The following is a 45,266-nucleotide window of genomic DNA, read 5'->3' on the forward strand; positions in this document are numbered from 1 at the left end:
TAGGCAGCGATGAACACAACCACGCCCGCGTCGGCGCGCCGGCTGGAGGGGTCACCGTAGTGCCCGCCGATAATCGGGCGGATAGGAGTACCCGCAGCCGAAGGCGCTCTCGGTGATGGCCGTCCGGGCGCAGGACGGCACTCGCCGATGGATCACGACGACCCGAGATTTCCGAACTCCGTTGGATTCTCGGCGACCACTACCGGAGCCCGCACCTGGACAACTAGCAAAGAGTTGCTATACATTTCAGTGGTGACTGAAATCTATAGTAACAAGTGCCTTTCGGGGTGTTCATGACCGTGCAGCCAGAACCCGTGACATTCACCAGTCTGGGCACCCGCTGCGCAGGCGACCTCTACCTGCCGGACGAGGTGTCCGCGGGCTCGCCCGCGCCCGCGCTGGTACTCGGACACAGTGGCGTGATGGTGAAGGAGGCACTGGTCTACTTCGCCCCCTACTTCGTGCAAGCGGGCTTTGTCGTGCTGGCCATCGACTACCGCACCGTCGGGTCGAGCGAGGGCGAGCCGCGCGGGCTGGACTACCCGGAACGGCAGGTGGAGGACTTCCGCAGCGCGATCTCCTACCTCCAGGCGCGCCCGGAGGTCCAACCCGAGCGCATCGGCCTGTGGGGCGTCAGCATCGGCGGCTCCGTCGCCGTCCAGGCCGCCGTGCTCGACCGGCGCGCCAAGTGTGTCGTCGTGCAGAGTCCGAGTGTGTGGAACGGGTGGCGGTACCTGGAGCGGCTGCTCGGCCGGAACGGGCTGCACGCACTGCGCGAGCGGCTGGACGAGGACTGGCAACGCCGCTACGAGACCGGCGAGAGCGCCCGCGTGCCGCACCTGAACCTGGACCACGAGACCGCCAAGGGCGCCCAAAACCTGTCGAGCGAGCTGTATCCCACCTACCGCAACGAGAAGACCCTCGACTCCACCGAGCAGATGCTCACCTTCGCGCCGGAGAACCTCATCGACCGGCTCGCGCCGACGCCGCTGCTGATGATCGCCAACGGAGGCCACGATCCGTACCACATGCTCGAGGAAGCGCAGACCGCCTTCGCCAAGGCGGGCGAGCCCAAGCGACTGGAGGTTCTGCCCTACGACGTCCTCGGCCTCTACACCGGCCCCGGCCTGGAGGAGGCGATAGGTCTGGCCGTCGATTGGTTCGACCGGTACCTGCGCCGGACCCGACTGGCCACCACCACCCCGACGCCCACCCACGAGTCCGTCGCCGCTATGAAATGGTGACCACCGGACATAGGGAGTGAGGCGCAATGGGCGACGAACGGCAGGACCAGCTTATGCGATGGGTGGAACGGGTAGCCACCTTCTGCGTGGAGGAGTGGGGGCTGCCGCCGATCACCGGGCGCGTCCTCGGCTGGCTGATGATCTGCGACCCACCTGAGCAGTCCGCCGGCGCGATCGCCGACACGATCCAGGCCAGCCGCGCGTCCCTGACCTCCAACATGCGCCTGCTCACCACCATCGGGCTGGTGCGCAAGGTCCGCCGCCCCGGCGACCGCACCGCCTACTACCGCATCGAGGACGACGCCTGGCACAAGGTCGTCCAACGCAAACTCGACAGCCTCAGCGCGTTCGGCGATATCGCCGAGGAGGGCTTCGCCCTCACCGAAGGCGTACATGCCGAACGCATCAAGGCGGCCCAGGAATCCCTGACCTGGTTGCGGGACATCGCCGCCCGCACCCCCCCGAAGCACTAGGAAACCCATGCCATCGCAACAACTCGGCCTCAGCCCGGTCCAGGAGACGCTGTTTCTCACCCTCTGCGCACGAGCAATGGACAGTACGGGACCGAACCCGATCCTCGGCGATACCCTCGCCGCAGCGGTCGCGGACCGGATCGCCGAGGACACCGGTTACGACTTCGCCAAGCTCGAACTCGAGCCGAGCCTCGTCGCCAGCACCGCGCTCCGCGCCAGAAAGCTCGACGACGTCATCCACCAGTTCATTGCCACACACCCCGACGCGATCGTCGTCGACCTGGGCTGCGGCCTCGACACCCGGTTTGCCCGCTGCGCCCCACCCTCCGGCGTCGACTGGTACGACGTCGACTTCCCCGAGGTCGCAGACCTACGTCAGCGATACCTCCCGGACCGGTCACACCTGGTCGCCGCGGATGTCACCGAGCCCAACTGGTCACAGGTCCTGCCGGACGACCGACCCGCCATGATCGTGGCCGAAGGCCTGGTGCCCTTCCTGCCCGGCGATTCGTTCCAGACCATGATCCGCCAACTGGTCACCCGGCTCTCGGCCGGCGAACTCGCGCTCAACGGCTACACCCGCTTCGCCGCCTGGGCGATGAAATACCACCCCTCCATCAAGGCTCTCGGCATCGCCGCCGCCCAAGGCTTCGACGACCCGCACGAGCCGGAGCACTGGGACGCCGGCCTCACCCTGGTCGCAGAGCAACTGCTTACCCGCGCCCCGGAAGTGGCCGCGTTCCCGCAACCGGTGCGTGCACTCACCCGCCTCATGGCCCGCAGCACCGCGATGTCCCGCCAGGGCACACGCATACTCCACTACCGATTCTGAACAGCGCGCCTACCTGACTTCCAGGTGGGCTACGACACCTGGTGCCGGTGGTGATCGCCGAGAATCCAACCCGCAGCCGATTCTGTGCTGTTCATGGCCACGACGCGGGGCGCCCGTACGCCGAAGCTCGCCGCGAGTTCCGCGGCTCGGGTACTGATTCGATCAAGATCCACGCGGACATGATCACCTACCGCTCCCGAAAATACAGACCATATGGTTTGCGGGCTGATTCACGCGATATCGCCCGGGCGATATCGAGACGGGCACGAACACCTATCGGGGTTCGGCGCGGTCTCGAAAACTTGGTTACGAGACGGCTCTTGGGTGCGCGGGCGGCCCCGGCGGCACTGTCTACTGCTGCACGGACCTACCCCCTGACAGCCATCAGGGAAGTGGGCGTTACCGGCGGTCAGAACCGGAAATCGGCAGCTATCCGCGGTAGTTCCTTACCGAGACTTTCTCGCGGATGTTCCCGGACTCCCGGCCCGAGCGGTTTCGAGCGTGGTGTGCACCGGTGTCACGCCGGTGGTCAGGTCCAGGACCGGGCAATGCGCCTCGACCGCGGCCTGGAGTTCGGCGTAGCGCTCGGCGGTCTCCGGCCCGGTGACCCGCACCCGCAACCGCACGGCCTGGAAGCCGGCGCGCACCCGGTCGTCGAGACCGAAGAAGCCGCGTACGTCCAGGTCGCCTTCGGCTTCGACGGACAGTTCATCGACCACCAGGCCCAGCCGCTGGGCCCAGAACCGGTAGGTGACGATATGGCAGGAGATCAATGCGCCGAGATACACCTCGACCGGGTTCGCGGCGGTGTCGTCGCCACCGAGCGCCGGTGGCTCGTCGACCGGGAAGCGGTGCGCGCCCGCGGTGATCGTGCTGCCCACCGCGCCCCGCGGGGTGCCTGCGGCCCGGAAGATCACCGTCGCGGCAGCGGGGTCGTCCCGCACGGCCTTCGCGGTGGCCTCGGTGATGTCGTTGAGTGCTGTCGTGCCGGTGGTCATGGTTGCCGACCGTAGATCCGGCCGGAGGGCGCGGCCAGGATTGTGCTCCGCCCGATGCCAATTCACCGGCGCGAGGGCGGCCGGCCACCGGAGCGGATCGGGAAGCCCCCGCCGCATCGGTGTGCGGAACTGTTCAGGGCCTGCGTACCGAGTGCCGGGCGCAGCGGACCGGCCCGCTGTCGGATGGCAGTGGCCGCGGGGATTTCGAACACATCGGGGCCCCGCCATATGCGGCGGGGCCCCGATGCTCAGGTGGACGTCGTCGAGGACGACTGTCCGGTGATCAGGCGTCCAGCCGTGCCTCGATGGCCTCGATGATGCGCGGACGCAGTTCGGCCGCGCTGATGACGGCGTCCACCGAACCGACCTCGACCGCGCGGTGGATATCGTGCACGCGGTCGAACTCCGCGGCGACCTCACCGAGCTTCTCGGTGCGGACCGTGGACCGGAGTTCGTCGAGTTCGGCGGTGAGGGTGGCGCGGTCGGTTCCGGAGGCGTTCGCGGCGCGGGCCTCCAGATCGCGGACCCGCGGGTCCGACGCGGTGCGCTTGTCCACCTCGCCGGCGAAGACGACCGCGGCGGCGGGGGCGCCACCGAGCACCGAGGCGAACGACCCCTCGAGCGCGAGCACGGTCATATTCGGGTTCAGCGTCTTGGAGAACACCACGAACGCACCGCCGTGGTACCGCGAGATCACGGTGAACACGATGGGGCCCTGGAAATTGACGATCGCGCGGCCGATTTCGGCGCCGTACTCGAGCTGCAGCTTGCGCATGGATTCCGGGGAACCGTCGAAGCCGGACAGGTTCGCCAGCACCACCAGCGGCCGGTTGCCGCTGGCCGCGTTGATCGCCCGTGCGGCCTTCTTCGACGACCGCGGGAACAGGGTGCCGGCGGTGTAGGTGTCCGGGCCGTCGGTGGCCGGGAAACCGCGCCGCGGCACGCCGCGCGATTCGATGCCCAGCAGGCACACCGGGATACCACCCAGATGCGCGTCCTGGACGACCGCGGTCTCGGCGTCGGCCATACCCGCCCACCGTTCCAGCACCTCGTGGTCCTGGTCGGCCACCGCCCGCATGACCGTCCGGATATCGAACGGCTTCTTGCGGTCCGGGTTGGCCGTGGCGGAGAAGATCTCGCCGACAGTGGTGAAACTGCTGTCCGCCATGACATGCGGGAAACCGGAGATGTCCCGATCCACCGGGTCGGTGGTCGGCACCCGGCGCGGCCCCTTCTCCCCGGGGACGACGTAGGTGTGGTCGTAGTGCGACATCAGCACGGCCCGGGCGGCGTGCAGGTTCGGCGCCCAGTACTGGGCCTGCCCATTGGGGCCCATGACCCGGTCGTAGCCGCCGATACCGAAGTTGTCCTCGGCCGACACACCGCCGGAGAAGTCCAGGGCCTGTTTACCGGTGAGCACCATGGCCGAATCCGGGGTCATCACCAGGATGCCCTTGGTGTGCATGAGCATCGTGGCCTCGGCGTTCCAGTACGGCTGGGCGCCGACATTGATCCCCGCCACCACGATATTGATCTCGCCGCCGTCCTGGGTGAACTCGACGATGCGCTTGAGCGCGGCCGCCACCCAGTCCATGTTCTCGGTGCCCGAGGTCATCGAGATCCGGGCGCCCGAGGACAGGGCGTACCACTCCAGGGGGACCTGCAACTTCTCGGCCAGATCCAGCGCGGCGATCACCCGGCGGCATTCCGGCTCCGACAGCGCGCCCAGCGATTTCGTGGGATCGCCGAGCAGCACCACCCGGGTGACGCCTTCGGGGTGCCGTTCGGTCACGGTGGTCACCACACCCGCCACCATGGCCGCGGTGTTGCGGCCCTTGGGCCGGTCGACCGGAACCAGCGTGTGGTCGGCGTCGAGGTCGTATTCGGTGAAGTCACCGAGCTGGCCGGTGAGCTCGTAGGGGTACACCGTATTGCGGCTGCTGGCGCGCAGCACCTTCTGCCGGTAGGCGTCCAGTGGCTCGACCGGATCGTCGGACCGCTCGCCGACGGTCAGTTCGGTGCCGCCGGTGGCGTCGAAGGAGATCCGCAGGGCCAGCTTCACCAGATCGCCGGTCCGCGCGTCACGCTGGCGCGCGATGAGCAGGATCTCCTCCAGGCCCGCGCCCGTGGTCGTAGGCCGCACCCGCTCGACGATCGCCTCCAGTTCGCCGCGGGTGATATCGATCGGCGGCCAGACATACATCACGATGCGGTTGGTCTGCAGCCGTTTGGACGACGGCCGCCCCGACTGCGCCCGGCGGATGGAGTCCAGGCAGGTGGCGATGGTGCTCTCCGCGGTCGGCAGGGTGACCAGCCGGCCGTCGTGATCGCGCAGTGCGGTCAGGTCCCGGACCTGCGCAAACGCGACGAGACGCTCATCGGCCGGGTTCTCCTTGGCGACGCACCGGAACAGGTACACCTCCTCGTTGTCCGAGGACGGCAGCTGGGTGAGGTCGAACTTGTGCAGCCGCTTCATCTGCATCCGCTGCGCGATGTAGGGATGCAGGCCGCGGATGAGCCGTTCCTCGTCGAGGCCGGTCGCCGACGGGCGGAAGGTGAAGTGATGGTGCATGACCGCGTTGTCACTGCCCGCCACGGTGGCGGTGATCCGATGGACCTGGTTGGACACCGGCTGCGCGTTGAGCACCTCCTGCAGTGCCGCCGCCATGGCATCGAAATCCTCGGGCTGGTTCTCCCAGGACAGGTAGATATCGGCCTCGATGGAGGCGGAACCGGTGGACAGTTCGGCCAGTCCGGCCACCACCCGGGGGAGGGAGTCGAAGCTGACCGCGGCCGATACCAGGCTCACACCCTTGCGTTCGGCGACGACGAAGGTGTAATCACCGGCGTCGCGGGTGCGGACGTCGGTGAGGTCCTTGTTTCCGTAATAGCGGCGGGTCAGCACCTCCAGCATGACGGTGTTGTCCGCGGAGCCGCGGGAGAGTCGCTGGCCCAGCAGGCGCACCAGCGGCTCGGTGGCGCTCACCATCTCGGCGATCCGCCGGGGCCGGTCGGCCGCGTCCGGATGCGCGTCGAGGTAGCTGAGGTGCTTGCGCGCATCGGTGTAGACGCGTGCCCGGTTGCGGCGCAGCACGGGCTGTCCGTACCAGGCGAAGACCAGGCCACGGGTGAGGTCCGCGATCACGGGGAACCGCACCTGGGTCGCGGCGACGAGTCGTTCCAGCGCCAAGCCGACGGGCTCCCGCAGTACCCGGTCCGGCATCGGCTCGTTCAGCCATTCCCGCAGCAGCGCCGAGACGACCTCGACGGTATCGGCGGGGCGCTGCTGGGCCAGGAAGATCCGGAACACCGCGGCCTCGAGGTCAGGGGTGCGGTCCAGTTCGGTGACGCCGTAGTGGGCGAGCGCCTGGGCGAGCTTGGCGCGGTAGGACTCCGGCAGGCCGGCCCGCTCGACATCGAGGCTCTGCAGATAGGTGTGGAAGTATTCGCGGGCGCTGTGGACATGCCCCGGGGTGGGATCGTCCTCCCAGGACCGGTTGTGGCTCAGCTCGGCCAGATCGGCGAAGACCTGTACGAGTTCGAGTTCCTCGGCCAGCGGGCGGCGGTTGTCGGCCACGGCGGCGCGGCGTGCGGCGAGGTATTCGTCGAGTACCCGGCGGTCGTCGTGGGGGTCGACATCGAAGCCCAGCAGCAGACTGCGCAGATCCTGCTGACCGCGGCTCATCCGCTGGTGCGGCTGCGCCAGGCCCGCGTCGGTGGGCAGATCGAGTTCGACCGAGGCGGTCGCGGTGGCGGCCTCGGCCTCGTCGCCCTCCTCGGCGAGCGGTTCCAGCCGCAGCAGCGGCGCGCCGGTCTCCACCTGGGTGCCGACCGAGACATTGCATTCCTTGAGCCGGGCCCGGAACGGTGCCCGCAGCACCGTCTCCATCTTCATGCTCTCCAGCACCAGCACCGGAGCGCCGGCCTCGACCTCGGCGCCGACCTCCAGCGGGGTGGCCACGACCAGCGCGGGCGCGGGGGAGCGGACGACGCCGCCCTCGTCCCGGCTGACCCGGTGGGTCACCCCGTCGACGTCGACGAGGTGCACCGGCCCGTGGGTGCCGGTGATCAGGCGGTAGCGCACACCGTTGACCACGAGCTGCCCGGTGTGCTGATCGAAACGTTCGAGGTCGACGTCGGCGGTGCGGATATCGGTGCCCGCCTCGATCCCGACCCGGAAGCGGTGCGCGCCGATCCGGGCGACCCGCACCCGGTAGCTCGCGCCGCGCAGCTTGAGGTCGAGCGGGCGTCCGCTGTCGTGCTGCACCTGGGGCCGGCCGCCGGAGGCGGTGGACAGCAGCCGGTGCTGTTCGACCTGCTCCTCTTCTTCGTACGCGTCGATGGCGGCGGCGGCCAGGGCGATGGCGGAGTGCCGGTGGGAGACGAGCCGCCCCTCACCGCGCACCCGGTCGATCCAGCCGGTGTCCGCGCTGCCGTCGATGACCTCCGGCTGATCCAGCAGATCGAGCACGAAACTCTTGTTGGTCGCGCCGCCCTCGATGATCACCCGGGTCTCGATGACCGCCCGGCGCAACCGGCCCAGCGCCTCGTCGCGGTTGCGGCCGTAGGCGATGATCTTGGCGATCATGGAATCGAAGTCGGCGGGGATGGTGTCGCCCTCGCTGACGCCGGTATCGACGCGGATACCCGGTCCGGCCGGCAGGTCCAGATGCGCGATCCGGCCGGGGGACGGGGCGAAGTCGCGGTCGGGATCCTCCGCATTGAGCCGGGCCTCGATGGCATGCCCGCGTTCGGCCGGTGGTTCGCCCTCGAGCCGGCCGCCGGAGGCCACGTGCAGCTGGGCGCGGACCAGGTCGAAACCGGTGGTGATCTCGGTGATCGGATGCTCGACCTGCAGGCGGGTGTTGACCTCGAGGAAGGCGAACAGCTCGTCGCCGGGGTGGTAGAGGAATTCGACGGTCGCCGCGCCGCGGTAGCCGACCGCGACCGCCAGCCGCTCCGCCGACGCCTTCAGCTCGGCCGCCTGTTCGGGCCGCAGCACCGGCGAGGCCGACTCCTCGATGACCTTCTGGTTGCGGCGCTGCACCGAGCAGTCGCGCACCCCGAGGGCCCAGGCGGTGCCCTGGCCGTCGGCGATCACCTGGACCTCGACGTGCCGGGCGCCGGTGACCAGCCGCTCCAGGAACACGATGCCGCTGCCGAAGGCGCGCGCCGCCTCCTGGCTGGTGCGCTCATAGGCGTCGACGAGCTCCGCCTCGTTGTTGATGACCCGGATACCGCGGCCGCCGCCACCCGCGGTCGCCTTCAGCATCAGCGGGTAGCCGATCTCGGCCGCGGCCGCGGTGGCGGCCTCCACCGTCTCGACGGCGCCGCGGCTCCAGGGCGCCACCGGCACGCCGACCTCTTCGGCGATCAGTTTCGCGCCGATCTTGTCGCCGAGTTTGCGCATGGCGTCGGGGCTCGGGCCGATGAAGGTGACGCCGATCTGCTCGCACAGTTCCGCGAAGGCCGGGTCTTCGGCGACGAATCCCCAGCCCACCCAGGCGGCGTCGGCGCCGGTCGCCACCAGCGCGCGCTCGAGGGCCTTGAGGTCGAGGTAGGGGCGGGCCGAGGCGGGGCCGAGATCGTAGGTGATATCGGCTTCCCGGACGAAGGTCGCGTTCCGGTCGACATCGGTGTGCAGCGCGATGGTCTGGATCGGCTGCCCGGTTTCGGCCGCCAGATCCCGGACGGCGTGGACAAGGCGCATCGCCGCCTCTCCCCGGTTCACGATGGCGATACGACTGAACACTATCCCTGGCTCCTTCGTCTGTAGGGCACGGTCACGGAAGTACCGTTTGCGGCTCGGCTCTGCGTAGTGTGCACCCGCGGGACCACTATGTGCACAGCGTGCGGGTGCTACTCGCCCGTATTTTCGGTGGGCGGGTCGATCGGCCGGGTCGCGAACGACCGAGTGATCCGGAGAACACTTACCCGAAAGGGATGTCGCAATCCACCGACACGGCGCTACAGGCACCGATCGTTGGATTGAGCGAAGGGTGCCCGTGAGCGACCTGGGCGGGCACTTCGTGCAGGTGAGGTGGTGTGTGCGGAGTTCGCCGGCCGGTGCTCGGGCGGTGGGTTGCCCGGCCCGGCGGCGGACGCGGTACCGCGCGGGCGCGACGCGCGGGGCCGGGGTGCGGCCGGCATATTCCGGCCCTACCGAAACCACCCGGTCGTCGGAACCCCCGCAGACGCGCCGCCAGGGGTTCGCGGCGATCCGGGGACGGATTCAGTGCAGCAGGGTGCCCAATTGCCGGGCCGCGTCGCGGACCGCGGCCGCCAGTGCCGGCTCGTCGTCGACCTCGAAGACGGAGATGCCGATGGTGGCTTCCGGTTCGCCCCGGCGGCGGGGGACGAGCGCCGAGATGCCGAACACGGTCGCGACGACCTCGCCGCGGGTGAGGGCGTAGCCGCGGGCGCGCGCCGTCTCGACCTCGGGACGTTCACCGGGAACGGGCGGCAGCGCGGCGAGCATCGCCAACCCCGCCGAGCCGCGGTCTATGGGATGGACCTGACCCGGCCGGAAGGCCACATGGACCTGGGCGTTGCGCGGTTCGACCACCAGTAGCGCGCGGACCTCGGTCGTGTTCTCGCGCAGTACCAGGTGGACGGTGGCGCGAGTGCGTTCGGCGAGCTCCTCCATCACCGGCCGCGCGACCGTGCGCAGGTCCTGTTCGACCGGCTCGGCCAGGGTGACCAGGCCCGCGCCGAGCGTGACGCGGCGGGTGTCGTCACGGCGGCACAGGCGGTGGGCTTCCAGGGTGCGGACCAGCCGATGCGCGACGGTGCGGTGCACGCCGACGGTCTCGGCGAGGTCGGTGATCGACAGCCCGTGCGGATGGCGGGCCAGGGCCTCCAGGAGCTCGAGCCCGTGGTGGAGCGTTTTCGACATTCCGGAGTCGAGCTCGACGCCGGTGGTGGGCGCACTCCCGGTGGCGGTGCTGTGGTTCATCACGTCCTTCTTGACTTTTGTGAGTGCCGACACCTAGCCTTCACTCATATCGCACAGTGCGTGCGATTATCGCACACTGAGTCGGCGGGGGCAAGCGGAGGCTCTGCGATCACGTCGAGGAGAATTCGATGACCACGGTTTCGATCGGCGACCTACCCGATCCGGCGACGGTCGCCGCGGTCCACCAGCTGTACGGCTTCCAGAGCCATCACATCGACAACGGCCGGGCCGCCGACTGGGCGGCCACCTTCACACCGGCCGGTGAGTTCCACTCACCGAGCTACCCCGAGCCGGTGACGGGGACCGCGGCGCTCACCGAATTCGCGCGCGCGTTCCACGAAGCGGCCCGGGCGGCGGGCGAGGTACACCGGCACGTCGTCACGAACATCGCGGTCCGGCGCCTGGACTCCTCGACCCTCGAGGCCCACGCCTACCTGCAGATCGTGGCCACCCCGCGCGGTGGGTCCGCGCGCCTGGTGCGGATGACCACGATCGAGGACCGCCTCGAACTCGGTGACGGCCGCTGGTCGGTCGCCCACCGGCGCGTCTCCCGCGACGACGCGCCACAGCGGTAGGCCGCGGCGCGACCCCGCACGGATTTCCACACGATTTCGGAGGACAACAGATGAGCACCACCACCGAGCAGCCCAACCCCGGGCGCACCGACGCGGCACCGATGACCGCGCACTACCCGGAAATGGCCGGCAAGGTCGCCGTGGTCACCGGGGCGGCCCAGGGTATGGGTGCGGTGTTCGCGGCGGGCCTGGCCACCCGCGGGGTGTCGGTGGTCGCCGCCGATATCAACGAAGAGCAGGTCGTCGCCACCGCGCAGGGGATCGGCACCGAACTCGCCGCGCAGTCGCTCGCGGCGGATCCGGGCCGCGTGGTCGGGATGCGCGCGGATGTGACCGTCCCCGCCGACCACGAGAAACTCGCCGAACGCGCCGTCGCGGAATTCGGCCGGATCGATTTCTGGATAAACAACGCCGGTATCTTCCCCTTCGCGCTCGCCGAGGACATCTCACCCGAGCAGATCGGCGCGACCCTGAAGGTGAACGTCGAAGGCGTGCTCTACGGCGCGCAGGCAGCGGCCCGGCACATGGCGCCCGGCGGCGCCATCGTGAACATGTCCTCGGTCTCGGCGCTGCGGGTGCGCAAGGGCCGCGGCGCCTACTGCACATCCAAGGCCGCGGTGGCGCATATGACCGAATCGCTCGCCGTCGAACTCGGTGACAAAGGGATCCGCGTCAACTCCATCGCGCCGGGCTATATCGACACCGCAATGACCCGCTGGGTACAGGACGATCCCGCCGCGCTCGCGCACGCGCTCGAGGTCGTCCCGCTGCATCGGCTCGGCTCGCCCGAGGAAGTGTTCGGCCCGCTGCTGTTCCTGCTGTCCGACAGCGCCCGCTACGTCACCGGGCACAGCATCGCCGTCGACGGTGGGTCCCGCCATGTCTGATCGGCCGAACTATCCCGGCGTCGTCCTGGTCACCGGCGCCGCCGCGGGTATGGGCGCGGCCCACGCCCGGGCGCTGGGCGCGCTCGGCACCCATGTGTGCCTGGCCGACGTCGCCGACACCGAAGAGCTGGCGGCGGAGATCGTCGCCGCCGGCGGGTCCGCGAGCAGCCACCGCCTCGATGTCGCGGACCGGGAGGACTGGACCCGGGTGGTGGACGAGATCGGTTCCCGGCGCGGCGAGCTCGGCGGGCTGGTGAACAACGCGGGTATCTCGCGGCGGCTCGAGTTCATGGACACCCCGGACGAGATCTGGGACCGGACGCTGCGGATCAACCTGTTCGGCCCCTTCTACGGGATGCAGGCCGTGGCGCCGCTCATGCGTGACTCCGGCGGCGGATCCATTGTCAACATCTCCTCCATCTCCGGGCAGATCGGCTACTTCTCGCCGGCCTACTCGGCCAGCAAATGGGGGCTGACCGGGTTGTCGAAATCGGCGGCCGGTGGCCTGGCGAAATGGAATATCCGGGTGAATTCCGTGCACCCGGGCCTGGTGGGCACGGCGCTGGTGAGCGGCTCGGGCGGGTTCGTGGAGTCGTCGCTGCGGTCCATCCCGATGGGCCGGATGGGCGCGCCGCAGGAGATCACCGACGCCGTCCTGCACCTGCTGTCGGATCGGTCGAGCTATATGACCGGCAGTGAGGTCACCGTCGACGGTGGCCTGGTCTCCAACGGTCTGTACCACCGAATCGTCGCGGAGACCGAGGGGAGCCTGTAGTGGACGACGAATTCGATGTCATCGTGATCGGTGGTGGCGGGGCCGGTCTGGCCGCGGCGGTCTCGGCCGCCGAGGACGGCGCCTCGGTGCTGCTGTTCGAATCGGAACGGGAGCTCGGCGGTTCCACCCAGCTGTCCGCGGGCCTGTTCACCGCGGCCGGCACCAGTGTGCAGCGTGCGCTCGGTATCGAGGATTCGGCGGAGAAGTTCTTCCAGCACTACATGGATCTCAACCAGTGGGTGCTACGCCCGGGCCTGATCCACACCTTCTGTGAGCAGGCCGCGCCGACCCTCGAATGGCTCATCGGCCTCGGGGTGGAGATTCCCGCCGTCGAGTCCGGGAATGCCCATCAGCCCGGACTGGCCCGGGCGGGTGTCGAGGACGTCTGGCGCGCGCATGTACCCAAGGACCAGGGCTACGGCCTGGTCCAGGTACTGGACCGGGCACGCCGGGCGCACGGCGTCGAGGTGGTGCTCGACACCCGGGTGGAAGACCTCCTGGTCGCCGACGGCCGGGTCACCGGGGTGGTGGCCGACGGTATCGAGGTGCGCGCCGCCGCGGTGGTCGTGGCCACCGGCGGATTCGCCCAGGACCCCGGTTTCGTGGACCGCTACTTCCCGGCGGCGCGTGCCGCGGGCGACGCGCTCTTCGTCGTCGCCGCGCCGGGCAGCCGGGGGGACCATCTGCGCTTCGGCGCCCGGGTCGACGCCGCCCTGACCGGGCACGAGTGGGGTCTGCTCATGCCGACCGTGTACTTCCAGCGACACCACCACTGGCAGTCCGGTTTCCCGCCGCCGTCGCGGCTGTATGTCAACCGGGACGGCCGGCGGTTCATGGACGAGGACGCGCCGTACGCGGTGTCGACCGGGATCCTCGACCAGCAGGGCGGCTCCGCCTGGATGATCTTCGACGAGAAGGCACGGGTGGGACTCCCGGCCGGTTACACCGATTGGACTCCCGAGCGCGTCGCCGAGGAGGCCGCGGCCGGGCGTACTGCCCGGGCCGACACCTGGGACGAACTCGCGGCGGCCATCGAGGTGCCGGCCGTGACGCTGAAGGCCAGTGTGGACCGGTGGAACGCCCAGTTGCCGGCCGGTGCCGACGACGATTTCCGCCGCCACGTCTCGCTGGCCGCCAAACACAGCGATACCCACCTCGAACCGATCACCGAGGGACCGTTCTACGCGGCCGAGATCCTGCCCGCCGAACTCGTCTGCACCCATACGGGCCTCGAGATCACTACCGATACTGCCGTCCTCGACGCCACCGGACGTCCCGTGCCGGGACTCTTCGCGGCGGGCGAGGCCGGAGGCGGGGTCCTCGGACTCCGCTATGTGGGCGGCGGCAACGCCGTCGCCAACGCATTGACTATGGGGCGCATCGCCGGTCGCGCGGCCGCGGCCGAGTCGCACTCTCGCACGAAAGCACAAGGTAACTGACATGTTGGGAAACGAGCTGATGCCCAAAGAAGCGCACCGCTCCGCGCCGGCCGCCGGTGGCTCCGAGGGCCAGTCGTCGGTGAAGGTGGTCCGCGCGGCCATCGTCGGTACCGTCGTCGAGTACTACGACTTCGGTATCTACGGGTACATGGCGACCGTGGTCGCCACCCTGTTCTTCGTCTCGGAGAACGAGACGGCCGCGCTGCTGGGCACCTTCGCCGCGTTCGCGGTGGCGTTCTTCCTCCGGGTGCCCGGCGGGATCTTCTTCGGTCATATCGGTGACCGGTACGGCCGCAAGAGCGCGTTGTCGTGGACCATCCTGCTGATGGTGATCGCCACCGTGCTGATGGGGTTGATGCCGACCTACGTCACGCTGGGCGTCTGGGCCACGGCGGCTCTGGTGCTGGCCAGGTGCCTACAGGGCTTCGCCGCCGGCGGCGAACTCGGCGGTGCCAATGCCTTCGTCTCGGAATCGGCGCCGCGGCGCTGGCGTGCGACCCAGACCTCGATGGTCAACTCGGGTACCTATCTCGGGTCCCTCGTCGCTTCGCTGGTCGCGCTCGCCCTGACCTCGATCTTCTCCGAAGAGACGATCCTGTCGTGGGCGTGGCGCATTCCGTTCCTGCTCAGCGTGGTCATCGGTGTCGTCGGTATCTGGATCCGCAACCATATGGAGGACACCCCGCAGTTCGAGGAACTCGCCGAAAAGGGTGAGACGAAGAAACTGCCGGTGATGGAACTGCTGCGCACCTCGGGTGGTTCCGTGGTCAAGATCGTCTTCCTGGGCGCGCTCATCACCGGTGGTTACTACATCGCCTCGGTCTACGCGGCGACCTACCTGCAGACCGCGGGCGGTCATTCCTCGACGCTGGCGTTCCTGTCCACCTCGCTGGCGCTGGTGCTGGGCGTGATCACTCTGCCGATCGCCGGGTACCTCGCCGACACCTACGGCCGCAAGCCGGTGCTGCTGTGGGGCAGCGTCGCCGCGGCGGTGCTCGGCGTGCCGATGTTCGTGCTGATGTCGGGGGCGGGCGCCTGGCAGGCGGTGGTCGGCCAGTCGGTCCTGTTCATCTGCGTTTCGGTGGTCAACGGCGCCTCGTATGTGACCTACGTGGAGATGCTGAAGGCCTCGGTCCGCTACAGCGGCCTGGCGCTGGGCAACAACATCACCAACATGCTGCTCGGCGGCACCGCACCGTTCATCGCGACCTGGCTCATCGATGTGACCGGCAATTCGCTGGCGCCCGCGGGCTACTTCGTGTTCTGCGCGCTGCTCACGCTGGTCACGGTCTTCTTCGTCGAGGAGACCAAGGGCATCGAACTACGGGTGGACTGATCGCGTCGCCGCCGCGGGCCGACTGCGGTCGGCCCGCGGCGGCACGGTGAGCCCGCCTTTGTCTGATCCACATTCGTTCCCACGAGGAGGCAGGTCATGGCGTACTACCGCCAACTCGGCAATGTTCCGCCGAAACGCCACACCCAGCACCGCGACGACAGCGGCCGGCTCTACTACGAGGAGTTGATGGGGGAGGAGGGTTTCTCCTCGGATTCGTCGCTGCTGTACCACCGCGGCATCCCGTCGGCGATCTCCGGAGCCGATCTGTGGGAGGTCCCCGACCAGACCACCACACCGAACCATCCGCTCAAACCCCGGCACCTGAAATTGCACGCCCTGTTCCCGGCCGGTACCTGGGCGCAGACCGATGTGGTAACCGGACGGCGGTTGCTGCTCGGCAACTCCGATGTGCGGATCTCCTATGTGGTCGCGGCGAAGGAGTCGCCGCTGTACCGCAACGCCCTCGGCGACGAGATCGTCTATGTCGAATCCGGTGCGGCGCGGGTGGAAACGGTGTTCGGCGCCCTCGACGCCCGGCCGGGCGATTATGTCATGCTCCCGACCTCCACCACGCACCGCTGGATTCCGCGGGGAGAGGAACCGCTGCGGGCCTACGCGATCGAGTCGAGCAGCCATATCGTGCCGCCCAAGCGGTACCTCTCGCGGTTCGGGCAGCTGCTGGAGAACGCGCCCTACTGTGAGCGCGACCTGCACGGCCCCCGCGAGGTGCTGCTCGCCGAAGGCACCGATGTGGAAGTACTCGTCAAACATCGCACCTCCCGCGGCATCGTCGGCACCCGCATGGTGTACCCGCGGCACCCCTTCGATGTGGTCGGCTGGGACGGCTGCCTGTACCCGTACACGTTCAATATCGACGATTTCGAGCCGATCACCGGCCGGGTCCATCAGCCGCCGCCGGTGCACCAGGCGTTCGAGGGCGCCGGGTTCGTGGTGTGCAATTTCGTCCCGCGCAAGGTCGACTACCACCCGCTGGCCGTCCCGGTGCCGTACTACCACTCCAATGTCGATTCCGACGAGGTCATGTTCTACTGCGGCGGGAACTACGAGGCGCGCAAGGGTTCCGGTATCGGCCTCGGGTCGGTGTCGGTGCATCCCGGTGGGCACGCGCACGGGCCGCAGCCCGGCGGTATGGAACGTTCGCTGGGCCTGGAATCCGTCGAGGAGACCGCGGTCATGGTGGACACCTTCGCCCCATTGGAACTGGGTGAGGGCGCGCTCGCGTGCGAAGACCCGGAGTACGCCTGGTCGTGGCTGGGGGAGGCGAGCGCGTGATTCCCGCTCTCCTGCGCGGCCTGTGCGACGACGCGGCACTTTTCCCACCCGGCAACGCGCCGCTGCCCGACGCGCTGGCCGCGCATACGCGCTATCGGGACAGCGCTTTCGCCGCGCTCGTCGGCCCGCTGATCTTCCCTGTCCCGCGTCTGGTCGAACTGGCGCAGCGGGCACCCGGCCCGTTGACCGCGGTGTTCACCGCTCCGGAGGGACCGGGCAGCGTGGCTCCGGCGCTGGAGCGGGCCGCCGCGATCGACGGGCTGACCGTGACGGGACTGGAGATCGCCGCCCCTGCGCAGTCGTGCGCGCCGGAATTCTTCGCGGCGCTCGAATCGATCGCCGGCCCGACCGTGGGCCTCGAGGTGTTCGTCGAGGTGCCGCGGGACGAGCGGCGCCCGGCCTTCCTGGAGCGGCTCGCCGGCTCGCCCTACGCGGCGAAGTTCCGCACCGGCGGCATCGTGGCCGCGGCGTATCCGGACGAGCGGGAACTCGCGGCGGCGATACGGTCGGCCGTTGCCGCCGGGATCCCGTTCAAGGCGACCGCCGGACTGCACCACGCCGTCCGCAACACCGACCCCACCACCGGGTTCGAACAGCACGGCTTCCTCAATCTGCTGCTGGCGACCCACCTGGCTCTGGCCGGCGCCGACACCGGCGCGCTCGAGGCGGTGCTGGCGAACCGGAACGGCGCCGCGGTCGCCGCCGAACTGGCCGCGCTGTCGGAAGCCGAGGAGAAAGCCGTGCGGGCCGCGTTCCGCTCGTTCGGAACCTGCAGTATCGGCGACCCTCTCACCGAACTGGTGGATCTGAACCTGCTCCCGGCCGCCCTGCGGCCCGTCTCCGAAAGCTCAGCGTCATGACCGTCATCGATATCCCCGCCGATTCCCCGTTCGGGATCGACAATCTGCCCTACGGCGTCTTCTCCACCCCAGGCACCGCGCCGCGCGTCGGTGTCCGGGTCGCGGACCAGGTCGTCGATCTGGCCGTCGCGCTGGGCGACGAGGTGTTCGCGCGCCCGTCGCTCAACGATTTCATGGCGCGCGGCCCGCGGCAGTGGGCAGCCGTCCGTACCCGGATCACCGAACTTGTCCGGGGTGCTGTGCCCGCGGACGCCGTGTTCGACCTCGCCGATGCGACGATGCATCTGCCCATCGAGGTCGCCGACTACGTGGATTTCTACGCCTCCGAACAGCACGCGACCAATCTGGGCAAGCTTTTCCGGCCCGATTCGGCGCCCCTGATGCCGAACTGGAAACACCTTCCGGTCGGTTACCACGGCCGGTCCAGCACCGTGCTCGTCTCCGGCACCGATATCGTCCGCCCCTGCGGGCAGCGCAAATCACCCGCCGAGGAGGTCCCGAGCTACGGCCCGTCCCGGCGACTCGACATCGAGGCCGAACTGGGTTTCGTCGTCGGTGTGCCGTCCGAGCCGGGCAGCGTGATCACGCCCGACGAATTCGCCGAGCACGTCTTCGGCGCCGTGGTGGTCAACGATTGGTCCGCCCGCGATATCCAGGCCTGGGAGTACGTGCCGCTCGGCCCGTTCCTCGGGAAGAGTTTCGCGACCTCCATCTCGCCGTGGGTGGTGCCGCTGGCCGCCCTGGAAGCGGCCCGGATCGACACGCCGGTCCAGGATCCCGAACCGCTGCCGTACCTGCGCGGTGAGCAGAAATGGGGCCTGGACGTCGATCTCACCGTCGAATGGAACGGGCAACTGGTCTCCCGGCCGCCCTATGCCCGGATGTACTGGTCGCCTGCGCAGATGCTCGCCCACACCACGATCAACGGGGCCGCGGCCCGCACGGGCGACCTGTTCGCCTCCGGCACCATCTCCGGGGACGAGAAGGACCAGCGCGGCGCGTTCATCGAACTCACCTGGGGTGGGGCCGAACCGGTCGAGGTCAACGGACAGACCCGGACCTTCCTCGAGGACGGTGACGAGATCGCCATCGCGGCCACCGCACCCGGGCCCGGAGGGGCCCGGATCGGTTTCGGTGAGGTGCGCGCCCGGATCCTGCCCGCCACGCAGGCCCACCGATGAGCGCGAAGGTGGCGGCGTCGGCCGCCGCGGCCGTCGCCGATATCGGCAGTGGGGCGACGCTGGCGGTCGGCGGATTCGGCCTCTGCGGTATCCCGGACGCGTTGATCGCGGCGATCGCGGCGGGACCGGCGACCGGTTTCGAGGTCTACTCGAACAACTGCGGGGTCGACGACTACGGACTCGGCATCCTGCTCTCCGCCGGACGGATCGCGCGGGTCACGGCGTCCTATGTGGGCGAGAACAAAGAGTTCGCCCGCCAGTACCTCGCCGGGGAACTCGAGGTGGAACTGACACCGCAGGGCACGCTGGCCGAACGCCTGCGGGCCGGCGGCGCGGGTATCCCCGCCTTCTACACCCCGGCCGGGGTGGGGACGCCGATCAGCGAGGGCGGTCTGCCCTGGCGTTACCGGGCCGACGGCTCGGTGGCGGTGGCTTCCCCGCCCAAGGAGGTGCGGGAATTCCACGGTAGGCGCTATGTCCTGGAAGAAGGGATCCTCGCCGATTTCGCGCTTGTGCACGCCGTCGCCGGTGATACCGAGGGCAATCTCGTCTTCGACAAGACCGCGATGAATTTCAATCCGCTCGCCGCCATGGCCGGGAAGGTGACCATCGCCCAGGTGGAACGACTCGTCGAGCCCGGTGAACTGGACCCTTCGCAGATCCATCTGCCCGGCGTCTTCGTTCAGCGCATCGTCTGTACCGGGCCGCAGGACAAACGGATCGAGAAGCGCACAGTCCGGGAGGTATCGGTATGAGTTGGACCCGGCAGCAGATGGCGCGACGGGCCGCCGCCGAAATGCGCCCCGGTGAATACGTGAACCTGGGCATCGGCCTGCCGACGCTGATCCCGAACTACCTCCCGCCGGAGGTGAAGGTCGTCCTGCACTCGGAGAACGGCATCCTGGGCACGGGACCCTATCCCACCGCGGACGCGGTCGATCCCGACCTGATCAACGCGGGCAAGGAAACCGTGACGGTGAATGCCGGGGCGGCGTTCTTCGATTCGGCGCTGTCGTTCGGCATGATCCGCGGTGGGCACATCGATACCGCCGTCCTCGGCGGTATGCAGGTCTCGCGCACCGGTGATCTCGCGAACTGGATGGTGCCGGGCAAGATGGTCAAGGGCATGGGCGGTGCCATGGACCTGGTGCACGGTGCCCGCCGCGTCCTCGTCGTCATGGAACACACAGATCGCGCCGGCGGCGCCAAGATCGTCGAGCAGTGCACGCTGCCGCTGACAGGGCAGGGCGTGGTGCAGCGGATCATCACCGATCTCGCCGTCATCGATATCGACGACGGCGGGCCGGTACTGCGCGAACTCGCCCCGCAGGTGGAGGTGGAGCAGGTGCGGGCGGCGACCGGCACCGAGCTGGCTGTGGATCTTCTCGGCGCCGGCACCGGTGACACGCGGTAGGGTCTCCGGCCCGGTTCACCGGGGCGGGCGGCATCGGCGGAACTGCCTGTTCGAGCACTCGAGGGGCCCCCGTCCGTTCGATCCGGCGACGCGGTAGCGCGGCGAGGAGCGGGGGCGTCGCGGAGTTTCGCCGGCTATGTGCCGCGCGGAACCGGCGCGCCCGGTGGATCGCGTACTCGAGCACTCCGGTTCGCTTCGGACGGTGGTGATCCACATCGCGTGCGTGCGACGATCGGGCCGGCCGCGGGGTGACTTCGCAGCGTGTGGCGGGAGTAACATCCAGTTATCCCTCGACGAGTCGAGAGCATGATGCACGAACTCGCGATTGCGCAGAGTGTTGTCGACGCCGTGTGCGACCACGCGGCGGGGCGTGCGGTGTATCGCGTGACCGTCGATGTGGGTGTGCTGACCGCCGTGGTACCCGATGCGCTGCGATTCGCTTTCGATATCGCCGCCGAGGGCACCGTCGCGGACGGCGCGAGTCTGGATATCCGGTGCGTACCGGGTGCGGCGCACTGCCGTGCCTGCGGTGCGGACTTCACCGTCACCGAACTGCTCCTGTTGTGCCCGTGTGGAAGCGCGGATGTGGCGATAGGGGCTGGCCGGGAGCTGCGGATCCGCTCGATGGAAGTGAGCCGAGAATGTGCGCAACCTGCGGATGTGGAAACGACACGGTAGGCGTGATCACGGTCGGGCGCGACGGGCCGGCCGACCCCGGACACGAACACGGCCGGGACGGGCCGCCGCATACGCACGGTCCCGGCGACGAGCACGTACACGACGGTGGGGCCCCGCACACCCACCCGCCGGCGACCGAGACGGTATCGCTCGAACAGAAAGTGCTCGCGCGCAACGACCATCTGGCCCAGCACAACCGGGAGTGGCTGCGCGGGCGCGGCATCGTGGCCTTCAATATGACCAGTTCCCCGGGCGCGGGCAAGACCACGCTGCTCGAGCGGACGATCCGCGCGCTGCCCGGTACCCCGATAGCGGTGATCGAGGGGGATCAGGAGACGGTCCGCGATGCCGAGCGGATCGCGGCGACCGGAGCCCGGGCGGTTCAGGTCAACACGGGGGCCGGCTGCCATCTGGACGCGGAGATGACGCGCCGGGCCCTGCACGCGCTGGACCCGGGGCCCGGCACGCTGCTGTTCATCGAGAACGTCGGCAACCTCGTGTGCCCGGCTCTGTTCGATCTCGGTGAGGCGCGCAAGGTTGTGCTGATCTCGGTGACCGAGGGGACGGACAAACCGCTGAAGTACCCCCATATGTTCGCCGCGGCCGGCCTGGTGCTCGTGAACAAGATCGACCTGCTGCCCTATGTCGATTTCGATCTCGCTGCCTGCACCGACTACGCGCGCGCGGTCAATCCCGGCCTCGAATTCCACCCGGTCTCGGCGACCACCGGCGCCGGGCTCGACCGCTGGTACGAGTGGCTGGCGGAGCAGCGCCGGGCGGCGGCGACGAGTCTTGAGAGCGCAGGTCACCCCGTCTAGACTGTTGTGATCAGAGTCACAATCCGTGGTCTATGAGCCGGAACGGCCAGTCCCCGCTTCGACTCCGGAAGGTGGCAGCGTATGCCAACTCAGGAAGCGGTCCGAGCCGAAGAGACCTTGATCCACGTGCTCTGGATCAACGCGGGTCTCAGTTGCGACGGCGATTCGGTGGCGTTGACCGCCGCCACCCAGCCCAGTGTCGAGGAAATCGCCCTCGGCGCCCTCCCCGGTCTCCCGAAAGTCGCGGTGCACTGGCCACTCATCGACTTCGAGTGCGGTCCCAATGGCGGTGCCGACGATTTCCTCGAATGGTTCTTCCGGGCAGACCGTGGCGAAATCGACCCGTTCGTCCTGGTCGTGGAGGGGTCGATACCGAACGAGCAATTGCACGAGGAGGGGTACTGGTGCGGATTCGGCAATGATCCCGCCACCGGCCAGCCCCTGACGACCAGCGAATGGCTGGACCGTCTCGCGCCGAAGGCCACGGCCATCGTGGCGGCCGGCACCTGCGCGACCTACGGCGGTATCCACGCCATGGCCGGTAACCCGACCGGCGCCATGGGCGTGCCCGACTATCTCGGCTGGGACTGGAAGAGCAAAGCGGGAATTCCGATCGTCTGCGTACCCGGCTGCCCCATCCACCCGGACAATTTATCGGAGACGCTCACCTATTTGCTCTACACGGCCACCGGTCAGGCCCCGATGATCCCGCTCGACGAGGCACTGCGCCCCAAGTGGCTGTTCGGAGCGACCGTGCACGAGGGTTGCGACCGCGCGGGCTACTACGAAGAGGGTGATTTCGCCACCGAGTACGGGTCCCCGAAATGCATCGTGAAGCTGGGCTGCTGGGGTCCGGTGGTCAAGTGCAATGTGCCCAAGCGCGGGTGGATCAACGGTGTGGGCGGCTGCCCGAACGTGGGCGGTATCTGCATCGGCTGCACCATGCCCGGCTTCCCTGACAAATTCATGCCGTTCATGGACGAGCCGCCCGGCGGGAAGTTCTCCTCCGCCGCCTCGGGCATCTATGGATCGGTGGTCCGCAGCCTCCGTCACATCACCGGTCGTACCGTCGACAAAGAGCCACGCTGGCGGCACAGGGGCGAACAGCTCGAGACCGGCGCGACCCGAACCTGGTAGGAGGGATCCGGCGATGACCCAGATCATCCCCGAGCCGTCACACCGGACGATCGAACCGGACAGCCTCGTCGAGATGGCGTGGGATCCGATCACCCGCATCGTCGGCAGTCTCGGGATCTACACCAAGATCGATTTCGACAACAGCGAAGTCGTGGAGTGCCACAGCACCTCCTCGATCTTCCGCGGCTACTCGGTGTTCATGCGCGGTAAGGACCCGCGCGACGCCCATTTCATCACCAGCCGCATCTGCGGTATCTGCGGCGACAACCACGCGACCTGTTCCTGCTACTGCCAGAACATGGCCTACGGCGTGCAGCCGCCACATCTGGGCGAATGGATCGTCAACCTCGGCGAGGCGGCCGAGTACATGTTCGACCACAACATCTTCCAAGAGAATCTGGTCGGGGTGGATTTCTGCGAGAAGATGGTCGCCGAGACCAATCCCGGCGTGCTCACGGTGGCCGAACGGACCGAGGCCCCGCACGCGCAGGCCCACGGCTACCGCACCATCGCCGACATCATGCGCGCGCTGAATCCCTTCACCGGGGAGTTCTACCGGGAGGCCCTGCAGGTGAGCCGGTACACCCGCGAGATGTTCTGCCTGATGGAGGGCCGGCACGTGCACCCGTCGACGCTGTATCCGGGCGGCCCGGGCACCGTGGCGACGGTCCAGCTGATGACCGACTACATGACCAGACTGATGCGCTATGTCGAGTTCATGAAGAAGGTCGTACCGATGCACGACGATCTGTTCGACTTCTTCTACGACGCGATCCCCGGCTACGACCAGGTGGGCCTGCGGCGCACGCTGCTGGGCTGCTGGGGTTCGTTCCAGGATCCCGAGTTCTGCAACTTCTCCTATGCGGATATGGAGGACTGGGGTCGCAAAATGTTCGTCACCCCGGGTGTGGTGGTCGACGGCAAACTGGTGACCACCTCCCTGCTCGATATCAACCTGGGCCTGCGGATCCTGCTGGGCAGTTCGTACTACGAGGACTGGACCGATCAGGAGACCTTCGTGGCCACCGATCCGCTGGGAAACCCGGTGGACCGGCGGCACCCGTGGAACCAGCACACCAATCCCCGGCCCCAGAAACGCGACTTGGAAGACAAGTACAGCTGGGTTATGTCACCGCGCTGGTTCGACGGCACCGATCACCTGGCCCTGGACACCGGCGGCGGGCCGCTGGCGCGGCTGTGGTCGACGGCGCTGGCCGGGCTGGTCGATATCGGCTACGTGCAGTCCACCGGCCACAGTGTGCAGATCAACCTGCCCAAGACCGCGCTCGCCGGCCCGGTCACGCTGGAATGGAAGATCCCCGCGCACGGCAGCAACACCATCGAACGCGACCGTGCCCGGACCTACTTCCAGGCCTATGCCGCGGCCTGCGCGCTGCACTTCGCCGAAAAGGCGCTGGCGGAGATACGGGCCGGGCACACCAAGACCTGGGAGGAGTTCGAGGTGCCCGAGGAGGGCATCGGGTGCGGTTTCACCGAGGCGGTGCGCGGTGTGCTCTCGCACCACATGGTGATCCGGGACGGGAAGATCGCGAACTACCACCCGTATCCGCCCACCCCGTGGAACGCCAGTCCGCGTGACAGCTACGGCACGCCGGGTCCGTACGAGGACGCGGTGCAGGGCCAGCCGATCTTCGAGGAGAACGACCGCGAGCATTTCAAGGGCATCGACATCATGCGCACCGTCCGCAGTTTCGATCCCTGTCTGCCGTGTGGTGTGCACATGTACCTCGGCAAGGGGCAGAGCCTGCGGAAACTGCATTCACCGACGCAGACGGCCACACCGGAATGAGTCCGGTACCGGCGACGGGAGGGCGAGGTGGACGCATCCCCGCGCGAACGGGACGACACTGCACCTGACGCGCAGCGCTGGCGCGCGGCGGGCGACCGGATCGAGACACTGCTGGAGGCCAGTTCGACGGGCGGCGCCGTCGCCCGCGAGCGGGCCGAGGAACTGGTGCGCGAGGTGGCCGGGTTGTACGGGGCGGGGCTGGCCCGGGTGGTCGAACTGCTGGACACGGGGACGCTCGAACTCCTGGCCCGTGACGACCTGGTCGCGAGTCTGCTGCTCGTGCACGGGCTACACCCCCACGATGTGGAGGCGAGGGTGCGGACCGCGCTCGACAGCGTACGGCCCTATCTCGGTTCGCACGGCGGTGATGTCGACCTGGTCGGGATCGTCGACGGGGTGGTCCGCCTGGAGCTGACGGGCAGCTGCCGCAGTTGCCCGTCCTCATCGGTGACCCTGGAACTGGCCGTGGAGGACGCCGTACGTGCCGCCGCCCCGGAGATCGAGACCATCGAAGTCGTGGCCGCACAACCGGAACAGTCCGGGCTGATCGCCGCCGATTCGCTGTTCTCCCGGGTGCGCTCCGACGATCGTGCGGCGGGCAGCTGGGTGGCGGTTCCCGAACTCGCCGAACTCGTCCCCGGCGAAGTGGGCGGATTCGCGGTCGCCGGGCACCCGGTACTTGCCTGCCGGGTGGGCGAGCAGCTGTTCGCCTACCGGGACCACTGCCCGGCCTGCGGGCATTCGCTGGCGGGAGCCGCGCTGCACCGGCGGGCCGGACACCCGGTCGGGGACGCGGTACTGCGCTGCCCGAGCTGTCGCGCGCATTTCGATATCGTGCGGGCCGGGGCGCGTCTCGACGGGGACGGTCACCTGGAACCGCTTCCGGTCCTCGTGCGATCCGGTGAACCGTCGGTGGCCGTACCGGTGGGGGTGGCGGGGTGAACACACCGTCGCGCGTGCTCCGGCGGATCACCGCCGAACGCCCGCCCACGCCGCGGGCGGGCGAACGCTGCGAGATGTGCGCCGATCCGATCGCCGCCGAACACCAGCACGTGGTGGATATCGAGGGCCGGCAGCTGATGTGCGTCTGCCGCGGGTGCTACCTGCTGTTCGTGGACCAGCAGGCGGCCTTGAGATACCGGGCGGTGCCCGACCGCTATCTGGCCTTCCCCGGGTTCACGATCGGCGCGGCCGAATGGGACGCGCTGGATATACCGGTGGGGCTGGCCTTCTTCTTCCACAACTCCGCGGAAGACCGGACCGTGGCCTTCTATCCGGGCCCCGCGGGCGCGACCGAATCGGAACTGCCGCTGGACCGCTGGCAGACGATCCTGCGGCGGCATCCGGAGCTGGATGTGCTCGCCCCCGATGTCGAAGCCCTGCTGATCCGCGTCCCGGACAACGGGATCGACCGGGCGAGCTGTCTGCTCGTCCCGATCGACGCGTGCTACGAGTTCGTCGGCCGGATGCGACTGCTGTGGCGCGGTTTCGACGGCGGCCGGGAGGTGCGCGACTATCTCGACGATTTTTTCACGACCGTATCCGCCCGGGCCCGGGACGCGTGATGAGTCCCGTGCATTCGACAACGTTCGCGGTGCTGGAGATCGCGCCGCAGCCCTACTCCGTCGCGCCGATTCTGTCCGCCCGGGTCGGCATCGCCTCGCTCGCCGACGAACCCGTTCACGCGATCGCCCTGCGCGCGCAGGTACGGATCCAGCCGTCGCGCCGTCGCTACTCCGACGAAGAGGGCGCCGGCCTGACCGACCTGTTCGGCGCGCGCGATCGCTGGCGAGATACCCAGCGCTCTTTCCTCTGGATGCACTGCGCCACCATGGTGCCCGGCTTCTCCGGCGGCGCCGAGGTGGATATGCCGATGCCGTGTACCTACGACTTCGAAGTGACCGGATCGAAATACCTGCACGCCCTGCGTGAGGGCACTGTGCCGCTGCTCTTCCTGTTCAGCGGCACGGTGTTCATCAAGGGCAGTGGCGGATTCGCGATCCAGCAGATCCCCTGGGACCGCGAGGACACATTCGATATGCCGCTGTCGGTGTGGCAGGAGCTGATGGCCGCGCATTTCCCGAATACCGGGTGGGTCCGGCTGCACCGGGACACCCTCGACGCGCTGGCCGCCTACAAATCCGGGCACGGCCTGCTCGGCTTCGACGACGCGGTGACGCGGCTGCTGGCGCGCGCGGAGGAGTTGCCGTGAGCACCGAACCGCTGGCCCGGGCCCGCGCCGTCGCCGACGCGGTGCTCTACGAGGGCTATCTGCTCTATCCCTACCGGGCGACCACGCGGAAGAACATGGCGCGCTGGCAGTTCGGTGTGCTGGGACCGCCGGGAGCGGCCGCGGCGGGGTACGGCGAGGAACCGTCGCTGTCGGCCGGGTTCGTGCTCGACCCGGCCGCGCAGCCGGTGCTGACGTGGACGATCCGCTTCCTGCAGCTCCAGCGGCGGCAGGTGCTGGGCGGCGACGGCCGCCCACGCGACGAGCTGTCCGTCGGCGCCCGCTCATGGCTGTCCTGGGACGAAGCCGTCCCCCAGGAGATCGTCGTCGGCCCGGTGGCCGCGCAATCCCTCGTCCGCCCACTGACGGTCGCGGCCGGCGTCGACACCGAGGAGATCGCCGATACTGCGGGGCGGGTGGCCGGGACACTCGTGCGGACCCGGCAGGCGCTCGCCGGTGAATTCGTGCTCACCGTCGCGCGCGACGGCCGGTTCCTGCGGCTCACGGTGGAGGTCCGGAATGTGGCCGCGCCCGCGACCGGGCCCCGGGACGCCCTTGCCCGGTCGCTGATCGGCGCGCACGTCCTGGGGCAGGTCACCGGCGGACAGTTCGTCTCGTCGCTGGATCCACCGACGGCGGCCGCCGCGGCGACCGGCCGCTGCGCGTCGCACCGGTGCTTCCCGGTGCTCGCCGGTCCGCCCGGTGATCACAGCCTGCTGCTGATCTCGCCGATCATCCTCTACGACCACCCCGAGATCGCCGCGCAGAGCGCGGGGGAGCTGTTCGATTCCACCGAGATCGACGAGATCCTCACTCTGCGGGTGATGACGATGACCGACGAGGAGAAGGCGCAGGCGCGGGCGACCGATCCGCGTGCCGCCGAGATCATCGACCGCTGCGACGCCGCGTCGCCGGAAGAGATGCGGCAGTTGCACGGTGTGCTGCGGGAGCCGGGGCGTGCGGCCGGCGGTCGCACCGACGACGGTCCGGCACCCCGGGAGCAGAGGCTGCCGCAGGAGGCGTGGACCGACCGGCCCCGTCCGGTGCCCGAAGTTCCCGACGGGATGGATTGGTGGGATCCGGTGGCCGACGGTGCCGTCCGGCCGGACAGCGACGCGGTGCCGGTGGCGGGTGCGCTGGTGCGCCGGGGCAGCCGGGTCCGGCTGCACCCGTCCCGGCGGGCCGATGCCCAGGATCTTTTCGTCGAGGGTGCGCCCGCCCGTGTCGTCACGGTGCACCAGGACGTGGACGGGGAAACGCACGTCGGGATCGTCCTGGATGACGACCCCGCTGCCGAACTGCACGAATGGTACGGCCGGTACCTCTATTTCGCGCCCGACGAACTGGAGCCGCTCGACGGTCCCGAGAAGTGAAAGGAAGTGCGTGATGCAGACGGTGGGAATTGTCTCGACAGCGGTGGTGGCGGTACTGGCGGCAGCGGGTGTCTACCTCGGTGTGCGGTCGGTACCCGACCTCCGGAGATATCTGAAGATCCGGCATATGTAGCGGCGGATCGGAAGGAGACACGATGCAGGAACCCAGGGAAGAACCACAGCAGGCACGCGGAGAGCCGGGTTCGCGCGATACCGGTGCGGACACCGTGGCCGGCGGGCCCACCGAACGCGAACCGGGCGATATCGGTCACGAGGAGGTGACCTCCGCGCACGGCGAGGACACCGAGCGGGAGGCCGAGTTCACCTCGGAGCCGCCCTCCGATACCGACCCGGCCGTTCCGCCCTACGAGGGGCGCAAACCGACCGCGAACGAACCGGGGGAGACGGCGACCGGGACGGTCGACGACCGGGATGTCGGCGGAGCGACGACGCCGACCGACGGAAGGGGTTGAGCGACGGACGCCGTGCTGGTCGCCGGGATCGGCAATATCTTCCTGGGCGACGACGGTTTCGGACCCGAGGTGGTGCGGCGGCTGCCGGAACACCCGGCGGCCGGTGCGCGGGTGGTGGACTACGGCATCCGCGGTATGCATCTGGCCTACGACCTGCTCGACCCGTGGGACGCGCTGGTGCTGGTCGACGCCGTGCCGGATCGCGGCACGCCGGGACGGATCGAGGTGATCCGGGCCGAACCCGGCCACGCCGAGACCGCCGCGCTGGACGCCCACGCCATGGATCCGGCGGCGGTGTTCGCCGGTGTCCGGGCCCTGGGCGGCGCCGTGCCCCCGACCGTGGTCGTCGGATGCCAGGTCGAATCGGTGGACGAGCGGCTCGGGCTGTCCACCCCGGTCGGTGACGCGGTGGACGCGGCCGTGGCGACCGTGGGCCGCGTCGTCGCCGAACTGCTCCGCCCACATCAGGAGGTGTGATCATGTGCCTCGGTATCCCCGGCCGGGTCGTCGCGGTACCCGACGGCTACCACCGGCAGATCGCCGTGGTGGACGTATCCGGTGAGCAGCGACGGGTGAATATCGGCCTGCTCGACGACGACCCGGCGCGACCCGGCGACTGGGTGGTCATCCATATGGGCTTCGCGGTCGAGAAGACGGATGCGGCCGGCGCCGCCGAGGCGATGGCGGGACTGCGCCTACTCGGACGGGGTGAACAGCCGTGACGGCCGGCCGGGCGCGGCGCCGGTTCGTGGTGCGCGGCGTGGTGCAGGGCGTCGGGTTCCGGCCGTTCGTCTACACCACCGCGGCGGAACTGTCGCTGAGCGGCCGGGTGTCCAACGACAGCAGCGGGGTCTTCATCGAGACCGAGGGCGCCCCCGCCGACCTCGCGGAGTTCGAGCGGCGCCTCCGGACCGCTCCGCCCCCGCTGGCGGTGGTGGAGTCGATCGAATGCCGGGACCTGCCGGTCCGCGGCGGCACCGGATTCCGGATCGCCGGCACCACCGCGGGCGGCGGTCGTACGCTGGCCTCACCCGATATCGCGATCTGCGCGGCGTGCGCCGCGGAATTGCGTGATCCCGCCGACCGGCGCTACCGGCACCCCTTCGTCAACTGTACGAACTGTGGTCCGCGGTTCACCATCATCGCGTCCCTGCCCTACGACCGGGCGCGGACCTCGATGGCCGATTTCCCCATGTGCGAGCGGTGCGCCCGGGAGTACCACGATCCGGCCGATCGCCGATTCCACGCCCAGCCCATCGCCTGCCCCGACTGCGGTCCCCGCCTGTACTACGCCGGGCCGGGCGGCGGTGAACCGCTCGCCGCCGCCCGGGCACTGCTGCGATCCGGCGGCATCCTCGCGGTGAAGGGCGTCGGCGGTTATCACCTGGCCTGCGATGCGTCCGCGGAGACCGCGGTGGCCGAGTTGCGCCGCCGGAAACGGCGCGGCGGAAAGCCGTTCGCCGTGATGGCGCCGGATCTCACGGTCGCCGGAGCGATCGCCGGGGTCGACAGCGTCGCCGCGGCACTGCTGACCGGGCCGCAGCGACCCATCGTGCTGCTCCCGCGCGGGGCCCGGCCGATCGCCGGCTCCGTCGCGCCGGGCAACCCCGATCTCGGTGTGCTGCTCGCCTATACCCCGCTGCATATCCTGCTCTTCGGTCTGCCCGGCGATCCGCCCGGACCCGATGTGCTGGTGATGACCTCCGGAAACCGCAGCAGTGAGCCGATCTGCTACCACGACGCGGACGCCCGGGAACGGCTCGCCGGCCTGGCCGACGGATGGCTGTGGCACGACCGCCGGATCCTGGTGCCCTGCGACGATTCGGTGGTGCGCGTCGTCGACGGCGTCGAAACGCCGGTGCGCCGGTCCCGGGGGTACGCGCCGTTGCCGCTCGCGCTGCCGGTGCCGGTGTCCCCGACGCTCGCCGTGGGGGCCGATCTGAAGAATGTCTGCGCGGTGGCCGAGGGCCGGTATGCCTGGTTGAGCCAGCATGTCGGCGATATGGACGATCTGGCCACGCTGCGGGCCTTCGATGCCACCGAACGGCATCTGCGGGAACTGACCGGCGTACACCCCATTCAGCTCGCCGCCGATACCCATCCGGGCTATCGCTCCACGGAGTGGGCACGCCGCGCCGCGGGTGAGCGCCCGGTGCGCACCGTGCAACACCATCACGCGCATATCGCCGCGGTGATGGGGGAGCACGGCCTCGGACCGTCCGACACGGTACTGGGTGTCGCGTTCGACGGCACCGGATTCGGCCCCGACGGCGCGGTGTGGGGCGGGGAATTCCTGGCCGCGGGGTACAAGGGCTACCGTCGGCTGGCGCACCTGAAATACGTGCCGCTGGCCGGCGGAGATACGAGCGTGCACCGGCCGTACCGGATGGCGCTGGCGCATCTGTGGGCGGCGGGTATCGACTGGCGGGCGACGATCGCCTCGGTCCGCGCCTGCCCGCCGGAGGAACGCGCGGTGCTCGCCCACCAGTTCGAGACCGGCCTGGGGTGTGTGCCGACCTCGAGCATGGGCCGGCTGTTCGACGCGGTGGCCTCGCTGGCCGGGGTCCGGCACACCGTGGACTACGAGGCCCAGGCGGCCATCGAACTCGAAGGGCTGTCCCGGCGCGCCGATCCGGGCGATACCGAGTACCGGTTCGCGATCGATACCGGCCGCGACCCGGTGTCCATCGATCCCGCCCCGGTGCTCGCGGCGGTGGTCGCGGATACCGAGAACGAGGTCCCGGCCGCGGTGATCGGCGCCCGTTTCCACGCCGCGCTCGCGCGCTTGGTGCTGGAGACGGCCCTGGCCCACCAGGGTGCGGCCACGACCGTCGCCCTCTCGGGCGGTGTGTTCCAGAACGCGCTGCTGTTGTCGGTCACCCGGCGGCTGCTGCGGGACCACGGTTTCACCGTGCTCACCCACCATCGGCTGCCGCCCAACGACGGCGGTCTCGCGTTCGGTCAGGTGCTCGCGGTCGCCGCGGGCTGAGCGGAGAAGGAGGACGATCATGTGCCTGGCAGTTCCCGGAAAGGTACTCAGCCTCGAGGAGCGCGACGGCACGCTCATGTCGGTCGTCGATTTCGGCGGCGTGCACAAGGACGTATGCCTGCAGTACATCCCGGATGCCGCGATCGGTGACTACGTCGTCGTGCACGTCGGTTTCGCCATCCAGCGGCTGGACGAGGAATCGGCGCTGGCGACCCTGGCCGAATTCGAACACCTCGGCGTCCTGAACGAGGAGTTCGCCGACGGTTTCGCCGTCGCGGCGGCCCAGGCGGGAGTGGACAACCCCGAGGCGCCCCGGCGGCCCGACAAGGAGGAACCGTGAAATATCTCGACGAATTCAGTGATCCCCAGTTGGCGAAGAAACTTCTGGACCGGATCCGCGCCACCACCGACCGCCGGTGGGCGATCATGGAAGTGTGTGGCGGACAGACACATTCGATCATCCGGCACGGGATCGACCAGTTGCTGCCGGACCGGATCGAGATGATCCACGGCCCGGGGTGCCCGGTGTGCGTCACCCCCCTGGAGGTCATCGACAAGGCCCTCGAGATCGCCGCCCGGCCCGGGGTGATCTTCTGCTCCTTCGGCGATATGTTGCGGGTTCCGGGCAGCGAGAAGGATCTTTTCCACGTCAAGAGCGAAGGCGGCGACGTCCGGGTGGTCTACTCGCCGCTGGACGCGCTGGAGCTGGCCAAGGCGAATCCGGACCGGCAGGTGGTCTTCTTCGGGATCGGATTCGAGACCACGGCCCCGGCCAACGCGATGACGGTCTATCAGGCCCAGCGCCTGGGTATCGAGAATTTCTCGCTGCTGGTATCGCATGTGCTGGTGCCGCCGGCGATCGCCGCGATCATGGAATCGCCGCAGTGCCGGGTACAGGCGTTCCTGCTGGCCGGGCACGTGTGCACGGTGATGGGCACCCGGGAGTACCCGCCGCTGGCCCAGCGGTATCGGGTTCCCATGGTAGTGACCGGTTTCGAGCCGCTGGATATCCTCGAGGGCATCCGCCGCACGGTGGCACAGCTCGAGGCCGGCCGGCACGAGGTGGAGAACGCCTATCCGCGCGCGGTCTCGGCGGCGGGGAATCCGGCGGCCAAGGCCATGCTCGACGATGTCTTCGAGGTCACCGACCGGGCCTGGCGGGGGATCGGGGTGATCCCGGACAGCGGGTGGCGGCTGTCGCTGCGCTACCGCGACTACGACGCCGAACACCGGTTCGCGGTGGGCGAGCTGCACACGGCCGAATCGGCGATCTGCCGGTCCGGGGAGGTGCTGCAGGGCCTGATCAAACCCAACGAATGCGCCGCGTTCGGCACCCAGTGCACACCGCGCAACCCGCTGGGCGCCACCATGGTCTCTTCGGAGGGCGCGTGTGCCGCCTACTACCTGTACCGCCGGCTGGACCAGCCCGCGGAGGTGGCCCATGCGTGAGGATCCGATGATCCCCGCGGCGACGATCGATGCCGAGGGGTGGGTCTGCCCGATGCCGCTGCGCGACGCGCCGAATATCGTGATGGGTCACGGTGGCGGCGGGGCCATGTCGGGTGAGCTGATCGAGCACCTGTTCCTCCCGGCCTTCGGGGCCGCGGCCGACGCCGGCCTGGGCGATTCCGCGGTCGTCGCGGTCGACGGCACCCGCCTGGCCTTCTCCACCGATTCCTTCGTCGTGAAACCGCTGGTCTTCCCGGGTGGTTCGATCGGCGAGCTCGCGGTCAACGGCACCGTCAACGATCTGGCCATGGCGGGTGCGCGACCCCTGGTGCTGTCCACCGCGTTCATTCTCGAAGAGGGCACCGCGCTGTCCGAGATCGCCCACGTGGCCGAGGCGCTCGGCACCGCGGCGACCGCGGCCGGGGTCTCGCTGGTGACCGGCGACACCAAGGTCGTCGACGCCGGGCACGGCGACGGCATCTTCATCAACACCGCCGGTATCGGTGTCCTCGCCGACGGCGTCGATATCCGGCCCGAACGGGCGGCACCCGGCGATATCGTCGTGGTCAGTGGTGAGATCGGGGTGCACGGTATCGCGGTGATGAGTTGCCGTGAGGGCCTGGAGTTCGGCACCACGGTGCTCAGCGACACCGCCCCACTGGCCGGGCTGGTGGCCACCATGCTGGAAACGGGTGTGGATCTGCACGTCCTGCGCGACCCGACCCGCGGCGGGGTGGCCGCGACGCTGAACGAGATCGCCCGGGCCGCCGGGACGGGCATCGTGCTGGACGAGACGGCCCTACCGGTACCGGCCGCGGTACGAGACGCCTGCGGGCTGCTCGGGCTGGATCCGATGTATGTCGCCAACGAGGGCAAGCTGGTCGCTTTCGTACCGCCCGCGGACGCGGATCGGGTACTGGCGGCGATGCGCGCCCATCCGCTCGGGGTACACGCGGCGGTGATCGGCAGCTGCGTCGAGGAGCATCCGGGAATGGTGGTGGCGCGCACCGCGCTCGGCGGCACGCGGGTGGTCGATCTGCCCGCCGGTGAGCAGCTGCCACGGATCTGTTGACGCGGCGAGACCGCCGGGACCGCCGCCCGGAAGGAACGAGGTACACCGACGGTGCGGAAATCGGTGGCGGCCGTGCGGGCGGCATGGTCGGAGCTGGAACCCGCGCAGCGCCGCAGCGCGGCCGGGATGACTCTCACGATCGTCGCCCTGCACCTCGTCGGCTTCGCGACCCTGCTGTTCCTGGTGGTTCCGGGCGGCTATCTCGTGGACGGCGCCGTGTTCGGTGCCGGGCTCGGGATCACCGCTTACACCCTGGGTATGCGGCACGCGTTCGACGCCGACCATATCGCCGCGATCGACAATACGACCCGCAAGCTCGTGGCCGAGAACCAGAAACCGCTGTCGGTCGGATTCTGGTTCTCCCTCGGGCATTCCACGATCGTGTTCGTGCTGGTCGCCCTGCTGGCAGCCGGAGTGAAGGCGCTCGCGGTCAATCTGCAGGACGACAATTCGCGGTTGCAGCAGTGGACCGGCGTGTTCGGCACCGGTGTGTCGGGGACCTTTCTCATCCTGATCGGGTTGCTGAACCTGATGTCGCTGATCGGGATCTGGCGGGTGTTCCGTGGGATGCGCGGCGGCGTGTACGACGAAGCCGAACTCGAACGCCGGCTCGACGACCGCGGTGCGCTGAACCGCGTTTTCGGTCCGCTGATGCGCGCGGTGCGCCGGCCGTGGCAGATGTATCCGGTCGGGCTGCTGTTCGGGCTCGGCTTCGACACCGTCACCGAGGTGGGTCTGCTCGTGATCGCCGGTGGGGCGGCCGCCACCGACCTGCCCTGGTACGCGATTCTCGTCCTGCCCGTCCTGTTCTCGGCGGGTATGTCGCTGTTCGACGCCCTGGACGGGACGTTCATGAACTACGCCTACGGCTGGGCCTTCGCGGGCCCGGTCCGCAAGATCTACTACAACTTCGTGGTCACCGGTCTGTCGGTCGCGGTGGCCCTGGTGATCGGGGCGCAGGAGATCATCTCGATCCTCACCGAGAAGCTCGACCTCACCACCGGCCCGCTGGCCTGGATCGGTGCGCTCGATCTCGGCGCGATGGGGTTCATCATCGTCGGCCTCTTCGTGCTCACCTGGGCCGCCGCCGCGGCGGTCTGGCGGTTCGGTGATGTCGAACGGCGGTGGCGGCGCGGAGTGCCGGTGGACCCGTGAGCACCTCCGCCGACGCCCGCGCCACCCGGGGAACCGAGATGTTCGCCCGGTACGCCTACGCGCCCAACCGGCTCGGCTACTGCGGCCCCGCCGAGACCTCGGCCCTGCGCGGCGGTTCCGCGGACCGGGTACGGGCGGCGGCGCGGCATTTCACCGGGGCCTGGCCCTATCTGCAGGTCATGTCGCGGATGACCGGTATCGCCGATCCGCTCGATCATCGGCTCGTCGAATCGTACTGGCTCGGCGGCGGGGTCGGCGCGGGACTGGATCCGGCCGCGTTCATCACCGAACTGCTCGCCGTGATCGGCCCGGCCGCGGGGCACTATTGGAAATATCTCGCCGAGGAGTCGCTGGCCGGTGAGGCCGCGGCCAATCACTGCTTCCACGTGTTCGGCATCTACCCCTGGACCCGGCTGCTCGGTCGCGGTGGCGAGCAGCCGATCCGGGTGCTCGACCGCTGCCGGATCAGCTGGGGGACGGTGACGGCCCGGTGCGGCGACGAACTGACGGTGCGGCGCCGGCGGCTGTCCTTCGACGGGGACAGGTTGCTGCTGGGCGCGCCGGCGGCCCTGTCGGTGCCCGTGTGGGAGGACGGGTTCTCGGCTGTACCCGAGGCGGCCCCGGGGCAGCTGGTCGCCCTGCACTGGGACCGGCTGTGCGGTCCGCTGACCACCGCGCAGGTCCGCACGCTGGCCGTGGCGACCGCTCGGCAGTTGCGGGTCACCAACCGGAGATCGGCCTATCAGCCGACCGGTGTGGGCCAGCGCCGGTGATCGTCGTCGATGACGAAGGTGTGGCTGTGCCGGTAGCTGTGCGCGCCCACCGGTACCGCGTCGTGGAGATGACCGGGATCGATCCGGTCGTCGTGGAGGTGGTCGAGCGCGGCGGGATCGTGCCGGGGCCAGTACCGCAGCGCCACGACGAGGCCGGCGCCGGCGAGGAGGGCGGGCACGATCCAGGCGATGGTGAATCCCGCCGAGGTGGTGAGCCGGCCCACGACCGGGTAGGTGACCAGCCAGCACAGATGCGAGAGCGAGAACTGCGCCGCGAAGAGAGCCGGCCGGTCCGTCGGATGCGCGGAACGCCGCAGCACACGCCCGGCGGGTGTGATCGCCAGCCCGGTGCCGGCGCCGATGAGTGCCCAGACCGCGAGGGCGACGGCCCGGCTCCCGGGCCCGGACAGCGTCATCGCGATCGCGGTCGCGATGCCGAGAACCAGGGTCCCCGCCCCGGCCAGCACGACGGGGCGTTCACCGACCCGGGCCAGCACCGGGGGCACCGCCAGGGCTGCGAGCATCGTGCCGAATCCGTTGGCCGCCAGCAGTACCGCGACGTCGGCGGGTGAGCCGCCCAGCGCATCGCGGACGTAATTGACGGTATCGACCATCACCACCGACCCCACCGCGGCCACCACGAGGTTCACTCCGAGCAGCCCGCGTAGCCGCGGGGTGGCAGCGAAGATCCGCAGGCCGACGGCCGTGCGGTCCCATATCCCGGTCACCGCCCGGCGGACCGGATCCGGAATCGCCGTGCCCGCCACCAGTATCGCGGAGACGAGGAAGCCCAGGGCGGTGCCGGCGAACAGCCGGTGGAAATCCAGCACGGTGAGCAATACCGCCGCGAGTACGGGGCTCAGCAGCGTCTCCATCGTCGCGGCCAACTGGGCGGCGGACAGCGCCCGGGTGTAGTCGCGGTCGTCGGGCAGGATATCGGGCAGCACGGCCTGGAAGGCCGGGGTGAACACGGCCGAGGCGGTCTGCAGCACCGCGATCGACAGGTAGACCTGCCATACCTCCTGCACGAACGGCAGGCTCGACGCCGCCGCGACCCGCACCAGGTCCAGCGCCACCAGCAACCCGCGGCGCGGCAGCCGATCGGCGTAGGCCGCCGCCACCGGCGCGACGGTGACATAAACCGCCATCTTGATCGTCAGGGCGGTGCCGAGGACCAGGCCCGCGTCTCGCCCGGCCAGCTCATAGGCGAGTAGCCCCAGCGCCACGGTGGCCAGGCCGGTGCCGCACAGGGCCGACACCTGCGCCGCGAACAGGCGCCGGTACGCACGATGGGCGAACAGTGACAACCCTCGACTCCTCGCTGCGGGCCCGAGCAGGAAGAATATGTGCTCGTGTACGCACATGATTCTAGTAGTCATTGGTCCGAGCTTCCGCCCCCGGATCTCGTCGACGCGGCCGCGACGGCGTTGCGGATGCTGTCCGATCCCACCAGGCTGCGGCTGCTGTGGCTACTGAGCGGTGACCACGAGCTGGACGTCGGTTCCCTGGCCGCGCGGGTCACGCTGGCCCGCCCGGCGGTCTCGCAGCATCTGGCCAAGCTGGAACTGGCCGGGCTCGTGGTCCGCCGCCGGGCCGGCCGCCGCATGCTCTACCGCGCCCGGGGCGGCCACGTACGCCGGCTCCTGGTCGAAACACTGAACGCCGCCGAACACCGGGTGCGCGGAATACCGGAGCACGACTGAATTCCCCCTGGCGGTGGGCCGCCGGTTCCGGTCGAATTCAGCCCACCGCTTCCGGGCGGTCGGTGAGACCCAGGCGGAGATGCTCGCTGTGGTAGATCGCCTCGTCGAGCAGCTGGGCGACATGGCTGTCGTAGAGGCTGTAGACGATGCTGCGCCCGCTGCGGGCGCCGGTGACCAGGCCGAGGTTGCGCAGCAGCCGCAGCTGGTGCGATACCGCCGACTGCTCCATCCCGACCGCCGTCGCCAGTTCGGTCACCGGGAGGGGGCCCTGGCGCAGTTCGCTCAGGATGAGCAGCCGGCTCGGCGTGGCCAGCGCTTGCAGTGTGGTCGCGACGCGGGCCGCCGCGTCCCCGTCCAACCGCGCGATCGGGCGGTCCCGGCCTTCGACCCCGTGTCCCATAAGTAGACAGCATATCAACCAGCATAAATGAAGACGTGTTCATGTGTTCTGGTATGTTCGGCGAGACGTTGGTTCCTGCTGTGGAGGTGCCCTGTGGCCGTCCCGACACGTACGCCCGCCGATTCGGTGCGCGTGCCCGCCCCGGTGACCGTGCGCCGGACGAAACTGTTCGACCTGCCCGAAACCCGGTGGGCGGCCACGGCAGTGGTGCTCTTCGCGGCCGGAGTCGCGGCGCACCTGACCGGCGGCCCGGCCTGGACGTGGTGGGGGTTGTACCTGGCCTGTTATGCCGCGGGCGGCTGGGAACCGGCCGTGGCCGGCCTGCGGGCGCTGCGGGAACGAACGCTGGACGTGGATCTGCTGATGGTCGCCGCCGCGCTCGGTGCCGCGGCGATCGGACAGGTGGCCGACGGCGCGCTGCTGATCGTCATCTTCGCCACCTCTGGCGCGCTGGAGTCCTTCGCGAGCGCGCGCACCGAGGATTCGGTACGCGGACTGCTGGATCTGACGCCGGATACCGCCACTCGGATCACCGCCGACGACGCGGAGGAGACGGTCGCGGTGGCCGACCTCGAGATCGGCGACACGGTCGTGGTGCGCCCCGGCGAACGGATTCCCGCCGACGCCACCGTGCTATCCGGCGGCAGCGAGGTCGATCAGGCCACTGTCACCGGAGAACCGTTGCCGGTGGACAGATCCGCCGGCGACGAGGTCTTCGCCGGCACCCTCAACGGCACCGGCGCCCTGTGGCTCCGGGTGGATCGCCGGGCGCGGGATTCGGTCGTCGCCCGCATCGCTGACCTGGTGGAACAGGCGAGCCGGACCAAGGCCCGTACACAGCTGTTCATCGAGAGGATCGAGCAGCGCTATTCGGTGGCGATGGTGGCCGCCACCCTGGCGATATTCGCGGTGCCGCTGCTGTTCGGCGAGCCGCTGCAGCGGGCGCTGCTGCGGGCGATGACCTTCATGATCGTGGCCTCCCCGTGCGCGGTGGTGCTGGCGACCATGCCGCCGCTGCTGGCCGCCGTCGCGACCGCCGGGCGGCACGGGGTACTCGTCAAATCGGCCGTCGTCATGGAGCGACTCGAAACCACCGATCTGCTCGCGTTCGACAAGACCGGAACCTTGACCCGCGGGACCCCGGAGGTCGTCGAGATCCGGTGCACCACGGACTCGTTCGACGCCGACGAGGTGCTGCGGCTCGCGGCGGCCGTGGAACGACCCAGCGAACATCCGCTCGCCGCCCCCATTGTCCGGGCCGCCCGTGCCCGCGGACTCGAGGTGCCTGCGGTCGACGAATTCGCCGCCGACCCGGGTCGCGGCGTGCACGCCCGCGTCGGTGATCGCCGCGTCGCGGTCGGATCACCGACGGCGGCTGCCGCGCCCGGCGCCGAGACCGGGACTGCCGCGGCCGAGGTCGCGTCCCTGCAGGCGCGCGGCTACACCGCGGTCGTGGTGACCTGTGATCACCGGCCGATCGGTGTCCTGGCCCTCGCCGACGAGATGCGCCCGGAAGCCGCTGCCGCGGTCGCGGCGGCGCGGCAGCTCACCAGGGCGAACCCGGTATTGCTGACCGGCGACAACCGGGTGGCCGCCGAGCGGCTGTCGGCCCGGGTCGGCATCACCGATATCCGGGCCGAACTGCTCCCCGCGGACAAGGTCGCCGCCGTCCGGCAACTCCGGGGCACCGGCGCCGCGGTGACGGTCGTGGGCGACGGGGTCAACGACGCCCCCGCCCTCGCGGCCGCGCATGCCGGAATCGCCATGGGCGGCGCCGGGTCGGATCTGACCCTGCGGACCGCCGATGCCGTGGTGGTCCGCGACGATCTCACCGCCGTTCCCGCGGTGCTCGCGCTGGCCCGGCGTGCCCGCCGCATCGTGATCGCGAATCTGGTCATCGCCGGGTCGTTCATCGCGGTGCTGGTGGTGTGGGACCTTGTGGGCGCCCTGCCACTGCCGCTCGGCGTCGCGGGCCACGAGGGCTCCACGATCATCGTCGGGCTCAACGGCCTGCGCCTGCTGCGGGACGCCGCCTGGCGGCGTGCCGCGGGAGGTCACTCGAACGCCCGGCCGGCCGCGGGGGCCACGAGGTGACCGGGTCGACCGCCCACAGACCGGCTTCAGCCCGGAATCGGCGCGCGGAAATGGCTGGGTTCGGCGTCGGCCGGTAGATCGGCGGCGGTGGCGAACGGTTCGACCTCGGCGCGCAGGTCCACGAGGTGACGGGCATGGGCGGCCAAGGACCGGTCCTCGTCGGAGACGGGTGTCCACTGCTGGATGGGTCGCGCCTTGCCGGCGGCGTCCACCGCCACGACCACGGCCAAGCCGTGCGCGGCGAGGGCCGGCTCGTCGGCATGCGGGTCGGTGGCGGTCACGTGCACGCTGATGTGCATGCTGTGCGGGCCGGTGTGGATCAGCCGTGCGGTGACCTCCACGATATGGCCGATGACGATCGGGCGGTAGAAGCGGATCCCGCCGAAATAGGAGGTGATCACATGCTGGCCGGCCCAGTCGGCGCCGCAGACATAGGCGGCTTCGTCGATCCAGCCCATGGTGCGGCCGCCGTGCACCTTGCCGCCCCAATTGATGTCCGAGGGCGCCGCCAGGAACCGCAGCGTAGCGCTCGGCGCGGTACCTGCGGCGGTGTAGCGCTGCGCGGCCATGGCCTCTTCGATGCGCTTGCGCACCGAGATGCGGGCCCGGGCCTGCCGATGGCGGCGCAATTCGAGAATCGTGGCCGGTTCCCACTGGGGTACCTCGACCGTGCGCCGCGCCTCGTCGACCGCGACGAAGATCGTGAGGCACTGCGCCGTCTGGACCGGTTTCTGCCGGGTGGGGTCGGTCGAATAGACGCTGACCAGGATGTGCATGCTCGTCCGGCCGGTGTGGACGAGGTTCGCGTGCAACTCGACGAGTTCCCCGACCGCGATCGGCCGGTCGAGATGGATATTGCCCACGTAGGCGGTGACGCAGTAGCGGCCGCTCCACTGGGCGGCCGCGGCATAGGCGACCTTGTCGATCCATTCGAGGAGCTTGCCGCCGTCCACCGCGCCCGCGATACCCGCGTCGGCGGGTTTGACGAGAAAACGGTGGATCGCCTCGGACCGTCTGCCGGTCGCGGCCGGGGTCGGGAGGGGGTCGATGGTTGTGGCGTTCACGGGCCTGCCGATCTGCTCGGGTGGTGGAGGTACGGTCCCCGACTCCGTTGTCGTCGGAGCAGAATAGGCAGGTGCGGCGCTACGGGCGAGTAGGACACCGCCCGCGGCCGGGAACCCGCCGATTCGATCGGTGTCCGGAGCTCCCGATGAGGTGAACGGTGCGCCGCGGCCCTCGAAAGGCGGCTCGGGTGGGTGTTTGAGGGGACGTGTGGTGGTTATTCGCCCTGCGATCGGCCGAACCGCCGGCCGGTCGGCATCCGACGAGAGGGGACAGGCGATGAGTGCCAAGGACAAGCTCGACAACAAAGCCGAAGATCTCGCCGGTCAGGCCAAGGAAAAGCTCGGAAAGGCCACCGGCGACGAGGAGACGAAGAACGAAGGCAAGGCCGACCAGACCAAGTCCAATTTGAAGGACGCGGGCGAGAAGGTCAAGGACGCCTTCCGCGACTGATCGAGCCGTCGAGCGGGCGACGCCGGGATATCGGCGTCGCCCGTTCCGTGTCCGAAGGGGTCCGGCCGGACGGGGCCCGGCTCCTGGACCCCGCAGCGGCCACCAGGGGTCATGTGCAGGAGGGGACCGATCCGTCGTCGCGTCCGGCCGCGCCGCGGACCGCGTCCGGCGACCGCGGGGGTGGCGGGGAATCGAACCCGGGTAACCGGCCGGCGACCAGCGGGATCATGAGCTGGATCAGCGGGCCGATGGCGACCGCGTAGACGACGGTGCCGAGACCGACACTGCCGCCGAGCAGCCAGCCGGTGCTCAGCACCGTCACCTCGATCATCGTCCGGACCCGGCGGATGGGCCATCCCGTCCGGCGGGCGAGCCCCGTCATCAGACCGTCGCGCGGGCCCGGTCCCAGCCCCGCGCCGATGTACAGCACACTGGCCAGCGCGTTGAGCACGACCGCGAGCACCATCGCCCCCAGCCGGACCGGCATCGACTCCCAGTGCGGGAGCAGCCAGAGCCCCGCATCGACCGACACGCCGACGAGCACCACATTGCTCACCGTTCCCACACCGGGCCACTGGCGCAGCGGAATCCAGGCCAGCAGGACCACCGCACCGGTCAGTACGGTCACCGTGCCGAAACTCATCGGCACCTGCCGGGTGATGCCCTGATGAAAGACATCCCAGGGATCCAGACCGACTGCGGCGCGGATCATCACGGCCATCGAGAAGCCGTACAGCCAGAGCCCGGTGAACAATGCGGTGAGACGTCCGATCACGGGACGAGCTTCCCCGATGCCGGCTCTCGGGTACAGAGCCACCTGCGCACAACTGGTTCCTCGGCGGTCATGCCGAAAGGCTCGCGGCCATTCTTCGCCGGAGCCGACCGGCGGCGCCGAGAGGGACGACCCGGACATGCGACCACTCGCGCCGTGGCTGCGCGGGGCGAATCTCCCTCGGGGTGCGCGCCGTACCGGAGCCCGTGGACGGCGTTGTGGGAGGTCGGCGCGTCCACGGGCAAAACGCCGGACCCCGGTTGCACGGTGCCCGGGCAGTGTGCATAAATTGTCCAGCGCACGATCTGATAGCTGTTTGCTCTTAAAGGTGTTCGCGCGGCAGGGGCGCGGATACCGCTTCGTCACGACGAAGTCCTACCCAGGCTTCGAGCGCAGCAGGGGGCGTTTTCTGCTGTGCTCCGGTGCCTCCGAGCGAGAGGTTGGAAGATGGATTCGCGATCGGCCACAGCTGTCGACCACAATCTTGATCTCATTCCGTTGTCGCGGGCGCAGTACAGCATGTGGCTGGCCGACAATCTTCCGGGTGGGCCGAACGTCAATATCGCGCAGTACGTCGATATCGAGGGCGAGATCGATATCGACCTGCTCACCGAGGCGGTCAATATCGCCGGGCGGGAAACCGAATCACTGATCGCGCGGGTCGTCGAAATCGACGGCCGGCCTTATCAATTCGTAGACCGCGATATCACCTATGCCGACGCCCTGCTGGATCTGTCCGATGCCGACGATCCCTACGCCGCGGCCATGGAGTGGATGCGCCGTGACTACAGCACCAGGGCCGTCGACCTCGGCCGGGACCGGCTGGCCGTCGGCAAATTCATCAAGATCGGCGAGCGGCGGCATCTGTGGTACGCACGCGCACACCATCTGATCATCGACGGATACGGCGCGTTCAATTTCATCGGGCGGGTCACCGAGCACTACAACGCGGCCATCGAGAGCAGACAGCCTGCGCGGTTGGTGGCCGCGAGCCTGCGGGAAATCGCCGAAGCCGAACGCGCTTACCACGCGAGTCCGCGCTTCGAATCCGACCGGGCGTACTGGCACGAGAAGATTTCCGATCTCCCTACGCCGGTGAGTCTTTCGGGACGTGCCGCGCGCTGGAGCGACAGCGACCATATGGCCGGCCGGCAGTTGCCGGGCCGGCTGTCGGAGCTGCTGGAGCGATTCGCGGAGGACCAGGGGGCTTCGCCCGCCCAGGTGATCATCGCCGCGTTCGCCGCGTTCCTGGCAAGGATGACGGGTTCCGATGAGGTGGTGCTGTCGATGCCGGTGAGCGGCCGGGTGACCCGGCGCCTGCGGCACGCCGCCGCCATGCTGGCGAACATGGTGCCGATCCGGTTCGCGGTGACGCCGCAGACCACGGTCGGGGGATTGGTCGGCGCCGCGGTGTCCGAACTGGTTTCGGCGATCCGCCACCAGCTCTACCGGTTCGAGGATATGCGCCGCGAAACGAATATCGCGGATACGGCCGCCAATTCGTTCGGACCGGTCGTCAACATCTTGTTCTTCGACAGCGAGATCCGCCTGGGCTCCGCCGTCGGCCGTTATCGAGCCCTCACTTCCGGTGCGCTCGACGATATGCAGCTCAATCTCTACCGCCCCGGTTCCGACGGGCCGCTGCTGCTCGAACTGCACGGAAATCCGAATCTGTACGGCCAGGACGAACTCGAACTGCACACCACGCGATTCGTCGAATTCCTGCGGCGCCTGCTGGAAACACCCCTGGACACCCCCGTAGTGAGTATTCCACTGGTCGATGCCGTAGAGGAACAGCGCATTGTCGGCGGCCTCGCGGGGCGCGACGGTGTGCTCGCGGACACAACGCTGGTCGGTCTGCTGACCGAGCAGGCCGCAGCGACCCCCGACGCGGTCGCCGTGACCTGCGGTTCGACCGCCCTGACCTACCGGGAGCTGGACGAGCGGTCCAATCGGTTCGCCCGCGCGCTCATCGCCCGCGGCGCCGGGCCGGAGACCCTGGTGGCCGTGGCGATGCCGCGGGACGCCGATCTGCTCGTCGCCACCCTGGCCGTACTGAAATCGGGGGCCGGATATCTGCCGCTCGATATCGCCCACCCCGCCGACCGGCTCGACTACGTGCTCGCCGACGCCGCGCCGGTGCTGGTGGTCACGAACAGCGCACTGCGCGACAGTGTTCCGGGTGACGCGGCCCGGAAAGTGGTCTTCGACGACCGCGCCGGATCCGACGGCGACAGCGCACCGGTCACCGAGGCCGAACGATCCCGTCCGCTGCGGCCGGACAATATCGCCTACGCCATCTACACCTCCGGCTCGACCGGCCGGCCCAAGGGTGTGCCGATCGCGCACCGTGCCGTGGCGTCGTATCTGACCAATGCCTGTGCCGAGATCGGGGTCCGGCCCGGCGATGTCTGGACCTTGTTCCACTCCTTCGCATTCGACTATTCGGTGTGGGAGATCTTCGGGCCGCTGGTCTCCGGGGGCCGCGTCGTGGTGATGGACACCGCGACCACCCGGTCGCCCGACGACGTCGTACGCCTGGTGGCGCGGGAGAAGGTCACCG

42 protein-coding genes are annotated in these 45,266 nt (G+C 69.3%); 35 read left to right on the forward strand and 7 right to left on the reverse strand.

From position 1 onward, the window contains the following. Positions 1–293 precede the first annotated feature (293 nt). Genes ON38_RS27485 through ON38_RS27495 form a run of 3 tightly spaced genes read left to right on the forward strand, consistent with a single transcriptional unit; the run spans position 294 to position 2,549 of the window. On the forward strand, positions 294–1,244 hold the full coding sequence (locus ON38_RS27485; RefSeq protein WP_051165291.1) for an alpha/beta hydrolase: 951 nt from the start codon (positions 294–296) through the stop codon (positions 1,242–1,244). Between the two features lie 26 nt (positions 1,245–1,270). Then, complete coding sequence (locus ON38_RS27490; protein ID WP_039827952.1) at positions 1,271–1,717, forward strand: GbsR/MarR family transcriptional regulator; 447 nt, start codon at positions 1,271–1,273, stop codon at positions 1,715–1,717. A 7-nt stretch (positions 1,718–1,724) separates the two neighbouring features. Further along, positions 1,725–2,549: a class I SAM-dependent methyltransferase gene (locus ON38_RS27495; protein ID WP_039827954.1), complete on the forward strand. Its 825-nt coding sequence runs from the start codon at positions 1,725–1,727 to the stop codon at positions 2,547–2,549. Positions 2,550–2,995: 446 nt separating this feature from the next. Here the strand turns inward: ON38_RS27495 and ON38_RS27500 are convergent, their stop codons facing one another. From ON38_RS27500 to ON38_RS27510, 3 genes are all read right to left on the reverse strand, one after another. Beyond that, positions 2,996–3,547, reverse strand: coding sequence for an OsmC family protein (locus ON38_RS27500; protein ID WP_051165281.1), 552 nt, complete (start codon positions 3,545–3,547; stop codon positions 2,996–2,998). Between the two features lie 283 nt (positions 3,548–3,830). Next, the gene (locus tag ON38_RS27505; protein WP_039827956.1) at positions 3,831–9,299 is read right to left on the reverse strand and encodes an ATP-binding protein; all 5,469 of its coding nucleotides are present in this window, start codon (positions 9,297–9,299) and stop codon (positions 3,831–3,833) included. A 480-nt stretch (positions 9,300–9,779) separates the two neighbouring features. Next, positions 9,780–10,502 (reverse strand): IclR family transcriptional regulator, encoded by a 723-nt coding sequence (locus tag ON38_RS27510; RefSeq protein ID WP_051165293.1) that lies wholly within the window; start codon positions 10,500–10,502, stop codon positions 9,780–9,782. A 128-nt stretch (positions 10,503–10,630) separates the two neighbouring features. Here ON38_RS27510 and ON38_RS27515 point away from each other — a divergent pair, with 128 nt between their 5' ends. The 28 genes from ON38_RS27515 to ON38_RS27645 all read left to right on the forward strand — a co-directional run bounded on the left by ON38_RS27515 (position 10,631) and on the right by ON38_RS27645 (position 36,219). After that, entirely contained in the window at positions 10,631–11,077 is a 447-nt protein-coding gene (locus tag ON38_RS27515) for a nuclear transport factor 2 family protein (protein WP_039827959.1), read from the forward strand. Between the two features lie 50 nt (positions 11,078–11,127). Then, complete coding sequence (locus ON38_RS27520; protein WP_039827960.1) at positions 11,128–11,964, forward strand: SDR family NAD(P)-dependent oxidoreductase; 837 nt, start codon at positions 11,128–11,130, stop codon at positions 11,962–11,964. Beyond that, the gene (locus tag ON38_RS27525; RefSeq protein ID WP_039827961.1) at positions 11,957–12,739 is read left to right on the forward strand and encodes an SDR family NAD(P)-dependent oxidoreductase; all 783 of its coding nucleotides are present in this window, start codon (positions 11,957–11,959) and stop codon (positions 12,737–12,739) included. The genes ON38_RS27520 and ON38_RS27525 overlap by 8 nt, the downstream gene beginning before the upstream one ends. After that, the gene (locus ON38_RS27530; RefSeq protein WP_039827962.1) at positions 12,739–14,178 is read left to right on the forward strand and encodes an FAD-dependent oxidoreductase; all 1,440 of its coding nucleotides are present in this window, start codon (positions 12,739–12,741) and stop codon (positions 14,176–14,178) included. Before ON38_RS27525 ends, ON38_RS27530 begins: the two co-directional genes overlap by 1 nt. Before the next feature lie 19 nt (positions 14,179–14,197). Beyond that, positions 14,198–15,514: an MFS transporter gene (locus ON38_RS27535; RefSeq protein ID WP_051165295.1), complete on the forward strand. Its 1,317-nt coding sequence runs from the start codon at positions 14,198–14,200 to the stop codon at positions 15,512–15,514. A gap of 96 nt (positions 15,515–15,610) precedes the next feature. Beyond that, complete coding sequence (locus tag ON38_RS27540; RefSeq protein WP_039827964.1) at positions 15,611–16,807, forward strand: homogentisate 1,2-dioxygenase; 1,197 nt, start codon at positions 15,611–15,613, stop codon at positions 16,805–16,807. Further along, on the forward strand, positions 16,804–17,667 hold the full coding sequence (locus ON38_RS27545; protein ID WP_039827965.1) for a hypothetical protein: 864 nt from the start codon (positions 16,804–16,806) through the stop codon (positions 17,665–17,667). Before ON38_RS27540 ends, ON38_RS27545 begins: the two co-directional genes overlap by 4 nt. Continuing rightward, the gene (fahA, locus tag ON38_RS27550; protein ID WP_039827966.1) at positions 17,664–18,848 is read left to right on the forward strand and encodes a fumarylacetoacetase; all 1,185 of its coding nucleotides are present in this window, start codon (positions 17,664–17,666) and stop codon (positions 18,846–18,848) included. Before ON38_RS27545 ends, fahA begins: the two co-directional genes overlap by 4 nt. Then, on the forward strand, positions 18,845–19,603 hold the full coding sequence (locus ON38_RS27555) for a CoA transferase subunit A (protein WP_039827967.1): 759 nt from the start codon (positions 18,845–18,847) through the stop codon (positions 19,601–19,603). Before fahA ends, ON38_RS27555 begins: the two co-directional genes overlap by 4 nt. Continuing rightward, a complete protein-coding gene (locus ON38_RS27560) occupies positions 19,600–20,262 on the forward strand; it encodes a 3-oxoacid CoA-transferase subunit B (protein WP_051165283.1) in 663 nt (220 codons plus the stop codon). The genes ON38_RS27555 and ON38_RS27560 overlap by 4 nt, the downstream gene beginning before the upstream one ends. 309 nt (positions 20,263–20,571) lie before the next feature. After that, positions 20,572–20,940: a hydrogenase maturation nickel metallochaperone HypA/HybF gene (locus ON38_RS27565; RefSeq protein WP_039827987.1), complete on the forward strand. Its 369-nt coding sequence runs from the start codon at positions 20,572–20,574 to the stop codon at positions 20,938–20,940. Continuing rightward, positions 20,904–21,758 (forward strand): hydrogenase nickel incorporation protein HypB, encoded by an 855-nt coding sequence (hypB, locus tag ON38_RS27570; RefSeq protein WP_039827968.1) that lies wholly within the window; start codon positions 20,904–20,906, stop codon positions 21,756–21,758. The genes ON38_RS27565 and hypB overlap by 37 nt, the downstream gene beginning before the upstream one ends. 81 nt (positions 21,759–21,839) lie before the next feature. Then, positions 21,840–22,895, forward strand: a complete 1,056-nt coding sequence (locus ON38_RS27575; protein ID WP_039827969.1) for an NADH-quinone oxidoreductase subunit B family protein — start codon at positions 21,840–21,842, stop codon at positions 22,893–22,895. Positions 22,896–22,908: 13 nt separating this feature from the next. Continuing rightward, positions 22,909–24,705, forward strand: a complete 1,797-nt coding sequence (locus ON38_RS27580) for a nickel-dependent hydrogenase large subunit (protein ID WP_039827970.1) — start codon at positions 22,909–22,911, stop codon at positions 24,703–24,705. A 27-nt stretch (positions 24,706–24,732) separates the two neighbouring features. Next, entirely contained in the window at positions 24,733–25,647 is a 915-nt protein-coding gene (locus ON38_RS27585) for a NifU family protein (protein WP_039827971.1), read from the forward strand. Further along, positions 25,644–26,270, forward strand: coding sequence for a DUF5947 family protein (locus ON38_RS27590; protein ID WP_039827973.1), 627 nt, complete (start codon positions 25,644–25,646; stop codon positions 26,268–26,270). The genes ON38_RS27585 and ON38_RS27590 overlap by 4 nt, the downstream gene beginning before the upstream one ends. Then, positions 26,270–26,917 carry a DUF6084 family protein gene (locus ON38_RS27595; RefSeq protein WP_039827974.1) on the forward strand — a complete coding sequence of 216 codons (648 nt, stop codon included), beginning with the start codon at positions 26,270–26,272 and terminating at the stop codon, positions 26,915–26,917. Before ON38_RS27590 ends, ON38_RS27595 begins: the two co-directional genes overlap by 1 nt. Continuing rightward, complete coding sequence (locus ON38_RS27600; protein ID WP_174372468.1) at positions 26,914–28,308, forward strand: hypothetical protein; 1,395 nt, start codon at positions 26,914–26,916, stop codon at positions 28,306–28,308. The genes ON38_RS27595 and ON38_RS27600 overlap by 4 nt, the downstream gene beginning before the upstream one ends. A 13-nt stretch (positions 28,309–28,321) precedes the next feature. Next, positions 28,322–28,441 carry a DUF6893 family small protein gene (locus ON38_RS38285; RefSeq protein WP_085995495.1) on the forward strand — a complete coding sequence of 40 codons (120 nt, stop codon included), beginning with the start codon at positions 28,322–28,324 and terminating at the stop codon, positions 28,439–28,441. Between the two features lie 22 nt (positions 28,442–28,463). Continuing rightward, on the forward strand, positions 28,464–28,781 hold the full coding sequence (locus ON38_RS27605; RefSeq protein WP_051165285.1) for a hypothetical protein: 318 nt from the start codon (positions 28,464–28,466) through the stop codon (positions 28,779–28,781). A gap of 12 nt (positions 28,782–28,793) precedes the next feature. Beyond that, positions 28,794–29,258, forward strand: a complete 465-nt coding sequence (locus ON38_RS27610; protein ID WP_039827975.1) for a hydrogenase maturation protease — start codon at positions 28,794–28,796, stop codon at positions 29,256–29,258. A gap of 2 nt (positions 29,259–29,260) precedes the next feature. Beyond that, positions 29,261–29,503 (forward strand): HypC/HybG/HupF family hydrogenase formation chaperone, encoded by a 243-nt coding sequence (locus ON38_RS27615; protein ID WP_039827976.1) that lies wholly within the window; start codon positions 29,261–29,263, stop codon positions 29,501–29,503. Further along, positions 29,500–31,770, forward strand: coding sequence for a carbamoyltransferase HypF (gene hypF / locus ON38_RS27620; RefSeq protein WP_083873142.1), 2,271 nt, complete (start codon positions 29,500–29,502; stop codon positions 31,768–31,770). The genes ON38_RS27615 and hypF overlap by 4 nt, the downstream gene beginning before the upstream one ends. A gap of 19 nt (positions 31,771–31,789) precedes the next feature. After that, positions 31,790–32,110 (forward strand): HypC/HybG/HupF family hydrogenase formation chaperone, encoded by a 321-nt coding sequence (locus ON38_RS27625; RefSeq protein ID WP_039827977.1) that lies wholly within the window; start codon positions 31,790–31,792, stop codon positions 32,108–32,110. Continuing rightward, positions 32,107–33,219, forward strand: a complete 1,113-nt coding sequence (gene hypD, locus ON38_RS27630; RefSeq protein ID WP_039827978.1) for a hydrogenase formation protein HypD — start codon at positions 32,107–32,109, stop codon at positions 33,217–33,219. Before ON38_RS27625 ends, hypD begins: the two co-directional genes overlap by 4 nt. Next, the gene (hypE, locus tag ON38_RS27635) at positions 33,212–34,291 is read left to right on the forward strand and encodes a hydrogenase expression/formation protein HypE (RefSeq protein ID WP_039827979.1); all 1,080 of its coding nucleotides are present in this window, start codon (positions 33,212–33,214) and stop codon (positions 34,289–34,291) included. Before hypD ends, hypE begins: the two co-directional genes overlap by 8 nt. Before the next feature lie 93 nt (positions 34,292–34,384). After that, on the forward strand, positions 34,385–35,446 hold the full coding sequence (nicT, locus tag ON38_RS27640; protein WP_218000846.1) for a Nickel transporter NicT: 1,062 nt from the start codon (positions 34,385–34,387) through the stop codon (positions 35,444–35,446). Beyond that, positions 35,443–36,219, forward strand: a complete 777-nt coding sequence (locus tag ON38_RS27645; RefSeq protein WP_281004636.1) for a DUF6390 family protein — start codon at positions 35,443–35,445, stop codon at positions 36,217–36,219. Before nicT ends, ON38_RS27645 begins: the two co-directional genes overlap by 4 nt. On the opposite strand, the gene ON38_RS27650 is transcribed toward ON38_RS27645, so the two are convergent. Next, positions 36,189–37,526 carry an MFS transporter gene (locus ON38_RS27650; protein ID WP_039827980.1) on the reverse strand — a complete coding sequence of 446 codons (1,338 nt, stop codon included), beginning with the start codon at positions 37,524–37,526 and terminating at the stop codon, positions 36,189–36,191. The two genes, ON38_RS27645 and ON38_RS27650, sit on opposite strands and share 31 nt — an antisense overlap. A 39-nt stretch (positions 37,527–37,565) precedes the next feature. On the opposite strand from ON38_RS27650, the gene ON38_RS27655 reads away from it, so the two are divergent. Next, positions 37,566–37,922 (forward strand): ArsR/SmtB family transcription factor, encoded by a 357-nt coding sequence (locus tag ON38_RS27655; protein WP_245564256.1) that lies wholly within the window; start codon positions 37,566–37,568, stop codon positions 37,920–37,922. Positions 37,923–37,959: 37 nt separating this feature from the next. On the opposite strand, the gene ON38_RS27660 is transcribed toward ON38_RS27655, so the two are convergent. Next, the gene (locus tag ON38_RS27660) at positions 37,960–38,322 is read right to left on the reverse strand and encodes an ArsR/SmtB family transcription factor (protein WP_039827981.1); all 363 of its coding nucleotides are present in this window, start codon (positions 38,320–38,322) and stop codon (positions 37,960–37,962) included. Between the two features lie 93 nt (positions 38,323–38,415). On the opposite strand from ON38_RS27660, the gene ON38_RS27665 reads away from it, so the two are divergent. After that, the gene (locus ON38_RS27665) at positions 38,416–40,416 is read left to right on the forward strand and encodes a heavy metal translocating P-type ATPase (protein ID WP_051165289.1); all 2,001 of its coding nucleotides are present in this window, start codon (positions 38,416–38,418) and stop codon (positions 40,414–40,416) included. 26 nt (positions 40,417–40,442) lie between these two features. On the opposite strand, the gene ON38_RS27670 is transcribed toward ON38_RS27665, so the two are convergent. Then, the gene (locus ON38_RS27670; protein WP_245564257.1) at positions 40,443–41,480 is read right to left on the reverse strand and encodes an acyl-CoA thioesterase; all 1,038 of its coding nucleotides are present in this window, start codon (positions 41,478–41,480) and stop codon (positions 40,443–40,445) included. A 277-nt stretch (positions 41,481–41,757) separates the two neighbouring features. On the opposite strand from ON38_RS27670, the gene ON38_RS27675 reads away from it, so the two are divergent. After that, positions 41,758–41,931 (forward strand): CsbD family protein, encoded by a 174-nt coding sequence (locus ON38_RS27675; RefSeq protein WP_030520075.1) that lies wholly within the window; start codon positions 41,758–41,760, stop codon positions 41,929–41,931. A gap of 109 nt (positions 41,932–42,040) precedes the next feature. On the opposite strand, the gene yczE is transcribed toward ON38_RS27675, so the two are convergent. Beyond that, the gene (gene yczE, locus ON38_RS27680; RefSeq protein ID WP_373281254.1) at positions 42,041–42,706 is read right to left on the reverse strand and encodes a membrane protein YczE; all 666 of its coding nucleotides are present in this window, start codon (positions 42,704–42,706) and stop codon (positions 42,041–42,043) included. A 444-nt stretch (positions 42,707–43,150) separates the two neighbouring features. On the opposite strand from yczE, the gene ON38_RS27685 reads away from it, so the two are divergent. Next, the coding region (locus ON38_RS27685) for an AMP-binding protein (RefSeq protein ID WP_039827982.1) at positions 43,151–45,266 on the forward strand (2,116 nt) is incomplete at its 3' end.

Source organism: Nocardia testacea NBRC 100365, from assembly GCF_000308775.1.
GTDB lineage: Bacteria > Actinomycetota > Actinomycetes > Mycobacteriales > Mycobacteriaceae > Nocardia > Nocardia testacea.

Coding starts and splice junctions, on each gene's coding strand:
- ON38_RS27485 (WP_051165291.1), top strand. CDS start 294: ATGACCGTGCAGCCAGAACCCGTGACATTCACCAGTCTGGGCACCCGC.
- ON38_RS27490 (WP_039827952.1), top strand. CDS start 1,271: ATGGGCGACGAACGGCAGGACCAGCTTATGCGATGGGTGGAACGGGTA.
- ON38_RS27495 (WP_039827954.1), top strand. CDS start 1,725: ATGCCATCGCAACAACTCGGCCTCAGCCCGGTCCAGGAGACGCTGTTT.
- ON38_RS27500 (WP_051165281.1), bottom strand. CDS start 3,547: ATGACCACCGGCACGACAGCACTCAACGACATCACCGAGGCCACCGCG.
- ON38_RS27510 (WP_051165293.1), bottom strand. CDS start 10,502: ATGAACCACAGCACCGCCACCGGGAGTGCGCCCACCACCGGCGTCGAG.
- ON38_RS27515 (WP_039827959.1), top strand. CDS start 10,631: ATGACCACGGTTTCGATCGGCGACCTACCCGATCCGGCGACGGTCGCC.
- ON38_RS27520 (WP_039827960.1), top strand. CDS start 11,128: ATGAGCACCACCACCGAGCAGCCCAACCCCGGGCGCACCGACGCGGCA.
- ON38_RS27525 (WP_039827961.1), top strand. CDS start 11,957: ATGTCTGATCGGCCGAACTATCCCGGCGTCGTCCTGGTCACCGGCGCC.
- ON38_RS27535 (WP_051165295.1), top strand. CDS start 14,198: ATGCCCAAAGAAGCGCACCGCTCCGCGCCGGCCGCCGGTGGCTCCGAG.
- ON38_RS27540 (WP_039827964.1), top strand. CDS start 15,611: ATGGCGTACTACCGCCAACTCGGCAATGTTCCGCCGAAACGCCACACC.
- fahA (WP_039827966.1), top strand. CDS start 17,664: ATGACCGTCATCGATATCCCCGCCGATTCCCCGTTCGGGATCGACAAT.
- ON38_RS27555 (WP_039827967.1), top strand. CDS start 18,845: ATGAGCGCGAAGGTGGCGGCGTCGGCCGCCGCGGCCGTCGCCGATATC.
- ON38_RS27560 (WP_051165283.1), top strand. CDS start 19,600: ATGAGTTGGACCCGGCAGCAGATGGCGCGACGGGCCGCCGCCGAAATG.
- ON38_RS27565 (WP_039827987.1), top strand. CDS start 20,572: ATGCACGAACTCGCGATTGCGCAGAGTGTTGTCGACGCCGTGTGCGAC.
- hypB (WP_039827968.1), top strand. CDS start 20,904: ATGTGCGCAACCTGCGGATGTGGAAACGACACGGTAGGCGTGATCACG.
- ON38_RS27575 (WP_039827969.1), top strand. CDS start 21,840: ATGCCAACTCAGGAAGCGGTCCGAGCCGAAGAGACCTTGATCCACGTG.
- ON38_RS27580 (WP_039827970.1), top strand. CDS start 22,909: ATGACCCAGATCATCCCCGAGCCGTCACACCGGACGATCGAACCGGAC.
- ON38_RS27595 (WP_039827974.1), top strand. CDS start 26,270: ATGAGTCCCGTGCATTCGACAACGTTCGCGGTGCTGGAGATCGCGCCG.
- ON38_RS38285 (WP_085995495.1), top strand. CDS start 28,322: ATGCAGACGGTGGGAATTGTCTCGACAGCGGTGGTGGCGGTACTGGCG.
- ON38_RS27605 (WP_051165285.1), top strand. CDS start 28,464: ATGCAGGAACCCAGGGAAGAACCACAGCAGGCACGCGGAGAGCCGGGT.
- ON38_RS27615 (WP_039827976.1), top strand. CDS start 29,261: ATGTGCCTCGGTATCCCCGGCCGGGTCGTCGCGGTACCCGACGGCTAC.
- ON38_RS27625 (WP_039827977.1), top strand. CDS start 31,790: ATGTGCCTGGCAGTTCCCGGAAAGGTACTCAGCCTCGAGGAGCGCGAC.
- hypE (WP_039827979.1), top strand. CDS start 33,212: ATGCGTGAGGATCCGATGATCCCCGCGGCGACGATCGATGCCGAGGGG.
- ON38_RS27660 (WP_039827981.1), bottom strand. CDS start 38,322: ATGGGACACGGGGTCGAAGGCCGGGACCGCCCGATCGCGCGGTTGGAC.
- ON38_RS27675 (WP_030520075.1), top strand. CDS start 41,758: ATGAGTGCCAAGGACAAGCTCGACAACAAAGCCGAAGATCTCGCCGGT.